Origin of the sequence: Halobacillus halophilus, assembly GCF_020171985.1 — a bacterium.
GTDB lineage: Bacteria > Bacillota > Bacilli > Bacillales > Halobacillaceae > Halobacillus > Halobacillus halophilus_A.
Genome location: NZ_JAIVAL010000007.1, coordinates 57672 through 114285, shown reverse-complemented (window position 1 = coordinate 114285; position 56614 = coordinate 57672). Strand labels below are relative to the sequence as shown.

Below are 56614 nucleotides of genomic sequence, written 5' to 3'. Positions count from 1 at the left end.
CTGATCCGATACTAAATTGCCAAGCTGAAATCCTACATACAAGCCAAACGCTATGGCAATCCCTAAAATAATCTTGTGACTGAGTTTCACATCATCACCTCCTGCAAAGAATATGAAACCCTTTTCCCCTTTGAGTGCGAATGAAACGCTTGAGGTTTCCAATAAATGTTAGACCTGAGGTGGGAATTTATGTATTTATCCTATAAAGTGGATTGACAGGGGGACGGGTTTAGGGGATATTGTGAATAAGAGAGAGTTAGTCTCTTACTATTAATTGCTAAATTGAATACGCCTTATGGTGGCTTCTTATCGAAGCTGAAAAGGGAAGTCTGGTGAAAATCCAGCGCGGTCCCGCCACTGTAAAGAGGAGGCACATGGAATACCCCACTGTTTTAGGAACGGGAAGGGCTGTGTGCTGGTGAATCTGAGTCAGGAGACCTGCCATAGGGAAGAACATGAATTCCTACGGGAGATAGGAGGGTGTTACGTGGATAATCACCAGGAACCTGGCAGGGTTCCATGAGCTGTGTTCTACATTCCTGCGCATCTTCATATCTGGAGATGTTTTTTAGATTCACGAAAAAAAGGAGGACATAATTCATGGAACCATTACCTGTCTCATATTCAAGAATGACCCAGACACGTTTAGTGTTGCCACCTGATACCAACCATCTGGATACCATATTTGGAGGAAAGGTACTTGCTTATATTGATGAAATCGCTGCTTTAACCGCTATGAAACATTCGAATTGCGCTGTTGTCACTGCATCCATTGATTCGGTAGATTTTTTATCTGCTGCTAAAGTTGGAGATGCCCTCACACTGGAAGCCTGTGTAACAAGAACTGGACGGTCTTCCATGGAGGTATATGTAAAAGTTTACGCCGATAATCTTCTTCAGAGAAGAAAAAAAATGACTACCGAATCATTTTTAACTATGGTGGCAGTCGATGACACTGGCAAACCGATACCTGTATCAACTGTCATGCCTGAAACGGAAGAAGAACAACGGCTGTATGATACTGCTCCTTCTAGAAAAGAGCATCGCAAAAACCGGGCCGCTCTGAGGTGAAAGTAGAAATCAAAAAAGAGAATTTAGACATCAATATAGGCTTTTTTCATACAATATGTTGGGGTGAAAAAATGCCAAGAGTAAAATACAGGGATTCAGACGTTGCTTTAATGGCCAGGATGATGAGAGCGGAAGCTGAAGGTGAAGGAAAACAAGGCATGCTTTATGTCGGGAACGTCATCGTGAACCGTGCACAGGCAGACTGTTTAGACTTTACGGATGTACGTTCCATTCCGCAGGTTATTTATCAGGTGCAAGGCGGTAATTATGCATTTGAAGCGGTACAGAAGGGGAATTTATTTTATAACCGAGCGAGATCTGTGGAAAAGAAATTAGCCAAAAGAAATTTGGACTATTGGAGACAGCACCCGGCCAAATACGCTCTTTGGTACTTTAATCCATATGGTCCATGCCCTTCAACGTGGTATGGGGAGCCTTTTACCGGGCAATTTAAAAATCACTGCTATTATGAACCTGCACCGGGTACGTGCGCCAGCATATATGCCTAACAATTTAAAAATAATTCTCACTCAAAGAGGCGATTACTTTATAAAAGTAATCGCCTTTTTACGTAGTATAGGGATTAAATTAAAAATTCAAATCTAATGAGCAGCACAAAGAAAATACTGGCAGTCTCTTTTGATTGACGGTTCATTCTGCACTTGCTATGATTACCTTACGACCGTTCGTAAGGTTAAAATTTATCATTTGAAAATCATAAATAAAGGAGTCCTATATATGAATCGTTCATGGATGTTCGTTGTGATTGGATCATTATTTGAGGTAGGCTGGGTTATGGGATTAAAGCATGCTTATAATAGTATGACGTGGATCGCGACCGGTATAGCTATATTTCTTTCATTTGCCCTGATTATTAAGGCTACGCAGAAGCTTGCGGTAGGTACGGTTTATGCTGTTTTTACAGGTCTTGGTACCACCGGTACTGTGTTAATGGAGATGCTGGTATTCGGGGAGCCCGTTAAGATGCTGAAGCTTTTTCTGATTCTTATCCTGTTAGTTGGCGTCGTAGGTCTTAAATTAGTTACTGGAGAACCTGAAGCAGAAGGGAGGACATCCTGATGGCATGGATCTTTCTTTTATTAGCTGGAGGCTCTGAAGTTATAGGGGTTACCGGGCTGAATTTAATTCTGAGGAACAAGAATGTGGTATCCTTTGCTGTACTGGTGCTTGGAATGATCAGCAGTTTCAGTTTCCTAAGCTTTGCGATGCAGTCTCTTCCGATGGGGACCGCTTATGCAATTTGGACTGGAATCGGAACAGTAGGTTCTGGCCTTGTCGGCATCCTCTTTTTTGAGGAATCCAGGCACTGGCTCAGAATAGTATTTATGGCTATGGTCATAAGCGCTGCGATAGGACTAAAACTAATTCATTAAAATAGCTGGATGAAGTATCATGATGATAGGAAGGTGAAGCCGGTGAGCATTACAGCGGTTCAAATTAAGGAAATCTCGCTTAAGAATTTCGCCCGAAATGGTTACGAAGGAGCATCTATGGCGGAGATAGCTGATGAAGTCGGGATTAAAAAACAGTCCATCTATACTCATTTTAAAGGAAAAGACGACCTTTTCCTTGCTCTGTGCCAGGATGCGTATGAGCACGAAATCAAGTTTGTGGTGGAGTATATTGAACAGAATGAGAGCCTTCATTTAAAAGATTTTCTGTACGGGCTTCTTCTGCAAAGTATCGACCGATACGAAAAGAACGACTCCACCAAATTCTGGATTCGTACAGCGTTCTACCCGCCGGTTCATCTGAACGATCAGGTCATGCACCTGACTTATAAATATCTGGACAGGACAGAGGAATTATTGCTTCCGGTGATAGCTTCCGGCAAAGAGAAAGGGGAGGTGGATGCGGAGGTTGGAAAACAGCAGGCTGCATCCGCCTATCTGGCTTTGCTGGATAGTCTTTACGTGGAAATGCTTTACGGTGGTCCAGGCCGTTTGGAGAGAAGGGTGGAAGCTTCCTGGTATCTGTACTGGCGGGGACTTTCGAATCGATCATAACAAGAATCCATCTTAAAAAAAGGAAGTATAGGAGAAGGAGGATCACTGCCGTGCAGGTAATCGTTCGTCTATCAGATAAGGGACGGAGGAATATAAATGAGCTTTTTAAGCTGGTTTGACTGGATCAACCCAACGAATCCATATGCTTCGTTATTTATGGGAATTCTGTTTTCCATTTTCCTTGGGATTACGGTATGGGTAGAAACCAAAGAGCAAAGGAAAGCAACGGTTACCGCTATTATAGGAATTGTCGTTACCTGTATAGGAGTTGGAATCTTAACAGCAGTTGGTTACTATGGGTAGCCTGGCAGGATTGTCATAATCTTTATATAAATATGACTCAGTTAAAGTTTATAGTGGGTTTTTCATAAGAGGCCTTATTACACAATAGGACCGTTTACTGTAAGACTCGATTTCGAGATATTAGGTTAGAGTGAAGGTCCTGCGGGGGACAATTCCGCTTAGGAAGCTTACCACATATAGGAAGTTCGACTAAGCCCGCCACGTCCTGTGGCAACGTCGAACGACCCTGCGTCGTGCAGGGCCGAACATAGAGCATTTCTTCGTTAAGAAGAATGCTCTATATTTTTGTCGGAAAGAAAAGGTTGCTATCGATAAAAATTTATTGTAAAACAATAAATAATGATTTATGATGAGAATGATCATAAACGAAATGAGGTGCTGCTATGAAGCAAGGATCCACTTTATTTTTAAAGATTTCTGTATTTCTGATAGGACTTCCTGTGCTGGCTTTATGTATATTTGCGCTCCCCTCGATCGCCAAGGATGCCTCCAATACGGAATATGCTTCGTTCATTTATCCTGTTTTAGCGGCTATGTATATAGCTGTGATCCCGTTCTTTACAGCCCTGTATCAGGCTCTGAAGCTTTTGAGCTTCATTGATAGGGACCACGCCTTCTCAAACTCTTCAGTTCAAGCCTTGAAGAAAATTAAATTCAGTGCCGTGACCATAAGTGTCGTGTATATGGCAGCCTTGCCTTTCTTCTATCTAATAGGAGAAATGGATGATGCTCCCGGCGTGATCGTGATTGGGCTCGTGATTGTGTTTGCATCGCTTGTGATTGCGGTATTTACGGCCGTTCTTCAAAAGCTATTAAATAATGCCATAGCTATCAAATCAGAAAATGACTTAACGGTATGAGGTGATTACATGGCGATTATAATCAATATTGATGTCATGCTTGCGAAAAGGAAAATGAGCGTGACAGAACTATCAGAAAAGGTGGGCATTACAATGGCGAATCTATCCATCTTGAAAAATGGCAAAGCAAAAGCCGTTCGTTTTTCCACCTTAGAGGCGATTTGTAAAGCACTGGAGTGCCAGCCTGGTGATATCCTGGAATATAAAGGCGAGGAAGACGATGAAGGATAGGCAGTACGGAAGCGGGAGGCGGCGTTTATGAGAGCCTTGAAGCAACTTGTTTATTTCGGCTGGCAGCAGGCTCTTTCCTGTTTGTTTCCCGTCGTCATTTTCGCCTCTCTGGCGATAACTCAAATCGTATCCCTTCCCATCCTGCCCAGGTATGACTGGCTGCTCGTAATTTGTTTATTTATGCAGTGGGCGATGCTCCGTTCCGGCCTTGAAACACGTGATGAACTTAAAGTCATTACTTTGTTCCACGTGATTGGTCTCGCTCTTGAACTATTCAAGGTACATATGGGGTCCTGGTCCTACCCGGAGGACGGGTATTCTAAGGTCTTTGGCGTGCCTTTGTACAGCGGATTTATGTACGCAAGTGTGGCCAGTTACCTTTGTCAGGCCTGGAGGAGACTGCACGTCCGACTCGTGAAGTGGCCCTCTTCTTGGATCGTAGTCCCTCTCGCAGCTGCGATCTACTTAAATTTTTTCACCCATCATTACTGGATAGACGTGCGCTGGTGGCTATCTGGGCTCGTGGTAATCGTCTTCTGGCAAGCATGGGTGATGTATGAAGTGAATGGAACACGTTACAGAATGCCGCTCGCTCTTTCTTTTGTACTCATCGGGTTCTTTATATGGATCGCGGAGAATATTGCCACATATTTTGGGGCCTGGGAATATCCTTACCAGCGTGACGCCTGGAGCCTGGTACACTTAGGGAAAGTGAGTTCCTGGCTGTTACTAGTGATTGTGAGCTTTCTCATTGTCGCGACCTTGAAGCGGGTGAAAGGAGAAAGTCCAACCAAAAGCCGTTCCCGAATGCCCGCGTTGGCTCGTAAGTCTTCATAATAAGTTCCCCATAATTTAAAAGTAGAAAAAACGAAAGAGGGTGGCTTGAATGGACCATAAAGTTTGTTTGATAACAGGTGGAAATTCCGGCATTGGAAAAGCGGCTGCCATTCAGCTGGCGCAAAGCGGAATGAAAGTGATCATCGCATGCAGGAATGAACAAAGAGGCAGAGCTGCGTTGCAAGATATAAAAAGCTCAAGTGATCACGATCTAGTTGAACTGCTGGTGTTAGATATGAGCTCTCAGGCGTCCATCCGACAGGCCGTGGAAATGTTCAAATCGAAACATAGTCATCTTGATGTTCTGATCCACAACGCAGCTGATTTTGATATTTCCAGGAAAGCCCCTGCATATTCTGAGGACGGAATCGAAACCGTCTGGGCCACCAATCATATTGGTCCTGTATTGTTAACCAGCCTGCTGACCAATGAACTAAAACAGAGTGAACAGGGGAGAGTCATAATGGTCGCCTCCCAGGGTTTGATGCTGCATCCTTATTTAAACGTAAACGTGAACGATCCCGAATTTAAAACGGGAAGGTATCGTGTAGCAAAAGCCTATTATCAGTCCAAGCTGGCCCAGGTCATGTACACGTACTGGCTGGTAGAGCATTTAAAAGACACCCGCGTAACGGTGAATGCTGTGAGGGTCACGAACGTGAAGGTTGATATAAGCAGATACCCCGATTTAACAAAAGTCATGAAGGTATTATATTCTATGAAAAGCCGCTTTTCTATTTCTCCGGAAGAGATGGCTGAAACGTACACGTATTTGGCGCTTTCTCCTGAAGTGAAAGAAGTAACCGGAGAATACTTCAATGAAAAGAAGAAGATCGTTTCTTCCTCACGCTATAGTAAAAAGAAGCGAAATATCGAGGAAGTAATGGAATTGACGATGACCTATATGTAATTCTTAAAGGTTATGACAGAAGCACCACTTATTGCGATGAAATAGGTGGTGTTTTTTTGATGAAAACAGTCGTACAATGGAAAATCCATCTCTAAAATTTAGAAAAATATGTTACGATTTAGATAAATATCAGCTTACAAATAGAAAGCCTAACAGGCATTTCAAAATGGATTTCTTTCAATCTCGAAACAGCAGATAGATGTATCGTAATGAATTTTGAAAGGGGATACAAAACGTTGAATACAAAATACCTGGACTTACTCGCCCAAAAATATGATAGTGAAGAAAAAGTGGTCACTGAAATTATTAATCTCAAAGCTATCCTTAATCTGCCCAAAGGCACAGAGCACTTTGTCAGCGACTTGCACGGGGAGTATCAAGCCTTTCAACATGTATTAAGAAACGGTTCAGGAAAAGTAAAAGAGAAAATCACCGATCTATTTGCCGATGAGTTATCCGAAAAAGAAATGGATGAATTCGCGACGCTCGTCTATTACCCTGAGGAAAAAATCAAGCTGATCAAAAACAGCTTTAACAATGAAAAAGAATTAAACCATTGGTATGGCCAAATCATCGAACGTATGCTGAAGCTCGTCTCATATGCTTCCTCCAAATATACAAGATCCAAACTTCGGAAAGCCTTGCCCAGCCAGTTTGCGTACGTTATTGAAGAGCTGCTTTACAAAACAGATGAATTCACCAATAAGGAACAGTACTATTCTAAGATTCTTCAGCAGATTATCTCCCTCGGCCAGTCGGACAAGCTCATCATCGGTCTCGCCTACACCACCCAGCAGCTGGTGGTCGACCATCTTCATGTGGTGGGGGATGTGTATGATCGGGGTCCCGAACCTGACAAAATCATGGAAACCCTGATTAATTACCACTCGATTGACATTCAGTGGGGAAATCACGATGTTCTCTGGATTGCAGCTTATGCAGGCTCAAAGGTCTGTCTCGCTAATATTATTCGGATCTGCGCACGCTATAACAATTTAGAGATTATCGAAGATGTGTATGGCATTAATCTCAGACCGCTTCTTAATCTTGCAGAGAAGTATTATGATGACAATCCTGCCTTCCGGCCCAAAACCCAGCCTGATGAAGAACCATCTGATCACGAAAGGCTGCAAATTACGAAGATCCACCAGGCGATTGCCATGATTCAGTTCAAACTGGAAAGCCCTATTATTAAAAGACGCTCCTATTTCAATATGGAAGATCGACTTCTGCTGGAGAAGGTGGATTACGACAGAAACGAAATCACCATCCACGGGGAAACCTATCGACTTGAAGATACCTGCTTTGCAACAGTCGATCCCGAGCATCCTGAACAGCTTTTAGAGGAAGAAGAGCAAGTAATGGAGAAATTATTATTCTCTGTGCAGCATTCAGAAAAGCTCGCCAGACACATGAACTTTTTCATGAAAAAAGGAAGTCTTTATCTAAAATATAACGGCAACTTATTAATTCATGGGTGTATTCCGCTGGACGAACAAGGAAACATGGAAAAAATGACGATCGAAAATAGAACCTATGGCGGAAGAGAGTTGCTGGATGTTTTTGAGCATTATTTACGGTACGCATTTGCCCATCCTGAACAAACTGATGACCTTGCAACCGACATGTCCTGGTATTTATGGACAGGAGAATATTCCTCTCTTTTCGGGAAGCGGGAAATGACCACGTTCGAAAGGTACTTTATTAAAGATAAGAAAGTCCATAAAGAAAGAAAAAATCCTTATTATCATTTGCGGGAAGATGAGGAAACCTGCCGTGCCATATTAACGGACTTCGGATTGAATCCTGATCAGGGGCATATCATTAATGGCCATACACCTGTTAAAGAGATTGAAGGGGAAAATCCGATCAAAGCGAATGGAAAAATGATTGTCATCGATGGAGGATTTTCCAAAGCTTATCAATCCAAAACAGGCATAGCCGGATACACGTTATTATTCAATTCCTATGGCATGCAGCTCGTTGCCCACAAACACTTCAACTCAAAAGAAGAAGTGCTCCGGGATGGAACGGATGTCTTATCAGTAAAAAGACTGGTGGATAAAGAACTGGAGAGGAAAAAAGTTCTTGAAACCAATGTGGGAGAGGAATTACTGCAGGAAATTTATATTCTGAACAGCTTGATGGAGTATCGCTATATAAATTGAGTGTGTTCCTCAAGAAAAGCCAGCTAAATTAGCTGGCTTTTTCAATCTCCGAAAAGGAGAGATTTACTTTTCTCCTCGGAATATTACTTTATAACAAAGAAAGATCAGCAGGATTAAACCTAGACTGACGAACAATCCAATTCTTTCATTCCCATGAAACCAGGCGCCGGAAATGGTTAAGAGAATGAATCCAATCCCAATATAAGACGTGTATGGATAGCCGAACGCTTTGAAGCGATCATTACCATTGTCATAAGTAGGATGCAGCTTGATGTGCGATGCCAGGATGATGGCCCAGTTCAATATGAGCATCACGCCGGCAGCTGTCGTGACATACTCATACATCGTATCCGGTAAAAGATAGGAGAAGACGATCGATACAGCCAGTCCTCCTGCGGTTAAGCCTAAAGACTTCAGCGCTACACCTCGACTGTTCTTTTCCTGAAGGCTTTTGGGAGCGTCTCCATCCTCTGATAATGAGACCATCACGTGGCTGATCGAAAATAATGCTCCGACCATGGTTGAAAACGCCGCACTGATAATGACGAGATTGAAGATCGAATCAAGATAAGGGATGTGAAAAGCGGTCAAAGCCGTTACAAAAGGACTTTCCGATTCATCAATAATCGCCCAGTCGGCCATGTACAATACAAAAAATAAGGACAACAAATAAATGGAAACAAGAAGCAGAATTAAGGCCGTTCCTGCTTTTGTAATATTCCTCTTATGTTCAAGCTCCGAAGAAGCCACTCCGACTACTGCAATCCCTCCAAAAGAGAAGAAGATGAAAATAAGAGCCGCCCATAATCCACTCCATCCATTAGGAAACCATTCAAGGATTCCCGCTTGATGGACGGAGGCCGCCGTATTCGGGTCGATCACCCCGAATAAAATAAGGGCACCGAACCCAATAAAAATCACCAGTGTCGATAATTTTACAATCGCAAAGAGTGATTCGATCTGTCCGAAGTTTTTGACCCCCATAAGGTTGATACCAAATCCAAGCAAAGCGTAAAGGATGGAAAATCCCCATAATGGAATAGTGGAAAACCAGAATTGGGTAAAGGTAGATAGCGCGACAATTTCACTGGACATAATCAATAGCCCGGATAACCAGTACATCCAGCCGGATACGAAGCCCATCGAATGACCAAACGCTTTCTGGGCATAGATTCGAAAAGAGCCACTCTCCCGGTCATTAACCGTCATTTCGGCTAAAGCGCTGAATACAAAATAAGTAGTAATCCCTGCGATCAGGTAGCCTATTAAGATGGCCGGTCCGGCGGTCTTAATGGACAGACCGGTTCCTAAGAAAAATCCGGCCCCGATGATAGACCCAATCCCAATGAGGGATAGCTGCCACCAGCTGATCGTATCTTTGCCTTTTTTTAATTCTTTTTGTTTCTTATGCTGGACCGCTTGTTTAACGAGGTGATGGTTTTTCATGAAAGGTCTCCTTTATGTACCGATCTCCAAAATCTTCTTCTGTACATCAGTATTTCCTAATCAAATAATTTTATTGTGACTAGTGACTCCAGCATGTCCAGGCGCATTCCAATTTATGGTACAGGCTAAGAAGATTAAGCGGATATTATGGTGGGAAAAGACAGAGAGAATGATGCGTTGGGCTGTTAATATGTATCAAATAATACAGAGCCACTTCCAATGAGGAGAGTGGCACATTTAATGAAGGGTTTCGATTGAGTAATCGCAGAACTTTAAGCGTATTTCATCGACTCAAGGGTATCCCCGGCTTAGAAGAGTACCTCTCTGATCAGCCGCAATGGATTCTAGATACTGTCTGGGAGTCCCATAGAATACAATTTGTTTATAGGCAGGGTAAGTGGAATCGAAGGATATATAGATGGGGGCATCAAGCAGAAAAGGATAATAGGAGTATAATTGTCGATCTCCATAAATCATGCCTTTTAAAGCGGTACTCATTTCTTTATTGAATATTTTGAAGCGAATGTCTGCAGCTTCCTTGCTAAATTCACCACCATCCACGTAGGCCATGCCCATTAGATAAAATTGGTTCTGCCCGTTCATTTTCCATTCGGCTAATACTTCGTCACGCATTACTGGATTAATGGCTTCGAAGTTCCATACATATCCAATATCTAAAAATAATTCAGCCGTACGATCAGAGTGAGTGAGCGTATATTTTCTCCCTTCCAGCGGTTGAGCGATAGCAGCGGGTGGTATATATCTTACGGATAATTTTCGTGGATCAAACGAAGACATTCTGACGCCTCCTAACCCGGTTATGAATTTCTCCATATCAGGATATGCAGAAAAATCCCTGGGGTTATAAGTGAGCGGGTAGAGGTTGCAAAATGCTTATACAAGAAAGAATGCTGAATCCCCCCTGGTACAAGGATGAAAGATTTCTGGTCAACCATCATAATCCTTTCATAAGGGGTCCTAGTTTCATCTATTAGCTGTATAGCCATCAAGCATGCCGTAAAAAACGAAGTTTACATTGTAACAAATCTTTAACAATTCGAGACCTTTATGTAGTTTACTTTGTCTAAATCCTCTGTTAAATTATATTAATATTTCACCTGCCAATAAGTAGATCAGGAGGTTAATCATGTTTAACCAAAAAGAAAATTTATTAACGAAGGGCTGGTTTTTCTTTGTCATTGCTGCTTTTTTTCTTTGGGCAAAGACGTACTACGCTCTGCAAACTTCATTTACCTTAGATATTGAAAACGGCATCCAACAATTTATTCTCATTATTACGCCAGTAAGTTCATTACTATTTTTCCTGGGACTTTCTCTTTTCTTTTCACCGAAAAGACGAAACAAAGCCTTTATGACCATTTATTTCCTATTATCTTTCACTCTTTATGCAAACGTCGTGTATTACCGGTTCTTCAACGATTTCATTACCCTGCCGGTCTTAATGCAGTATAAGAACTTCGGTGATCTTGGGGGAAGTGCTAAAGCCCTGATACAGCCGATTGACTTTCTTTACTGGATTGATATTGTCGTATTAATTACCTGGCTCGTTGTGAAGAAAACTAAGCCGACGATTACATTCCGCAAGCGAACCGTAGCGATGATTTTCGCTGCTTCCCTTGGATTTGCGGCGGTTAACGTAAGCCTTGCGGAAATGGAGCGGCCGCAGCTTCTCGTTAGAACGTTTGACCGTGCGAAGCTTGTCAAGCTGCTTGGCATCTACAACTATCATGTTTACGATACGGTTATGACTGCAAAAACCTCTTCCCGCCGTGTCTTAGCGGATAGTAACGAATTGAGCGAGGTACTTAACTACGTTAACTCCCAGCAAGGTAAAATGGGAGCTCACGGAGAGTACTTCGGGAAAGCAAAAGGGAAGAACGTAGTACTTGTTTCCCTGGAATCCACTCAGAATTTTGTAATTGACCGAAAGTTACACGACCAGGAGATTACGCCATTCCTGAACGACCTTAAAGAGGATAGTTTCTATTTTGATAATTTCTATCACAATACAGGTCAAGGAAAGACCTCTGATTCAGAATTCATCATTGATAACTCTTTATACGGACTCCCGCGCGGAGCTGTATTTACAACCAATGCAAGTAATGAGTTCAACGCTACACCCGAAATTCTGAAAGGAAACGGCTACACTCCCGTAAGCTTCCATGGTAACCATGCAAGCTTCTGGAACCGTGATGTTATGTACCAGAGCCTTGGATATGACCATTACTTCTCAAAACGAGAATATAATGTAACGGATGAAAACTCTGTGAACTACGGATTAAAGGACATTCCATTCTTTGAGCAGTCCATGCCAAAACTAAAAGGATTAGACCAGCCGTATTACGCGAAATTCTTAACCATGACGAACCACTATCCATATATTACAAACAATGAAAATATGGAAATGATCGAGCCCGCCGAAACGGGTGATGGATCTGTTGACCGTTATTTCCAAACGGTTCGCTACGAAGATGAATCCATTAAGAAGTTCTTCCAGATGATGAAAGAGCAGGGGGAATATGAAGATACAATCTTCGTGTTATACGGGGACCACTACGGAATTTCTGAAAACCACAACGAAGCCATGAGTGAAATTCTAGGCAAAGAAATACGCCCATTTGAACACATTCAATTGCAGAAAGTACCTTTGATCATTCATATTCCAGGAATGGAAGGGAAACAAATGGACACCGTAGGCGGTCAAATTGACTTAAAACCTACTATTCTTCATTTACTAGGAATAGAGCAGGAAAATGACGTTCAATTTGGAACAGATCTATTTAAGAAAGATCGAGAAAATGCAACCATTTTCCGAGACGGCAGTGTCGTAACCGATGAATATGTCTATTCGGATGAAGGAGATCTCTGTTATGACAAATCGACAGGAGAAGAGATCGACTCGAAGACCTGTGCTCCACTGAAAGAGAAAGCCGAGACAGAACTTAATTATTCCGATAAAGTCGTTTACGGGGACTTATTAAAGTTTCTAGATAGCGAAAAAGAAGAAAACAAACAATAAGTTCTATTAAACCCACACACTGTACGTTAGTGTGTGGGTTTTTTAGTCACTGCCCCTTTAGAAGCAAACGGTGAAACGCAGGGCGAGGACAGGAGATGGATACTGTGACTCCCGTTTCTGGTAAAATGAATGAAAACCATATGTTTGGCAGACCAAGAGGCCAACTATAATTTTTTTGAATTTCTATCTTGAAGGAAACGTAAAAATGTGTATAATAGGCAATAGACGAAATGACTAAATCGTTCAAATGGTCAGGAGGCGGAAAATGTCCTCAGATAGAAAAACTCAGATTCTGCAAGCTGCAAACCAATCGTTTGCTACGTTTGGGTATAAAGCGACTACTATTGATCACGTTGCTAAAGCCGCAAATGTTGGGAAAGGCACTATCTACAATTTTTTTAAGAATAAGGAACAACTTTTTCAAGAAATTATTTCAAACTTATTGCTTGAAATGAAAAACCAGGCTGAATCCGTTATTGAGGATAACAAATCGCTAAAAGAAAACGTGCATCTAGCCCTCTACGAATTATTGCAGTATCGTCGCCGCCATCAACTGATGGTTCAGATGGTACAAGAAGCCAAAGAAATGGGGACACCTGCTGTACAGGAAGCTCTCCTCAATGTGGAAGGTCTTATTACAGGATATCTTCGTGAAAAAATTGAAAATGCTGTAGCAGCCGGAGATATACGGCCATGTGATCCCGAGATGACGGCCTATATGATGCTGAAGCTGTACACAGCATTTATCATTGATTGGGAAGAGCGGCATGAACCGTTAGAAGAACGAACCATTTTACACTTATTTGATGAATACGTATTTAAAGGGTTATCGCCATCTTGATGATCCTTTTCTTTTTCATTAATATGACCAAATGAACAATTTAGTCATTTGTTATTTGAAAGGAGAGCTTTTACATGAATGCCTTTAAATTATGGCTGGCTGAATTGAAGCACATCGGAAAAAATCGAAAAGTATTTATATCATTTATTGCGGTTTTACTTATTCCGCTGATCTATAGTGGGATGTTCTTATGGGCTTTTTGGAATCCTTACGGAAGTATGGATCAACTGCCTGTCGCCATCGTTAACTCTGACGAAGGCGCACAATTTAATGATAGAAAACTGGATGTAGGCAAGGAATTTGTTGATAATCTGGAGGACAGTGGAGATTTCAAATATGAATTGGTTTCTAAAGAAGAAGGATATGAAGGGCTAAGCAATCATGAGTTTTATATGCTTGTAGAGATTCCGGAAAACTTCTCGTCATCGGCGACAACGATCTTAGATGACAATCCGAAGAAACTCCAGTTGAAATATGTACCCAACGAAGGGTTCAACTTCCTTTCCGCTCAAATAGGGGAATCTGCTACAGAACAAATGAAGGCTGAGCTGGCTGATGAAATGACGAAAACCTATGCCAGGGCTATGTTCACGAAATTTGATGAATTAAAAGCAGGACTGGCAGACGCTAGTTCAAAAGCAGAAGATCTTAATGCAGGGGCGGAGGAGCTGGACAGTGGAGCGGCGACACTTGAAGATAAGCTCCATACCTTTACCGACAAACAAAGTGAATTAAAGAACGGAGCGCAAGACCTGCAAGAAGGAGCTTCTCAAGTCACTTCTGGGGCAAATGATCTTTCAGATGGCCTGGGCTCTTTAGATGAGGGGTACAGCCAGCTTCTGGATGGAGCCTCTCAATCGAAAGATGGAGCTGATCAATTACAACAGGGACTTTCCCAATCCAAAGAAGGGGCGTCTCAATTAGAGCAAGGATTAGGAGAACTCGCACAACAATCCAGCGGATTAACTGAATCCTCCCAACAACTAGTATCATCTCTAAAAAGTATGGAAGATGGTACGAACCAAGTTAGTGATTCGGCGTCTTCTCTTTCAGATGGTATGAGTCGTTTGAAAGAGAATTTAGCCCCCGTAATTGCACAGCTTCCTAAGGAACAACAGCAGAAAATCCAGGCCCAACTTGCTCAATTAAATGAAGGCGCGAGCAAATTAGCAGGGGCATCCTCTGACCTGGCCCAAGGTTCCGCTCAAATGGTGGAAGAAACCCAATCTATGCCTGATAAAGTGGCTTCCTTATCCGATGCCCATAGCAGGCTGCATCAAGGAGCGGAAGAACTCAACACTGCACAAACGAATCTTTATAATGGAGCCTCATCGCTTGCTGAAGGAGAAGAACAGTTACTTTCAGGCATGCAGACTTTTGATCAAAACCTGGGTAGCGCCGCAGAAGGAGCAACGAACCTAGCAGAAGGTGCCGCAGAAATGGAGACCGGGACGGATCAGCTTTCTTCCGGTTCCAAACAACTAACAGATGGTTCTCAAGAATTGGCTAAGGGAGCGGGAGATCTCTCTGAAGGAACAAATGAGCTGACTTCTGGAACGTCGGAATTCGAAAGCAATTTATCTGAGGCAAGTTCAAACGCAAATAATGTTCAGACTTCAGAGAAAACAGAGGAGATGTTCGCGAAACCCGTGGATTTGGATACAAACAGTGTGAACGAGGTACCAAACTACGGAACTGGTTTTACACCTTACTTCCTGTCTCTTGGACTATTTGTGGGTGCCCTCCTCATTACTATTGTTTTTCCAGTCCGCAATCCAGTAGCAGCACCTAAAAATGCGAGGAGCTGGTTCTTCGCTAAATTCGGTGTACTCGTAGGAGCGGGGATAGTTCAAGCGATTGTAGCGTGTAGTGTTATTTTGTATGGTCTAGGGTTAGAAGTGGAAAGCGTACTTTATTTCTATTTATTTAGTGTCATCACAAGCTTAACGTTTATGGGCATTATTCAATTGCTGGTGACTACTCTTGGAGATCCAGGACGCTTCATTGGCATCTTAATCTTAATTATGCAGCTTACCACCAGTGCGGGAACGTTCCCGTTAGAACTTATCCCAGCACCACTACAAATTCTGAACCCTATTCTACCAATGACTTACTCCGTAGAAGGTTTGAAAGCTGTGGTATCAGAAGGAAACTACGAACTTATGTGGCAGGATAGCGGAATATTAGCGATCTTCTTACTTGGTTCTGTTGTCCTTACAATGGCATACTTTATTGTATCATTTAAGAAACGTCATCCTTTATTCAGGGAAAATGCAGCATAAGCAGTTAGATTAAACAAAATAAAGTGACACTTTAACACCTCGGAATTATATTCTGAGGTGTTTTTTTAGGTATTTAGTTAATGAATTTTAATCTGCAAATTATGAATTATCTCGAAACTAAGTCTTTCGCTATAGGGCAGGTTAGTTGAAGACTCAGTTTCGAGATAATTGGCAGTTTTGAAACTAAAATCGTTTTATCTCGTACATAAGTTATATCGGATTTATACATACATTTGAAGGGGGCGGTATCATTAGATTTTTTGTACTCTTTATTCTAGCTTCATTATTATTTTCTGGCTGTTCTGGTGAGAAAAGAGACGAGACGCAAATAATACGAGGTGAATCCTCATCTTGGGATGCGAATGTTGAAGTAGTTTTTTCAAATTCAGAAGAACAAGATACATACCATATTGGAGGAAACCTAAAATTCAAGAAAGACTATACTCCAAAAGAGATTGAATATAATATATCCTATCCATCTGGAGAAAGTCAGGGTACTTTGGAAGCTTTGGAAGGAAAAAGTATTACGATACCTAATAGTGGTGGAACTCGTCTTAGTTCAATAGGTGATATTGAGGAATTTGCTAGTGACATTACATTAAATGTAAGGTGGAAAAATAATGACGGAGCGATGTTGAAGGAAAACATACAATTAGATTAAATCATCAGTTAGGTGATGATTTGATTTATTAGAATATCTTGAATTCAATTCTTCCACAATCGGGGGCAATAGCTGCATTTTGGCTATCCCTCCTTGATTAATACGTGTCCAGGATCGGCATAAAGTCTGAAAATGTAAGGAGTGAATATTCATAATGGTTAAGTCTATAAGAGTGCAGTTTGTCTTAATCTTATTTGCTGCCATTTGCTTTGTAATGAATTCATTCTCATTCATTGAGTTTACGGGTGAGGAAAGGTTCATACCTATTCGAGTACTTTTCTATTTCATTATGATTGTATCGGTTTTTAATGCAGGAATGATCACACAAAAGTACATACACTCAAGAAAAAATCCACGGTGATATCTTGATATCGAGTGTTCACGAATTGGGGGCTTTAGTTGTAAAGTGGCTATTATTTTAGTGTGAAAGCTGGGAATATGAAATTATGAAAGGATGGTGTATATGGAAGTTACTTATCCAGCTGGTTTTAGGAACAGGTTTTTAGCAAGTGTTTTAGATTTTATTATTATATTTTTGGTAACAGGAATTATCTCTTACTTTCTATATGGAGTATTTTATGATGGTGAAAACTCCTATCCTACTGATATTTTAGGATTAGTTTATACTGTGTTATTACCTGTTTTATGGTCTGGTTACACGTTAGGGAGAAGAATGGCAGGCAATCGTATCGTAAGAATTGACGGGAGAAAAGTTGGGGTTGGTACAATGGTATTAAGGGTTATAGTAGCAGGAGTTGCCTATGCTCTTACATTAGGAATTGGATTGATTATAAGTGCTTTTATGATAGGAGTAAGAGAGGATAAACGTGCGATTCACGACTTTATTGCGCAAACATATGTGACAACATCCCCGCCAATCCGGGACTAAATTATGAGTGATGGAACTGAATCTATAGGGTGCTAAAGTAAAAGAGCAGTATAAGATATCTCGAATTCGAGTCTTACATAAAAGGAGGCAATTCTTTAATACAGTTTACATCTATTTTTCACGACAATGGGTAAAGGAGAGTAGTAAATGACAACGAAATACGTTCATTGGGGAGGAGCGAAAATTAAGTTAACTTGGCAGCGTGATAAAAAGCTTCCTCCGATAAGTCTTATTACAAGTGTGCATGGATTTTGTTTTAAAGATAATCAATTACTATTAGTAAATTTAAATCATAGAGGGTGGGATTTCCCAGGAGGACATATTGAATTTCAAGAATCTCCCGAAGAATGTATGAAGCGCGAGGCGTATGAAGAAGGATACATTTCCGGGAGGTGCTTTCCTTTAGGGTTTATTGTAGTTGACCACAATGAAAACCCAAACTGGAATGAAGATAGCCTCTATCCTAAAGTAGGTTATCAAGTTTTTTATCGTATGGATATTGAACGAATACATACCTTTCAAGCCAAGTACGAATCGAACGAAAGAAAATTTATAAATCCAAATGAGTTCAAGAGATATTATCATGATTGGAATGAATTACACCAAGAGATATTAGATTTTGCTATAAACCCAACTTAGTCTATTGTAAAGAGCAATAAATGGATATCACTTTAGATATCTCGAAATCGAATCTTAAACAAAAGGGGTCTTATCTTTAAACTAATGTTCTCGTATTTTATCAATTCTTTAAAGAATTTTGTTTTTAGGCTGCTAACACGATCCACCAAATCTTCTTTTGATGCTTTTCTTGATCTAACGTATTTCATAATGGATAGAATACCAAAAACGATGACAAAAGCAATAACCAAATATATGAAAATTATTATTAAAGGCATTAATTCCTGTAGAGGCCATTCAATGCACTCCTTATTACCATTGTTTACCAGTTTATTTCTGATATTTCTATAGTTAAATGAAATTACCTTTAATAATTATCAAATAAAACAATCATTTCATAATGGTCTTTTCCCCTTGCGCGTGTTTTATTATGAAGGGAATAAATCCTTTCTGTCGAATTAGTTCGATAGGAGGGAGGTGATGGAATGCAGCACCCATCATCAAAGCTTGATTATCTTATTGTTTACTTAGAAACCCTTTCAAAAATTAAGAGCGGGGATGAAGAAACGTATCCTGCTTGGGTTAATGAAAAGATGCAGCAAACTTGTGAACAGATTGAAGCCTTAAGCAAACAACTTTACTAAATTACGGCATCCCATAATGGGGTGCTTTTTCTGCTAACATAACTATTAAAGAAATTTGTACAAGAAGAAGGTGTTATGATCAATTGACCCATTGCTTACTAGATAGTCCCCGTAATTTTCCAGTGATTGTGGGGAAAAACCCCCCTTTTTTTTGCAGAAAAAGTTTCAGCTTTGAACCAAAGAGAAAATATTATGGTAAAGGAATTTGAAGGAGCTAACCATTCTTTAAATATTCAACCATTTAACACGATAGGATTCTATTTCTGTTTTAAGTGATGCTATACACGCCATAAACGAGTACTTAAAGTGAATTTGTCTTGAATTCGAGTTTTAAAGAAAAGGGGGGGCTTTAGTTGAATAAGCCAAATATGAAATGAGATGAGGAACTTCCATAAAATTGGACGTTCCTTTTTTGTAGTAATTTCAACACTAAACTTTAACAGAGCCTTTTCTTTAAAAAAATATTTACAATTTAAACAGATCAATGGATAATGTAGTGAAATATCAAACTGCGAAGAAGAGAAGAGTAGGTAAATGAATATTCTTTCCAGAGAGCCCTGTTAGGTGAAAAGGGGTAAGAATAATTTGCTGAACCAAACCTCAGAGCATCACATTGGAACATTTCAAGGGATAGTGTGACGGGAGCTCCCGTTATAGAGCCAGGGTATAAACAACGATAGGAGTTGTGTAACCTGAGAAGATTGATATGGTGACATATTAATAAACTGGGGTGGCACCGCGATAAAATATAATCTCGCCCCCAAGACAAAATGTCTTGGGGGTGGGATTTTTTTATTTACCAAAATCAAAATACGATCATTCAAAAATGAAGGAGGATTTTGTGTGGATATAAAGAAAAAATTTTATTCGTGGCGAGACCCTTTCCTCCTATTATTCGGAATAGGATTATCAAATATAGGAGATTGGATATATTTAATTGCATTGAATTTGATTGTATTAGAGATGACAGGGTCACCTCTGGCTGTTGCAGCCCTATATATTCTAAAACCATTCGCGACCTTGTTCACAAATATCTGGTCTGGAACAATTATAGACCGTTTGAATCAGCGAAACCTTATGGTGGGGTTGGATATAGCCAGAGCTGTTCTTATTTTTATTCTTCCTTCCCTTTCATCCGTTTGGATTATATATGCAGTTGTGCTCCTGATCAATATGGGAAGTTCCATTTTTGAACCAGCTTCCATGACATACATAACTAAATTGATACCTGCACAAAAGAGAAAACGGTTTAATTCATTCAGGAGTCTAATTGATTCTGGTGGCTTTCTGATCGGTCCTGCTCTGGCTGGTTTGCTTTTTATGGCAGGCAATACGTACATGGCGATCTATGTTAATGCTTTAACTTTTTTAGGTTCAGGATTAATGACTTTATTATTACCTCAACTACATGATTCAACGTTGAAACAAAAGAATCTTCCAGACCTATCATTGGGACTTCTAAAGGAAGACTGGAATGTAGTTAGGCTATTTACTCGTAACTATCCCTATGTGATGTTCATTTATTTCCTGTTTAGCCTCATGATGGTTATGGCTGCAGCCTTAGATTCATTAGAGGCAGCTTTTTCTAAGGAAGTCTTACAGTTATCTGATACGGAGTACGGTTTTTTAGTAAGTATCGCGGGGGTAGGTATTGCGGTAGGAGCAGTTGTAAACACCGTCTTTGCTAAGAAAATGACTACTTCCATATTAATTGGGCTGGGAGCATTATTTGTTTCCGTAGGATATATCATTTACGCCTTCTCAACAAGTTTCAATGTAGCTGCGGCTGGGTTCATAGTGTTATCATTTTCACTTGCCTTTGCGAATACAGGTTTTCATACTTTCTATCAAGAAAACATTCCTATTAAGGTAATGGGGAGGGTAGGAAGTATATATGGTCTTATTGAAGCTTTCTTCATCATAGTAGCAACCATTTCAATTGGTGTAACTGCTCAATTATCGTCAATTAAATCTGCTGTAATAGTGGGGTCATTTTTGATGTTTTTGGTTACGGGTGCCTTATGTTTTATTAGTATTTTCTTTGAGAAAAAGCCAGGGGCACAAGATCTTGAGGTTGAATATATGAAAGTGTATGGGAAGTGATTCTTAATTTTTAATTCAAATATAAGTGGGCTGTTCTAGCTTCCTTATTTGTTTGAATATAGAGAGCGTCACACTGTAAAAGTGGCAGGAGACAGAGCAATCGCTTTTTGGTGAACGACTCCGTTTGAAACGAAATCACGTTAGGATCGTATGTGTAATAAGTGAAAGGATGTCGGGAGGGGTTAGATGGAATATGAAAAAGAAACTCCAAAAGAAAATAGAGAAAAATTAAAACAAGAAGAATTAAAAAGAGACCCTGCTGCAAATTTGAAAGATTCTACACATAGAGCGTCTAATGGCAGTCTGCTTGATTTAGTTGGGAGTATGGGATGGAAAGGTACGGAAATATTAATTATTCTAATAATAGCAGGATTTATCCTATATTCCTTATTCTTTAGTTAAGAGCGGATTCAAGTCTTGCGATTGTAGGGGCGATGGTTCAATATAGTCATTCGCGCTCAAATTGCTATATAACCATTTCAGAGAAATAGTGAAAGTGAGGAATGTTTATGATTAAACCGAGAGCTTTACAAAAGGGGGATCGGGTAGCCGTTATTGCACCGGCTGGATCACCAGATAGAGATCACTATACTCAGGGAAAACGTGTATTAGAAGGAATGGGACTTAAAGTCGTTCACGGACGTCATGTGTTCGATGAAGAGAAAGACTCTGCAGCTATCGTTGAAAAGCGAGTGGCTGATTTACATGAAGCGTTTCGTGATCCTGCTATTCGCGGTGTTTTTTGCGCAAATGGAGGATTCGGAACAGCAAAAATGGCCCCTATGATCGATTACGAAAGGATACGAAGGCATCCTAAAATATTCTGGGGATACAGTGACATTACATATCTGCTGAATGCTATTCAAAAATCGGCTGACCTGATTACTTTCCATGGTCCGATGGTGGCCTCGGATCTAAATGACGAACAAAGAACCTGGGAGACAGAATCCTCGTTTTCACCTTTATTCACTAAAGAAAGCATGATCTATGATTCTCACCAATCGGTTCTCCACACACTATCTCATGGTACAGGAGAAGGTCATTTAGTAGGTGGGAATTTAACATTACTAACGAATGGTTTAGGCACACCTTATCAAGTAGATGCGAGTGGGGCAATTCTATTAATAGAGGAAGTTGGAGAACCAGCTTTTCTTGTTGATTTGAAGCTTACTCATCTGAAACAGGCAGGGGTGTTCAATGAAGTTCAAGGTGTCGTGTTAGGTAACTTTTATTCCGATTCGGACGAAGATTATAAACTAAGAGAGGTCCTTCAAAACTTTTTCGCACGTGCACCTTTCCCTGTAGTTGAGAATTTTTACTTTGGTCATTGTCAGCCCCATTATGGTGTGCCAATTGGGGGTAAAGCCAAACTCACAACTTCTCCTCCTCAATTAGTTCTGGATGCCGGGGTAATGTGAACCATTTGTTTAAAAAACTGAAATACCATTCCACTAAGCGATAGACTATAAATTACATATCTTGAATTCGAGTCTAATTTAAACGGGACAGGAGTCCTTATTAATAATTTGCCATATTTTCTTAAGCAAAAGTACTACTACACGTGTAGCTCTTTGCCCGAGGGACAAGGATTATTAAGCAAATAAAGAGGTGATTACCGAATGCCGAAAAGCAAAATGTTCTTCATTATGGCAACTATAGCTATTACTTTACTAGGTTGTTCCCAGGTTGAAGAAGGAATTTATATTCAAGGGAACATAATAGAAGTTAATAAACAAAATGGAAATATGGAAATCGACATCGAATCATGGACAACAGTCGAAGATTCAGAATCCTCTACAGAGTTAAATGAATTAAAAAACCATTCAAATTCACAAACGATCCGAGTTTCCAATCCACATAAGTATGAGGAAGGGCAGAAAGTAGAAGTGAAAGTGATTAAAGAATATGACGAAGATGTCTGGGATTTAGATAGATTAAATTTTGAAACGAAAAAGTTGGATTAGAATATGAACCTATTGTTTGAATGACCCCATATATATGCGGGCTTTATGAATAAGGGAAATGAAGAAGGCCTTACTTCTGCCACCACCTTATAGGTGGTGCGGGAGAGTTAAGGGTAAAAGGATGTTAAATGAACCAGGCAAGGTAGTGAAGGAAGAGAAAAGTGACGAATTAGAAAGCCACTCGTAGGAACATAGAAAGCCATGATAGTAGAATAAACTTTTCAATCACCTATTAACCAGGGTGATTTTTTTATTTTCAAAATGTACGGACAGTTTAAAGAACCACTGCATAAAATTAGTGTAATTCTAAAAAAGTTTCTTACAGGAAACATTTTAACGTTAGGTGAAAAAATGGTGCGGAGGTTGAAATGATGAATGTTGAACAGGATAAACAGACAAGAGGATTCCGGAATCAATCGTTACAGACGAATGCTCAATCTTCCTTAAAAGGAGAAGCGAAAGGAGTGAGAAGGTATTTACCCTTTTTAGGTCCTGCATTTATTGCAGCGGTTGCCTATATTGATCCTGGAAATTATGCGACAAATATTGCGGCTGGTTCGAAGTATGGCTATACCTTATTGTGGGTCATTTTGGCTTCAAACCTTATGGCAGTATTGATTCAGATGATGTCTGCGAAGTTAGGAATCGCAACAGGGCAAAATCTTCCGGAAGTCTGTCGGGACCGTTTTTCTAAAAAGACTTCTTTCTTTTTATGGATCCAGGCCGAACTTGTCGTCATGGCCACTGACTTGGCAGAGTTCATAGGAGCGGCGCTGGGGTTATACTTAATTTTTAATATCCCGATGGTGACGGCTGCACTAATTGCAGCCGTCGGTTCATTCGCAATTTTAGAGTTGCAAAGAAGAGGAGTTCGTCCCTTAGAAGCCATCATTACCGGTATGATATTTGTGGTGGTCATTGCTTTTGGAATTCAGGTGTTTTATGCTCAGCCGGAAGCGGGACCGATGTTAGCCGGTATGTTCACGCCAAGGTTCGAAGGAGTCGACAGTATCCTTCTATCAGCAGGAATGCTTGGAGCCACTGTTATGCCCCATGCTATCTACTTACACTCTGCACTAACTCAAAAGAGAATTGTCGGAAAAAATGAAGCCGAGCGGAAACGGATTTTCAGATTTGAAATTATTGATGTGGTCATTGCCATGCTTATTGCAGGGGCCATTAACGCAAGTATGCTTGTCGTTGCTGCTGCATTATTCCACAAAAATGGATTGAATGTTGAAGATTTAGATGTGGCCTTCCTTCAATTTGATCAACTGTTAGGTCCTACAGCGGCCATTTTGTTCGGGGTTGGTCTATTGTCGGCAGGATTGTCGAGCTCATCGGTTGGTACGATGTCTGGTGATATTATCATGCAAGGGTACATTCGGAGAAGAATTCCTATTTACTTAAGGAGATTCATTACGATGGCTCCTCCTTTGACGATAATTCTAATGGGTATTAATCCGACAAAAGCATTAGTAATGAGCCAGGTCGTCTTGTCCTTCGGAATCTCGTTTGCCTTAGTTCCATTAATTCTTTTTACAAGTAACAAAAACTTGATGAGGTCACTTGTAAATAAGAAACTTACCACCTGGATTGCCTGGATTATTGCGGCGCTGATCATTATTCTGAATATCTTCCTTCTCTATCAAACGTTGTTTGGGTAAAGGAACTTTACGAACAGATGTGTCATATTCAAGATTGAGATAAGGGGATTCAAGAATCGATACGTTTGGAGAAGATCGTGATAGGCATTTTAATGGAAGGGGCTGATGCGGTCGTTTGAGAGTGAAAGGTGAAAATAATCGCGGAGACCACAGAATATGTGGTCTTTATTTATAGTCGATGAATTGCAATGTCCCCGTCGATAGAAGGATTCGAATCGAACGTGGCAGTCTGGACTTTGGAAGCCTGGAATGATTTATTGGCACCATTCTCGTCAGTTCTCAATTTGATTGTCAGATTGTCAAAGACTATATCTTATTTATTGAGGATTCTCATGATGGGTTATCTTACTAGCTCGACTAACACTAACAGCCGTTACAACTTGTGCCATAATTATAAAGAGCACAGCATAATGACTGTCGTATAGTGCTAACAAGACAGCGGCTAATCCGAATATAAGAGATAATGAAAATCCTAAAGCAATTTTCAAGTCTTTCATTACAGCCCAATTCATTGAATCTCCTCCCATCAATATTGGTAAATATTTCTATATTCGAGTTTATCATAAATTTTATTAGTAAAAACAGAAGTTAAAACTTCCATATCATATTGGAAACGATTTAAGTTTCAATTAGAAAAAATGCGCAAGGAGGACAGTTTATATGACCTTAATAGGATATTAGATTTCACAACGATAAAAGTGAATTCCTAACTCATTTCGTTCTGTCTACCTCTTCATATGGAGCTTTTCTATGAGATTTTTCATGAGCGTGAGGGCTGTAATCTCTATATGACCCTGGTACTTAGTTGGTTCGATTGTTCCCCATTCTCATTTGTAGACGTTATTCATAAATGGATTTAAATATGAAGTCCACAGAGGTGAAAAAAAGCTGTAAGTTTCTAGTGTTTAAGTTTAAAGGAGGAGAGTCCGTGGATTTAATCTTTGCGGGTGGTTTATTTTTAGGTTTGTTGGTGTTCAGCTTCTTTTTTATCATTTCGAAAATGAATGGAATCTATTTTTTAGCCCCGATGGCCACGTTCCTTACAGCTTTAGGTATTGTTTTCTATAGTTTTACCTTTGTAAGAGGATTCGAGGCGATCGGATATATATTTTTAGCTGGAGGTTTTATTCTAGTCAGTGTTGTCGGAACATTGTTGCTGCCATTGATGACTAAATGGGTAATTGTATCGCTTTGGGATAAAATGGCTCTCTTTATCCTCCCGATAGTTTTCTTCACCACCATATTTGCTGTGGTTTTAAATGAGGAAGAGTATTGGATTATTAATGAAGGTCATGCCGTAGTTGATGAAAAAGGGGATACCTATTATCGTGTTTCTACGATTTCGGAAGGGAAAAAGCAAATTTATGTTAAATTCGGGGAAGAATATAGAGGGAAAAAAGTTGGGATTAAAGAAATTAATCAAAACGAAAACACAGAAATCGTGTTCAAAGTGGCGGGGGATAAAAACCATCCTGAGCAGTCTCCGTTTATTAGTATTGGAATGGATGAGATCAAGGAACCTTTGACCGTACGCACAACCGGTGGAAAGGAACTCCGCTCCGTGCTGGAGGTAACGAGTGACCAGTAGAAGATTTTTAGGTATTCCCCATCACTAGTAAAGAAGTATATTGCTGCTCCTGTATAAGAATAATAGTTATGGTGAAGGAGATGCTTACATGAATTCAAATAAAGAAATGAGAAGATGTGATAAAGGGCACAAATATTATAAAAGCAGCGATTGCCCTACATGTCCAATCTGTGAAAAAGCACGTAAACCAGGAAGCGGTTTTCTTTCATCAATCCCCGCCCCAGCGAGAAGGGCTCTGGAGAACAACGGGATAACTTCTTTAGAAATTCTATCAACCTATAGTGAAAAGGATGTTTTAAAGTTTCATGGCTTGGGTCCAGCTTCATTACCGAGACTGAAATCAGCTTTGAAAGAAGAGGGATTATCGTTTAAGAATTAACTTACATGATTTTTTAGATGTATTTATATTTTTTTAAATCAAAATTTCATAAAAATCGGCAGTTGTTCAGAGTGAGTAATCGCAAGGTCAACAATAGAGATTACATACTAGTGCCTGGTTCGTTCCCCGATCCGATTTTTGTTGATAAGAAACGGAACTGTATATAAAATTTATTAAATCGATTGTGCAATTAGTTGTAGAGAGAAGGTATATTGTGTTTACATTTATTCCTTTAAATATGGAGTTTGTAAAAGAAATTGATTCATGGAATTACGAAGGTTTTATCGAACAAGTTGTAATGACTCCTTATTTCGAGTCGTACAAGAAAACTCAAACGTTAAAAGGACCCGGGGGCTGTGATGGTTTTGTGGGATTATTAAACCATGAGGCGGCTGGTTTATTCGAGTTCAACCTAGACGGAAACATTATGGAAATTGGTTTAGCTCTAAAGCCTAATTTAATAGGAAAAGGGTTAGGAGCCAATTATGTCCAAGAAGGAATAGATTTTGGCATCCAATACTATGACACTAAAGTTGATATCATAAAATTAGTGGTAGATTCGAGAAACAAGTCAGCTATTCGTGTCTATGAAAAAGTAGGTTTTAGTACAACTGAACATCATGCAGATGAAATTGAAATGAGTATGAAACGGGAGGAGTTTTTATGATCGAACACTTCGTAACAGGGGGGATTATACTTGGATATATCAATTAGGGAAGCCGAACAAAATGATTATGGTTCATTGCTTCCTTTATTTAAGGAAGTTCACGAATTCCATGTTTATAAAAGACCCGATTTGTATAAAGAGAATTCAACTCCGGTCGGGCAAGAATACTTTGAAAACCAGTTGATGGACAGCATGCAGCATATTTTTGTGGCGGTTCTGGATAATGAAATAGTCGGAGTGATCGTGACGAAGGAAGAAGAGGTAACAGAAAATTCTTTTGTGAAAGCAAGAAAACTTTTAGTAATAAATAGTTTATGTGTTGCGGAGAAACATCGAAAGATAGGGATCGGGAAAAAACTAACCAGGTATGTTTTTGATCTCGGGAAGACTCTCGGAGTGGACAGTCTTGAATTGGGTGTATACGAGAAAAATACGTCTGCCATTGAATTTTACAGGTCATTGGGGATGACGACAAAGAGTAGAAAAATGGAGATTAAGTTCAACTGAAGGGTAGCCAGAATTTTATGATGTGCTTCTTGATCACGGTCCCGACAAAGAATAATGGTTTTATATTCGAGCGATGAGTTGACTTAGTGTGAACATAATGAGTCATATACCGATTCCTAGTACGCTGAAGCCAAGAAGCTTAAGCTCTGATAGAGGCTCGCCTTTGATTGCTTTCCAATCAGGATAGAAAAAACTTATGACTCGGACGGCTATAATGCCGATAGCAACTAACGTGACAGCTAGAACTTCCATGCGAATGGCCCCTTTGAATGTGGAAATCAATTCCTTCCATATCAAGCAGATAGATTAGTCATTTAACCTGTATTCTTTCTATTGCGGAACCAATCAACAGCTATAGAAAATATCCCTGCAATCACAAAGAGAATTCCTAAATAATTCAGCCTGGGGTAATCACTTATACTTAAATACATTCCAAAGACGATCATGATAACGGATAAAACCACACTGATTTTAATAAGCATTTCAATAGCCATCTCCTAATAGGTACAATTATTATGAATCTGTAAAATGATTAGCCATACTAATCAGCTGCTCTTTAGAAATAGCTGAATCTTTATAGGCAAAAAGCTGGTAATAGACATCTGCGTTTTGTTTATCATTCCATTTTAAAATTTTAATGCCTTCATTATTGACTCCGAACCTCGCTTCCGTTCCATCATTGAGTTCGACAGCATAATCTGTACGATCATACCGATCTTTATGAATAGACGTTCTAAAGGTAAGTTCTGGTGTAGAGAGTCTTCCCGTATTTTTATGAAAATGAATATCGGTAGATTGATATTTTTCTTTCCGGTTTGGATCCCGGTGAGCTGCTGACGCGTTATTTTTTCAGGTTTAAAAGGAAGTAAAGCGGGCATCTGGGAAGGGAAGGTCAAGTATTCTAAAGACTCACTAACCTCTTCTGTATCATATGCAAGTAAACCATCTTCCGTAGCGTTTTGACTACAAGCTGTTAATAATAAAAGCATGAATAGAAAAGAGAAAACACACCATTTTTTCAAAATTGACCTCCTGACAACCGTTTTTTCCAATTATTTCAAATAGTTCTTGATTTTTCAATTATTCCATACAAAGGATCTGGCATCTTCCTTCTATAATACAGGAGTAGAAGAAATTATCATGGCAGGAAAACGGATTACCTGTACCTCCGGCTGTTTTTTTGGAATGATAAGCATAATACAGTCGGAGAAAAAGGGGACAGGTCAAGGAGTCTCACAACTTCATTGCAAAGGAGAATATAATCAGGTGGTTAATACAAAAGTAATATCCATTGCTTCCGTATCAGGTGGCGGCAAAACGACCCTGACGAATGCGCTCAGCAATAGACTAAGAAACGCTGAAGCCTTATTTTTTGATAACTATGATTTTAAAGGGGAGCCAGAGGATTTAGTCGGATGGGTGGAGGAGGGTCCTGATTACAATCAGTGGAAATTAGATCCTCTTCTTTCAGATATGAAGTCATTACAGCAACAAGAAGACCCACCGGAATACATACTATTGGATTATCCTTTTTCCTATTTGAATGACCAATTAAGAAGTGTAATAGATGTATCACTCTACATTGATACACCATTAGACATAGCTATGGCCAGGCGATTGATAAGGGATTATTCTCATGCAGAATCTATGGAAATTCATAACGATTTAAATCATTATTTAAAATATGGAAGAAGAGCTTATGTAGAAATGGAAACTACCATTAAACAAAATGCAGATCGCATGGTTGATGGATCTTTACCGGTCAGTCAGATGGTGGAAACCGTTTTACGTGAGTTGAAGAAAAATGAAATCTAGCGGTGAAAGCCTGGTATGATTTGTAGCAGTGATTTCTCCGCACAAAAATATCCTAATAGATTAAATAAGGGAGAGGCCAGTGAAAAAATTATTCATTATACTAACTTGTTTGTTAGTAATTTTAACGGCGTGTAATGTGTTCGGAGATAAACTTGATGGATATATTGTTGGTAAAAGTAAAAGGGATAAGCGTTATACTATAACCGTTGTTTCTCACTCCGATATGAAAGAAAGTGAAATTAAAAGCTCAACAGAGGAAAATATGAAGGAACTTGCCAATCTAATGGATGAAGATAACATGAAAGAAGCGATAACTTTCTCCGTTGAGGAGCATTCTTACAACAAAGCAACTCTGGGTGATCAGGTTATTGTAAAGTACAATTCAGGATCGATGGCAGAGTCCTATCCGCCGCAAACCCATGCTAATCAAGTTCTGTTTAAGAATAAATAGAGATGTTGGAGGAAAGTTTTTTAGCCTTATACGTTCAGTCTGGTAGACGGGCCCTTTTCAATAGTGATTAAGAATGGGGTTGGTTTTTTCAGGAATCGTCTGCTTAATTCTATCATTCGCGTTTGCGAAAGTTAGGAAGGATTATAAGTAAAACCTATGTTAAATTATAAAAAATAACTATAAAATTGAGAATAATATAAAAGATAACACTCCCCCTTCATAATGGGTTTGATCCCCTCGAAAATTTATTTATTTCGACGGCTGAGTTCGACAATTTATTCCCTATTCCCCGACGTATAATATTGCCATAATACTAAGGGATGAATGGAGGGGCAGAGCATGAAGCTGAGAAAAATGGTTTTCGTACTGGGGATTCTTTTAATGGGATTATGTGTGATGGTGAAGCCGGCAGAGGCCGCGGAAAAGGAAGCCATTATTATTAACAAAAGCACTAATCAACTCGCATTCTATGAAAATGGCAAACTTCAAAAAACGTTTCCTGTCGCAACGGGAAGGACAAAGAGTTTGACGCCGGAGGGGAAATTCCCGCTCGTCAATAAGGTGAAAAACAGGCCGTGGTACAAAGAAAACATCCCAGGTGGGGATCCAAGGAATCCTCTGGGGGCAAGGTGGCTTGGAATAAAAGTTCCAGGTGACTGGGGCCGTACCTCTGGTAACGTCTATGGTGTCCACGGTACCAATAATCCTTCTTCCATTGGTACGTACGCATCCAGTGGCTGTATTCGAATGCACAACAAAGACGTCATCTGGTTGTATGAACGGGCTGATAAAAATATTCCGGTATATATCACAAGTTCCTCCTCGTCCTTTACGGCATTAGCGCAAAAGTATGGCGTCGGATCCAGCAAGGTTGTCGCAGGTTATGAAACCTTTAACGAAACATTAAGATATGGCAGTAAAGGTGAATCCGTAAAAATTCTACAGCGAAAACTCAACATAACCGCTGATGGATCTTTTGGTCCGCAGACCTTAAGAGCTGTTAAGAAATTTCAAACCACAAAAGGACTAGTGGCTGATGGTATTGTAGGGCCGAAAACTAGAAAAGCCTTATTCAGCAGTAAATAATGCAGGCAAGTCCAAAAAAAGTATAGCAGGGTAAGTCCCTTCTGAAAAATCCCGAATAGAGACTTTGTCATTATGTCTCTATTTGGGATTTTTGGTTTCAATAAGCGTAAATGATCGTTTAGAGTTCATTGCACTGCTGTAATCATCCTCTTTTAATTTCACATAATATTGAAACTTTGGAAGCTTTATCTCGTATAACATATTAGTGACCGTTAAGCTTCCGTTTTTGTGAATTCGTTTTTTACATTCGAACAAAAGCAGGAAGAAGTAAAAGAATTTTTTATTACAATATATGGAAAATTTGTGATACTCTGAAATTAGTTGGATTCAATGATTATGGTGATTGAATAGGAGGGATTTCATGAAACACATCTTAGGGTATTTCATCTTTATGACTGTAATCTTACACGGGGTTTTGGATATTTTTGATGGAGTATCCTGGCTTTTCCGTTTTATCAATATGGGTTTTTTACTATTGATTGCAGTGATTATTTATAGTCTATCGAATACAACTATTAATAATCGCCGTGTTAAACAGAATTAAAAGAAACTCCTTACCTAATGATTTATGCGTCGGTCCATAAACCTAACCACTCAAAATAGAACTTCTTAATAACTGGAAGTTCTATTTTTTCGCGTATGGCAGGTATTGAATGCTCGGTATAGAAAGAGGCCTCGTTGTGATCAATAAACAAAAGTAAGGAGGGAAGTAAAATGAATGGGTTAAAGGAAGGGAGCCTCATGAGTTTTTCGAGCGGGCTTGCGGCTTTAGTCGTTAGTATCTTTTTTTATACGCGAGGCAGCGGGGACTATACGTCACTTGTATTTATCGTAGCTTTTATCATTTTTATGGGAAGCGGACTACTGGTTAAGCTATGTTACATATGGATCCAATGGAAAAATCGATATTTGATCAATGTGGTCGTGTATATGTTAGGTGGAGCTATCATCCTATTTTTACTGACTTATATTCCTTCAGTTTACGCCATAATTTTTGAGAGTTACACGTTTCAGGAGCTTATTACATCATCTTCCGTAGAGGGAGTCTTACAAATTATGGGCTATGGTGCTATTTGTGGTCTGCTTTATTACCATTGTTATATGGGTGTACATCTTCTGAGTTTAAAACTTGGAAATAATTGAATGGATTCAAAAATAGTTTGTTTTGTTTCCGTTTCACTGAATAAAGAATCTCTCTGTAGTGATAGGTTTATATTTGCTTAATAGTCTTCAGAACAATGTCTGATAAAGGTGGGACATAACTTGGGAGCCCTTTTGGAAGTAGTCCGTATAATGGTTATCTTTACTCTAGTCGGTGGATTGGGATGGGGGTTAATACATAATAGTTATACCATTAACGAAACAACTGAATCTTTTTCGTGGCTGGGTGGATGTGCATTATTACTCCTTCTATTTGTATGGTACAGAAATAAGCTGCAATTCAACGGGTGGTATAAAAAAGAGGGAAGGACAAAACTTTCGAAACGGATCTCCTCGATTCTAGTTGTAAGTTCGATCGTACTTTTCATTTTACCGTTTGTGTTAGGGAATCTATGAGCTGAATCGGGATGATAAAAATGAGTTTTTATAACTAGTGCATGAATTTCAGATTATTAAGTAGTGAGAAGGGGACCGTTTTTTCTAATCCAAAGCGGTAGCCTTTACTTATTCTCTTATTCGGTTTGTTTCCATTCGGGTTTGTACAGGCGAACTCTAATACATAATGAAGAAATGAACTTGAATATAAAATGAAGCACATTTCACATATGATCGTTCATGGCTGGAAGAAGGTAGATAGAGAAACCAGAAGTCATTTGATGACTTCTGGTTTATTTTTTGCTTATATCTTTCACTGCTGGAAAGAGGAGGAAGGTAGTTTCAGTTCTATTCCTGGACTTATATAGAATAAAGGAATTCCCACTTTCATCTTTCTTTTTCAACAGATGATGATGGATAAAATAGCATGAGTTCCGTCAAAAGTCGTAGTGAAATTCGTGCTGCCCCCTGATGTGAGGGGGGCGTTTTCTTAGTAATCTGTTCTTACCGAAGAAAAAGATAGAGAATACAGTTGAATTCATTGGTTGAAAGCCGAAACAAGGATAAGGAGGGAAAGTATGGGGCTAATTCAGAATATTTGGCTGGATGAGTGCAGAGAATCAGGGATTGTTAAATGTCAGAATAAAGTATTCGAAAGTTTGTATTATCCAATTACGCTTGATTCTGAACAGCAGAGTTATGGCAGAATTCATCAGCTCTGGTACACGACTTATAATGGGGCACGTCAGTTCTTTCGATTGGATACAAATGATTACCGCGTATCCGGCAGAATGAGGCAGGAAAGTCTGAAGAATATCCAGGTTAATTTAGATGATATATAAATAAATCCTTATAATTATAAATGAGATCCTTTCTGCCTGAGAAATCGTTTAAAGTAGTTCTGAACTTTTGAGATCTCGTTATCCTGAATAATGGAAATAAAATAAAATGATATAATAGAAATCACTTAATCAAGAATCAAGGAAGGAGCCATAGAATGCCAAAACATAAAATCTATACGATGAGTTTCTCAAGCGTGTATCCCCACTATATTACGAAAGCCGAGAATAAAGGACGTACGAAGCACGAAGTCGATGAAATTATACGCTGGCTGACAGGTTATAGTCAGGAGGAGCTGGAGGCGCATCTGGAAAAAGGAACAGATTTTGAGACCTTTTTTGCAGAAGCTCCTCAACTGAATCCTTCCAGGACTATGATCAAAGGCGTGATATGTGGAGTCCGGGTGGAGAATATTGAAGAGCCAACCATGCGGGAAATCCGCTACATGGATAAGCTGATCGATGAATTGGCTAAAGGTAAAGCGATGGAGAAGATTCTGAGAAGCTAAATGTACTGTTTTACTCTAATGAGCCAGGTAAGGATAACTCCATAAATGGCGATTATCTATCCAATTGTGATGATCGTCTCTTTTTATATTCTAATTTATTAACTTGGTAATGGGGTTGGACCAAATCTGTTCTTAATGATAGTTGATTAGGACAAATATTCCCCAGGTTATGTTAAAATTTTCTTGTCAGCAGCATTAGAAATGAGGTTGGAACTTGGATTTTCTAACGGAAAAAGTCATATACATTTCTTTATTTATTTTAGTGATTCACACGATTGAAACCCTGGCTTATGCTGTCCGATTATCCGGAGCACGCGTCGGATTAATTGCATCAGCGCTGTCTTTATTTAATTTAATGGTCATTGTGTCGCGGATGGCCAATATGATGCAGCAGCCCTTTACCGGCAGCTTGGTGGATACAGCTCCAAGCACTAATACCTTAGCGTTTGTGGAAGATCAGTATCGAGTCATTATTGGGGCTTCCACGATCGGCACAATCGTAGGGATTATTCTGCTGCCAACGTTTGTGGCATTATTTTCAAGGTCTATTATCCATCTCTCCAAACAAAAAGGTTCCATTCCGTCTCTATTTAAGACCATTTTCTCTCTGGAGTACATAAAACGTGGCTTAAATCAGATGCATTTTCCAAATCGAACCTATTTAAAGGGTTTTTCATTAGCGCATATTCCTAAAAGATTATTTATAGTCAATATGGTGGTAACTTCGATTTATACGATTGGGGTATTATCAGCTTTGTATGCCGCACTCCTGGCTCCGGAAAGAGCCTCAACTGCTATTATGGCTTCAGGATTAATCAATGGTATTGCCACTATTTTGTTAGTGGTTTTTGTAGATCCAAGAATTTCTGTGATGGCAGATGACGTCATTAATAAGCGAGGGGACTATTTAACATTAAGGAATGTGTCGCTAATGATGGTTACCTCAAGACTGTTCGGAACATTATTGGCACAGGTTCTATTTATTCCAGGAGCTCAATACATAGCCTGGTTTACTAAATTTATCGTGTAATTAAGAAAAAAAGCAGGTGAAGGACTTATGAGCGGAGATAAGACAAACAAGCCCATCTTATGCAGAATAGGGATTCATAAATTGAGGCGTGTGGATTGGGAAGAAGGAACGCCACGGGCCATTTATAAATGTGACAGATGCGGGAAGCAGAAGCGAGTGATGATGGGCATGTAACATCGTTTTTTCGATATCATACCTGTCGTATTGTTTTAAAAGGGAGGGATTCATCATTACTAATCTAGCAGGCAAGATTGCGATTGTTACGGGAGCGAGTAGATTAAAAGGGATAGGGGCAGCCATCTGCACCGAATTAGCTGAGGCCGGGTGCGACATCTTTTTTGCTTATTGGAAAGCGTATGACAAAGAGATGCCCTGGAACATAGATAATAGCGAACCTGCTATTCTTGAAGAGCAGTTAAAGAATAAAGGTGTTCAGGCAGCGAGTTTGGAACTGGATCTGACTCAGCAGGATGCGGCAGAAATACTTATTCAGAATGTAATGGAAAAGCTGGGAACACCTGATATTTTAGTAAATAACGCTGCCTATTCTACGAATAATGATTATTCTAATTTAACTGCTGATCAGCTGGATAAACACTATATGGTTAATGTCCGCGCTACTACGCTGGTAAGCATAGAATTTGCCCGTATATTCGATAAATCGTCTGGAGGCAGGATCGTGAATATAACGTCCGGCCAATTCCAGGGTCCTATGCCGGGTGAACTGGCTTACGCCACCACAAAGGGAGCCATTGATGCCTTAACGGTTACGTTATCGGCAGAAGTGGCTCCCCGGGGGATTACCGTTAATGCTATTAATCCAGGACCAACGGATACAGGCTGGATGACAGACCAGCTAAAAACGGATCTGACACCGATGTTTCCTTTTGGCAGAGTGGGTGAACCTAATGACGTCGCAAGAACGATCAAATTCCTGGCCAGTGATGAAGCGGCCTGGATAACGGGACAGATCATTCACTCAGAGGGTGGGTTTAAGAGATAGCTCTTAGCCCTTCATATATTCCTGGCAAAAGTACAACTTGGACTCGATTTAGGAAATAAACGATTGAAAGGAGACGAGTACGTTGCATGTAGCACAAATAGAAGCGGAACAGACTTACACGCTTCGTCACAACATCCTTCGACCTCATCAGCCCTTTGAATCCTGCCAATATGATACTGATTATGACGATGATGCTTTTCATGTTGGAGTATTTAATGAAGGAAAGATAGTCAGCGTAGCATCTTTTTATTTGGAGTCGTATGAAGAGTTTACCAGCTCTACCCAGTATCGTTTGAGGGCGATGGCGACTGCGGAAGAATTCAGGAACAAGGGAGCAGGAAGAGAAGCGGTTCAATATGCCGAACGGATATTACAAGAGCGTAAAGCCGGCCTTCTATGGTGTAAAGGCCGCACTTCGGTCCAGGATTATTATCAGAAACTCGGTTTTCGGTCTTATGGAGACGTTTTTGATTACCCTGAATTAGGACCTCATGTGATTATGTATAAAACATTAAAGTAGAGAAAAATAAAACCATTACATAAAGCTGTTCATCATTATTATTCACTGGTCAGGAAGGGAGTAAGCTATTATGTCCGAGGGATTACTTCATCATGTGGAAATCTATGTATCCGATTTAGAGAAGTCGGAATCATTTTGGGGCTGGTTCTTAGAGGAAGTAGGCTATCATTCATATCAAAAATGGGAGCAAGGACATAGCTGGAAGCTAGGGGAAACTTACCTGGTGTTTGTTCAAACAGAAGAGAAGTATTTAGATGTTCCTTACCACAGGTGCAGGACTGGTTTAAATCACTTGGCTTTTCAAGCTTCTTCGCGCGAAAGAGTAGACGATATGACAAAGAGACTGAAGGAGCGCAATATTAAGATCTTATACGAAAACCAGCATCCTTTTGCGGGTGGTGAGGATTATTATGCGGTATTCTTCGAAGATCCAGATCGCATAAAAGTAGAATTTGTGGCCCCTTAAACCTTGCAACAGGGTGGATATTTAATTTGATAAACAGGAAGTTAATAAGTTCGTTATTTGAAATACGGGTCATGACGAGTGAAGTACAGGGGGATTGCTCACAGAGTAATTGCCTCTTTTGTCTGCCTTCATGAAAGAAGAGTATGCTATGACCTTATAAAAATAGGAAATATTAAGAGAAAAGAGGGATAAAATTGAAGAAGTTTATTCTTCTATTCGTATTCATTGTTCCGCTGGCAAGCTTATGGGGGTGTGCGGACGGTGATTCTAAAGAGAACAGCCGTACAGAAAAGATTGAAGCTTTTGTGGCGAGTACCCAAAGTGGTGAAAAAGGGGCATATAAAGAAATTAACTCACAAATCATCATGCGCGGCTCTGGGGAGACGCTCCAGGTGGAAGCACGTAAAATAGAAGATTATTACACTAAAGAAGGAGAGTATATTAAAACGATCCTGCTACATTCTACTCCGAAAGAAGGAGATGTAATGAAGGAAGTGAGTAAATCTTTAACGAAAATGATTCCTGAAGACTTTGCTTTTGAACAGGATAAAGTACTGCCGGTAGATCATGAGCTTAGTGAGAATGAAAAGAAAAAGCTGAAAGAACATATTGTGAGTCAGTTTGAAGAGAAATTTTAATACGCTTAAATAGTAGCGGTTTTATCTGGCGAATCTATGAATATCCAGCATCTTACGGAGGGGACTATGTCTGATTTTAAGATAACGATTGAAATACGAAAGCCTTCTTATGCCCAGAATAAAACGGTAAGGGATTCCATACCTCGTTCATTGTGGGCTTCCGTTCGCACCCATGTTCATGAGAAAAATGATTTTACGTGCCAGATATGCGGTCGTCAAGATAAAGAAAAACTTCAGGCTCATGAGGTTTGGGAGTATGACGAGGATGAATTTCTGTTGATCCTAAAAGATATACAAACTCTGTGCAAGTCATGTCATGATATTAAGCACTTTCATCATGCTGCACTCAGAATAAATGATCGTAAAAAAAGAAATTCGATCATACAAAAGCTAATGAAACACTTTATAAAAGTTAACAATTGTACGGAAGAAGATTTTAAAAACCATTATCGAAATCAATTAGCCAAAACCAATCCTAGCCCTATTACCCGCTCTATAGAAGACCTTATTGAAATTAAGGAACAGAGAGAAAGAGAAGAGTTTCTAAAGGAACAAAATTGGAAGTTTGTCGTTTCTGAAAACGTCCCCCATGCAAATGAGATAAAATCCAGCCTCTACCACAAGGATTTGTTGTATCAGGATAAAACTTAATAATTTTTATGCTGCCATAGTACCAGTTAAAAGAAATCCAAACTTTCCTGAATATCAGGGTGTTTGGATCTCTTTTTATTTTAAGGTTATTTCACTCATATATTCAAAGCTAGGATATAAAGTGAAATGTATCAATGTAAATAAATGTAAGCTGGTGTTAATATGGATGGTAGGATACTGGAAATAAAAAGTCTATTTCTTATGGAATAGACTCTATCTTTTTAAAAGGAGTTTACTATGTGTGGAATAACTAAATTGGCGGAAGGAATGGCCTGGTTACTCGTTGTTGGATTTCTTGGTATTTATTTCTTTATATCGGATACATCTATGATAAGTCTTATAGGCTTCATGCTGCTTCCAGCCTATTCTATCTTTGGTATGGTCCTAACAGGATTAGGTATTTCAAGAGAAAATCAATTTAAATACAAACTATTGAATATAACCGCATTTCTAATCTTTGCTACTTGTTTCATTTTCCCGTTGTCCATTTACATGCAGATAAATATATGAAGTAAATGGATTGATTTAGACATAACCAGAGAGATGCGTGTGACAACGGCAGGTTTTTAACATTTGAATCCTTAATTTGAGCTCTACCTGTACTGTGTAGTTCTCCAGTTAGTACTAATCTTTATAAGCTCGGTAAAGGTTTTAGCATTAATATCTCTTGAAAGTTATGTTTAGATTTGAGTTTAATCAAATTATCTCGAAACTGAGTCTTCAAGTATAGGGCAGGTTAGTTGAAGACTCGAATTCAAGATAAATACATATAATGACGTTCTCTCTTCTTTTCTCGATTTGCGATTTTGTCAGTTATTTAACTGACGGAGCGAGGTAGTCGTTTCTTTTCAAACAAGCAAAATAATAAAAAATATATATTCCAAACTGTACCGTGAGAGATGGTACAGTTTTTTGTGCAAAAAGAAGGAGTTATTAGAGAGTTGCAAAAATAAAAAGTAAAGTTAACTAGACAAAAAGTAAAATCAACTATACAATTAGAACAAGAAAAAGTTAGGGAGTGATTTCACTTGCTGGTCAATCGTGTAAAAGAATTAAGAGCTAAATACAATCTGACACAAGGAGAATTGGCTAAAAAAATTGGCGTAACTAGACAAACGATTGTTTCCTTGGAAAAAGGGAGTTATACTCCTTCACTCCTTCTCGCAATGAATATTGCAGAAGTTTTCAATGAACCCATAGAAAAAATTTTTATTAAAAGGGAGGAAGAAGAATGAGGTTATATATTACAGTTATTTTGAGAACTTTGCTTTACATTTCATTAGCTATAATGGTTTATGATTTTGTAAGAATAGAGCAACAATTTGAGTTATTAGGAAGAGGCTATATTGATAGTTTTTCCGTAAATGTCGGTAATCAGGTAGGACAAGTATTTATTGTCATCACAATAATATTAGTCATTATGAATGTGTTCCAGTTATTTGTTATGAAGAGAAATAAAAGAGCAAAAGTAGAGGACTATATCTTGCCAGAATATGATGCCTCAGATGAACGGTCTGTGGAGATAACTGGCAAAGCAGTACGTTTTGCATTCGTTTTTATATTATTGTATTCGTTTTTAATCCTTGGTTCATATATGTTTGTTCCCAATTACTTTCTTGATTTTGTTTGGTATCCTATGTTTACGACAGCTTCAATTCCAATAATTGGTCTTATTGTCTATTTAATCTCTTTCAAGATTATATATTCTCGTTAACGGTTCTTACTAATTAAAGTAACGGCGACTAATCTTTGATAATTGTAATGGCGTGTTTTAGTGTCGAGAGAAGACATATAAATATTTGTATCTGAAGGGGGGTGACTTTATGAATAAGGAGAAACTTTTTAGAATTCTAGCTATATCAAGCTTGATAGTATGTATAGCTGTTTGGATTCCTAATATAGTATTTCAAACCTCTAGTCCTTTATGGATGCTAACTTTTATTATAGCTCCAGCTGGCGTTGTGTTTGCAAGCTTGATTAAAAATGCTTGGCTCATAGTATCTAATGTTGCAATGCTTTTTAGTTTTTTCATCTTAATGTTTGCTGGGTATTTTATCAATTACATAACTGGTGGAACACCATAAAGACTATATAAGTGTTGAATTACCTTGAATTCGAGTCTTACGCAAACGGGGGCAATTCTGGAACAAAGGAATTATCTACTTTAAAATGAAAAGCAAGATTATTAAGATAATGAAAAACTACTTGAAACAAATAATACTTATACAAACACCACTAAACTAACGGGAATATTAAAGGAAGAGATTAAGTGAAAAATTCTACAAAGTTAAATTACAAGGAACAAAAAGATATAGTTCCATATGCTGAGGGATTTTATTTGCAAAAGGATGAAAGTTTTAAAAACAAAGGTAATTTAGCATATTCGATAGTATCAAAAGAAGAAGAAATTGGAAAAGTAGAAGAAACTGATAAAGAATCAATCAGTTTAAGTAATAATTTATTGAAATTTTTAAGTTTGTTTTTTATAAGTTTAAAAGGAGTTACTGTAGAAGCACTAAAATTGGATTTACTAGACCAAGACGGACAACTTATTGCCAATATTCGTAAGAAGGCAGGATTTTTTAGTGACATTATAGTGTACACAAAAACAAATGAACACTTGGCGACCTTGAATTTTTCAAATAAGAAGAAGAATCCAGCCATTTCAGTAATTAGTCCAGAAGGTAATGACCAATATGCAGTGTGGGTAAAATCAAACTTAATGGATTTCTCTATCGAAAACAAACAGACTGGAAAGGAATTTTCTACTATTAAGAAGCGTTCATTAGTGCATTCTACTATAAGAAAAAATCTCACTGATAATGATGCTTTCTTTATAGACAACACTCAACTGGATACAGATGTATTTATAAAACTTATTAGTGTCGTTATAGCTTTGGACATATATTATTACATAGGGCAATAAGCTTTTATTTTGGATTTTTTGAATTAATACATATCATTCTTGATTTTGAATTTGTGAATTTATCTTGAATTCGAGTCTTCATGTAAAGGGGGCTTTAGTGAAGATAAGAGGTATATGTTTCGTACAAAGGAGCCTTAGTAGAACTAAGATTCTTTCAGAATCATTCCCAAATATCAGATCTCTCAACACCAACTTACCTAAAATAATCTAAGAGTTGACCAGTATGTATAGATTCGTGATAAGCATTTCTCAATATCATATTCTCAATATCATATCTCCTAGCTCTCTGATATATCCGACATTTGGTCGATCTATCTGTAGGTTTTATAAATCATTTTTTCTGAATATGTGGATGGTATCAATAAATTCATCCCGCAGAGACTGCGCAAAGTCGATTTCATCCTCTGGGGATATTAACGGGCGATTTGTAAAAGGTAACTTTAAGTTAGGAACGCTATTCTGATTCTTATGTCTATAAGTTTATTATAAGGTGTACTAATAAAACAGGATCTTCGAAGTGTTTTTTCTGAGTGAGGGATTTATTTATTAATTAGTATTCGCTATACTACGTCAGCAATGGGAATCTAATGTTTTGTGAGTTTTGGAGTCACTTAAAGTATAATTGTAAAGTTTTAATGGGGGGGGGATAATGTGGATACTTTCATAATTATAGGCTTTGTGTTTGGAATGTCAGCATTCACTTTCGGTATTACTGCTTTTACGACAGCAATGAGTAATAGTAAAACTGTAAAAGATCTTGAAAAGAGGATTGAGGATTTAGAGAAAAAACTGTGAACAATCTTCTCAAGTCAATGGGCATATCAGTTGAAGAACTATCTCAATAGACCTTGAAATGAAGTCTTATATTAAAGGACGCCGTAGCGTAATAACCGCTTTGCAATTCTTTCGACTTTTATACAATAATCTTTAACAGATTGGTTAAATGAACAAGCATGAAAATTGAATATGAGAAAGTAAGCTAGGAAAAGCCACTTAATTGATTGGAAAAACACTTCCGTATAGAAGTTTAGAAGGCAAGTGATATTTCGAATTCAAGTCTTTCGCTAATGGGGGTGTTTATTGAATAACTAAGGGAACCCATTTTTAATGAGGTTCCCTTTTTAAATCCAATATTATGTGTTGTGAGTAACAGTGTTTAAGTTTCTCAACGGTTAGAGAAAGAAGAAAGCTTTGTCAGGTTTCTTTCATAATATGGCGAAAAATGAATGGAGCGAATAAAGAGAAAAGAAGTACACTTACTATTACCCACCAACCCATCGATTTAAATATGTCTTCCGGAATGATAAATGTGTATCCCAAATAGGATAAGAACAAAACACCTTGAAGTACCTTCAATGTTTTCGCATCGGCTTGATTCTTCTCGGCTACAAGTCTCTCATCCGTCTCCGATACAGTCATTTTAGGATTCTTTTTTATTTTCATTAGTTTAAGGAAGGAAGCTAGTGCTGCACTGAAAGGAATAAGTGATAAGGCTAAGAAGGCTTTGCTGTTAGTAAAAGAAAGGTCCGTTGCTTCGAAAATAAACCAGGTGACAAAAAGGGCTAAGCTAACAAATAACGATATACCAATGGTTACTTTAGTTTCCTTAACTAACTTTTCAGCACTCATTGATCATTCCTCCCAGAATAAATCATCTAACGTTTTATTTAATGCCTTACATATGGCCGTACACAGTTTCAGACTCGGGTTATAGTTTCCAGATTCGATTAAATTAATGGTCTGCCTTGTAACCCCTACAATATCTGCTAATTTTTCTTGAGAAACATCGACTTCAACACGGGCGATCTTCATTTTTTTGTTTTTCAAAAAAAATCATCTCCTCCTCCTACTTTTATATTATTCAGAACATTACAAAATGTCAATTATAATTTACATTTTGTAATGTGTTTTGAAGATGGGTTTCACCATTGGTTGGAAAAGCATCTGTAAATTGCAAATTTGTAACTGTAGGGGAAACTAGTTGATTGAGAGGTCCAGTCTGGAAATTTTGGATTTATTATAAGACGTATGGCTGTTTTTAGCTCCAGCTATGATCATGCAATAGTTCATAAAGATGCCTGTCATAGGAAAAAAGCAGGGTATACTCGATTATTTTAATAGCTGCTATTTTTCTCATATTTAGGATGGCGGTTTTAGATTTAATCATCGTCTGAGGGCGGTGGTGTTAGTTGAAGATATTAAATCCAAATTATCTCGGATTAGAGTCTTCACGAAAAAGGTGGTGATTAGTAGACCAAAAGAGGATTTTGAGGAGAAAAATAAAGTGATAACCTTAACGGTAAAGTAACCGAAGTAACGTGCCGTTTAGACAAAAGTCGAGTAACTAATAACAGAGATGTACTACTCTCTCGTGCTCCCCGATGATCTATTCCACACCAGTAGAATAATATTGAACATAGAGCGTGAATACTTCATTTTTTTCCATATAAATAATAACAAAGGGACCTTTAAATAGAAAAGATCCCTTTTAGATACATAATCGCTTTATTTTTTTAACTCAAGATAATCATCGATGATCTCTAGCGCTTCCGCCGGGCCACCACAAGCTTCAAAACTAGCTTTGATTTTTTGAATGCCATGATGATAACTATTGTTTTTTACAACCTGATCCACAGCATTTCTCAGTGCTTCTTTCGTCACGTTACCTGGGAAAATCGGATAACCCGCCAGAAGTTCTGAGAGGCGTGCGGCTACCATTGGCTGATCTTTATCGCGTGGGAGAACGACCATTGGAACTTCATTATAAATGGCCTCATTTACACTGTTCATCCCTCCGTGGGTTAGGAATACATTGGTATGCTGTAAAATATCTAATTGAGGGACATATTTTCGAATAATGAAGTGATCTGGAGCATTCTTTATCTTATTGAAATCTGCACGGGCTCCTCCTGCAATAACGACTTTTCCTGGAAAATCAGAAAAGGCATCAATGCACATATTAAAGAAATCTTCGACATGATCTAGAACCGTTCCCATGGAAATATAAAGGACCTGCTCGTTTTCAAGTTGACCAATAGGGAAATCATGCGTGCCCTTCCGTTGAGGAAAGCTAGGTCCTATAAAATGATACCCCTCACCAAACTCTTCTCTACTAGGTTGAAAATACTCACTCGTATATGCCATTGTTTTCTCACCTTGATTCTGCATGAACTGAAGCATGCTTTTTGGGGCTACGCCAAACTCTTGTTTGATTCTATCTAAATGAGCTTTTCCTTCTTCATTGATTTTAAAAGAACCCGCAGCTTCAGGATGAAGAGGGAGATTCTTTTTGAAATGATCCGGAATTAGAAAAGAAGCCGATGAAGAAAAACCAGGTATATGTAAAAAGTCTCTTACTAATTCTCCAGGACCAAAGGAATCATAGTAAACGAAGTCAAATGTAATTTCTTTAATTAACTCTCTGGTTATAGATAAGATATCAAAAGAGGTTTTCATAAGAATATTAAAAAAAGAATGGAACCCCTCTGAACTGGATGGGTCGATCTGTGCTTCTTTCAAATAATTTTCATGAAGGATAACGTTTGCCCCCACTCCCTCTAAGCGCTCCTTGTATTCTTCCGTAGAAATATAATAGACATTGTCTCCACGATCCGCAAAAGCTTTTGTTATGCCTATACTTGGATTGACATGTCCTTCAGCTGGTACGTTTATCATCAGTATGTTTGCGATAAGTTGTCACCTCTTCATTGAATTATGAGTGATTACTCATCATTTATAATAGTAATTACTCAAATAGAAATAAACCAAAATGTACTATTGAGGATTTTAGACTTCCTATCATTTTCTCCTTAACGTACTAGAAGAAGAAGCGCAAGGCCTATATTTCGTAAAGGAGGCCATTCATTAGAAGAAGCCATCGTATTTATTTTCATTAGTTTTTAAACTTACGATCAAGGTAATAGAGGGATAAACAGTAAATGGAGGTCTCACATGGATGATATCGTACTAACCGTGATCATTGTGCTGTTAGTTGCAGGAGGCTGGGGAGCTATTATTCTTAAAGATTTTGCTAATGTAAAAGGGAAATTGAAGGGGAACTGGGTTCATACAGGAGCAGCTATCATATTCGCTTTATTACTCATTTGGATAGCCACAAGCTTTTGATTAGAAGAGATTATTCATAAAAAGCACGTTATACATAATGAGAGAATTTGGAGCCATTATTTTAAGACAGTTTAGATAAGCAGGGATTCATCTACTGTATAGAGAATAGTAGAGTAAACCTTCATAGGGAGTGGTGAATCGTGTTTTCTAAAGTAGGTCAAATAATGTTATATGTTGATAACCAGGACGAAGCAGCGAATTTTTGGACAGAGAAATTAGGGTTCATGGTGACTTCGGAAGAGAATAACGATCAAGGAATGAGATGGATTGAATTGGCTCCAAAAAAGGGAACTGAAACGACGATTGTTCTTCACAACAAAGAGGTCGTGGCTAACATGTCCCCAGAGTTAAATCTTGGTACACCTTCTTTGATGTTCTACTCTGACCAATTCGAACATCTGCATAGTGATTTGCAAAACAAAGGGATAACTGTCGGAGAAATTGTAAATATGCCATCGGGCAGAGTGTTTAATTTTGCGGATAATGAAGATAATTATTTTGCCGTGATGGAAAAATAGTCATGTAGGGGGGAGCGGAATGGGTTGGCATGATCAGAATAACGCCATTTATGCAAATGTAATCAAAAGCAGAGAAGGTGTAATAGCTTAACAGAACCGCATCGTTAATTTTAAAGATAGTCTTTATTATAAATGACCGGCGTTTTGTATTGCCATTGGTTCCATTTAGCGTCATCTGTAACTAGTTCAGCCATAAAATGACTTACGTTAATCCTGCTGGTTTTCCCGGCATTAAATAGAGGACTCCTTACTTTGGATTCATAAATTTCATAGGTAGTCTCTTCCGTCTCGTTGATTAAAGAATCGGGACGAACGGCAATCCAATCGATATTCTTGTGCTCATGGCCCGTAGTCATAACCAGATGATTGGCAGCTTTAACATTGTCCCGATGAGGGGGAAGTATAAGCATTAGAAATGAAAAGATCATCCTTTCTGCTATCGAATTTTTCTCTCCGGCTAAAGGATTCGTGTAAGCGGTTGTACTCATAAGGATAAGTTTTCTTTTTTTAGCGGGCTCTTTATTAACGAGCTCCGTAATCCTCTTTATGGCATCAAACACCAAGTAGCGTGGTCTGCCATACATTCCCTTGAAGGTAATATTGTGACCAAGACAAGAGATAATGGCCGTACAATCCTGTAAAAGAGCGCTCATGTCAGTGTCAGTTAATTCGCTGATACTGCCCTTCACGATTTCTACTAATGAATGGTTGTGTATATCTTCAGAAAGAACGGCTGTCTCCCGGATGTGGATGCGCGTATGAATCTGTCTTTTAATCAACTGCCTGACGACTTGTCTACCAGTAGCACCGCTTGCTCCAAGCACTAATGCTTTCATCGAACCCCTCCCGCTATTTTTAAGCACTCACATTTCCTACTCCATTTATTCGCCCGACAAAACGTAATTCCTCTTTAAAAAGAAAAAAGATCTCTGGAGCGGCGTGCTTTACGTTTTTTATAGATGATGGATGGATGTAAGATGTTCAGCTTACACTATGGTTAGGTTGAACTTATCAAATTTTCAGGAGGCATAACCATGACAAACAGTAATGAAAAGACGTTATCCAAGGAACAAAGTGATGAATTATTCAATGTATTGAAAGACCGTTTTGAACAGAACATGCCCCGTCATGAAGGGATTGAATGGAATGGTGTCCAGGTGAAACTTGAGGCGGACCCTGAAAAACTGTGGTCGCTGAATGAAATGGAGCGTACGGGTGGGGAACCGGATGTCGTCGGGTATAATGAAGAATTGGATACATACATTTTTATGGATTGTGCAGCGGAAAGTCCGAAAGGCCGCCGAAGTGTTTGCTACGACCGTGAGGCGCTTGAGGCCAGGAAAAAATTCAAGCCAGACAACAGTGCGATCGATATGGCCGATTCTATCGGGATTGATATCTTAAATGAAGAACAATATCGAGGGTTACAGAAAATGGGCGAGTTTGATAAGAAAACATCGAGCTGGATACAAACGCCGTCTGCCATTAGAGATCGCGGGGGAGCACTTTTTTGCGATCGTCGTTACGATCATGTCTTTGTCTATCATAACGGGGCAGAATCATACTACGCTGCCAGGGGCTTTCGAGGAGCTTTGGAGGTCTAGAGTCAAATGTAATACCCGCCTCGGAGAGCGGACCTTATAAGGGGCAAAGTCTAAAAAGGATTTTGTCTCTTCCTTTTCTAATTTAATATAGATCAATTTGAAACGTATAAGCATGCTCTTTTATGTACTGCTCCATACCGAGCCCTTAGGCTATCATAACAAGCCAGCTGTGCTTGAATGTCCGGCACCGGCTTATTATGATATGCAATTTGAGCTCAGCTGAATTAATCCGTAGCCGAGCTATACTCAAGGGAGATAGGGTTATTCTGTTCCATAGTAGCTTTATATAATGTGATTTCACCAGTAGGTGGTTCAGGGGAATTCGAGTTACTTTTGAAATTTTCATTTAAGGCGATCGTCCATTTTGCTTCGTTATTTTCTGTTAATACAAGCGCCAGTGTCCCGAATTGAACCATATTTTCCTGAGTATAATGTTCGGTTTCTCCTTTGTACTGGATAGTTATACCCTCTGAACTGTTCGTCACCTCAGCCGTTTTCCCTTTCCACTGGCCGCGGGACATACTGGCCACATAGGAGTAAGAGGTTCCTCCATCACGCGCTCCATAAGTGCCAATATATTGATGGAGAGTCTGCTCGTCAGCCTCATAGGTTACGGCAGCGATGTCGTTCTCCAGCCATTTCACCTTATAATCTCCCCCTATCTGGTAAGGCAGGTCTTCCTTAGGCAGGGCAAGAAGCCCATAGCGTGTTCGGTAGTAAGCTGCTTGACCCGTGTCGCTGTCTTCTTTTATGACTAATAGATGGTCCAGTTCAGGTGAGAAGCTGATCACTTGTTTCGTCTCATAACTGTGGTTAACCATTAAGCCTGCCTGCAGTAGAATAAGAGCGGCTGCAATGTTTGAGATTAGGATTTTTCCCTTTTTCTCAAGTGTCAACAGAAGAAACAGGGAAAGCATCATAAAAACGATAATGAACAGATTGATTACGTAAAAAAGCCGGTTATCGAAGTACTCTACGGTATATTTGTTCTCCAGGACAAAGTAGATTCCCTGGCCAGAGAACAATCCAATGGCGGCCAGGAAAAACAGCCAGCCGAAGATTTTCTTGCCACTTCTATTCGATCGTTTCATTCGGATCTACCTCCTTAGAAAACTCCCACGTGCGGCCCTGGTCGTGAGATATGAACTTTCCCTTCACATGACCGCCCTGATAATCGCCACTTGGGCCTTGTTTAATAAGAATGGCGAGGTGGTCGTCCTCTTTAAACGGAACTTCAGCCATTACAAAATGTTTCTTATACTCCTCGGGAACGAGTACTTCGGACTTCTTCCACGAATCCCCGCCATCCTGCGTCACATATAGGTCAGGTTCTGTCGGACTGATCGTTCCATAGGATAGGAACCCTACATTCTCATTAACAAATCCTCCGTCAAAAATTAAACGGGTCGTATCCGGCCGGTTCGTTTGACTCCAGTTATCCCCGCCATCGCTTGTCGTGTACACAGTCGTCCATTCTTGTGACATCGTACGATCGCTAGAAATAATAACATAGCCAAAGGAATCACTGGTGAAGTCCAGTTTTCTGAAGCGGAGCGGGGCATACTCTTCCTGAACCACTGCCTCTTTCCATGTATCCCCTTGATCCAGCGAATAGAGCAATTCAACTCTTTTGCTGTTTTTATCGTTATCTTCCGTGTATAGAAATGCTGCACGATCCTCATTTAGAGTATAGCTGTTGGGAATAAGCTCCTGCTCGCTTCCGCGGTACTCCCCTTGGAATAACTTTTCTTTCTCAAGAGGCACTTCCGTCCAACTGCTACCGCGATCATATGTAATCTGCAGCTGATCATTTTGGAGAGAATAGCCTAAAGGATCCTCTTCGTAAATCGGCTGCAGTTCTTCGGGCTGGGGAGACGATTGCAGATTCTGCTCATTCACGGAAGGCTGGACTGCGGGTGGAGGGAGTTTAGCGGACTGTTCAAAATAGATGGTGCCAGCAAGTAAGCCAATGCTCATTATGCAGGCAATGCCTATGATTATTTTTTTCAAAAGATACGCCTCCTTTTCCACTATTAGAAAAAAATTCCTGCAAAAGAATCATAACAGAAAAGGTTGATCTTTTGCTTGCCTGATTACTTGTTAAGACCATGAAAAATATCCTGATAGTAACAGGACTGCCTAAACAAGGTAGAGAAGTAGTAGGACCATCTAAGACTTGGTGCCTCTCAAAGTAAGGAACGGAACCATTTACAAATGAGGTGAGTGGGTGTACAGAATAACGATGCTTTTCATGTTTGTAGTAGTAACAGGCTTGACGGGGTGCTATGGAAGTTCGGAAACAGTTGAGTGGTATGAGAGCTTCCGATTTGAGGTGGAAGTTTTACATATAAATATGGAAGAAAATGGTTGGTAATCGAAGAATTCGAGATGACCGAGGATAAGAACCGGGGCAATCGATATGAAATTCCCATAAATGACCCTGGCAAATATGAAGTGGGGGAGCACTAGCAGGTCATTGTGGAAACGAATACCACGACGGATGTTTGGGATCTAGATCATTTACGGTTTGAAATCAAGGAAATAGAAAGCTGACATCAAGTTATTTTAAAGAAGACAGGCTTGAGCGAACGTGCTCAAGCCTGTCTTTATAAGTTTCATGTGGCTATTCTGCCTCTACAACAACTTTTCCAATCATTTTACCACTTTCCACTTTTTTATGAGCCTCACGGAGCTGGTCGGCACTCAAGCCTGTCAGCGTATCTGTCAAAGTGGTTCGAATAGAGTCATTATCTATTTTTTCAGCGATTTTGGATAAAATCCGCTGCTGTTCCTGCATATCCTCCGTTTCGAAAAGAGGGCGGGTGAACATAAATTCCCAGACGAAGGCTGCGCTTTTTTGCTGCAATGCGGTAAGATCCAGCGACTCCTCCGTTTCCACAATGCTGCAGATTTTCCCTTGAGGTGCTATGGCTTCTGTCATGTTGTCCCAGTGTTCGGCTGTAGAACTTAAACAGAAAATATAATCGACTTCATTGATTTCTAACTCTCGAAGCTGCTGAGGAAGCGGCTTGTGATGGTTAATGGTGTAATGAGCCCCGTGGTCTTTGGCCCAATTAACGGTCTCTTCTCTTGAAGCAGTACCGATAACGGTGAGGCCAGCGTCATTGGCAAGCTGTGTGGCAATAGAACCAACGCCGCCGGCTGCTCCAATAATAAGGATGGACTTTCCTTTGTTTTGCTCTTGATCCGTGGATACTCCCAGTCTTTCGTATAGAGCTTCCCATGCCGTTAAGCCTGTTAAAGGCAGAGCGGCCGCTTCCCTGAAGGATAGAGACTTAGGTTTCTTGGCAGCGATACGTTCATCTACAAGATGATAATCGCTGTTCGTACCTGGGCGACTGATCACACCAGCGTAATATACTTCATTACCAGGCTCAAAAGAAGTGACGTCTTTCCCAACGCTCTCCACGACGCCTGCTGCATCGTAACCGAGAATTTTCACTTCGTCTTCATCTTCTCCATTGGCACGGACTTTTGTATCTACCGGGTTTACAGAAACGGCTTTGATTTTCACGAGAATATCATGGCCTGATGCTTCGGGCTTATCTACCGTGACATCCACCAGGCTGTTATCTTCAGAAATGGGTAAATGTTTATATAATCCTATGGCATTCATTTGTTCTGTCATGCTATCATCCTTTCTTTAGTATCCTTACTTCATCTTCCACTTTAATGGAGAAGTGAAACGCAGGCCGTACGCTTGATAGTGATTTGTGCTATGTAAGTCTAGATACAAACAAGAACCTTTAGAAAGTCCATTCATTCATAAACCCCTTAAACATATGCTATGATAATAGAAAATTAGATTTCAGGGGGATACGTTTTTGGATATACAATTTATTAAGTGCCACGGTTCTGGCAACGACTTTATCCTGATAGATGAACTTACGCATGGGTACACGTTTACCGAAAAAGAAAGAGAGGACCTTTCCATTTTATTATGTGACCGGAAAGATGGGATTGGTTCTGATGGCATCCTATTCGTAATGGATAGTGATAAAGCGGAAGCAAGAATGCGTATGTTTAATTCAGATGGAACGGAAGCAGAAATGTGCGGCAATGGCCTCCGCTGCGTGGCCAGACACGTGTTGGAAAAAGAAGGAAAGACCCATATCGCGGTAGAGACGGAAAAAGCGGTGCTTGCTGTCAGTCAGGTGGAAGAGATTTTTCCAGGGATTGATACATTTTCAGTTGCCATAGAACCCGTATCGTTTGATCCAGCTTCACTGCCAGTTCACGTAGATGCCGATCCGGCTTCCAAAATAACGATCCCGGGACTTCCAGAGCATTTGACCTTCACGCCGTTAAGCGTGCCGAATCCTCATATCGTTTCCATTGTAGAGGACATTAACCAGGAAGAGCTTGCCCAGGTGGGGAAAAAAGCGAACCAGTTACCGGAAGTGTTCCCTAATGGAGTGAACGTCAGTTTTATGAAGCTTTTAGAAAAAAATAAAGTTTTCGTTCAGACATACGAGCGCGGTGTTGGTCTGACCAATGCCTGCGGAACGGCTATGTCTGCTTCTTCTCTTGTTTCTACCATTCATGGATCGAATGAAACGGGCGAACCGATTGTAGTGATCAACAAAGGCGGACTTGTAAACTGCGTGGTTGAAAAAGAAAAGGAAAGTTTCTCCATTCAGCTAAGAGGGAATGCAACAAATGTATATGAAGCCGTGGTGCAGCTCGACTGGAATACACGAACTTTTCACGTGGAAAACCGGAAAGATTTTACCGAAGAACAGAGGAAATATGATAAATTAGAAGCTTATGCAGCTTCACAAATAGGTGGTGACTCTTAATGATCAAAACATTCGATGTAAAAACGGATAACCATGACCAGATGATTGATGTAACGTCTAAAGTTGAACAGTGGATCAAAGAGGAAGGGATAAACGATGGCGTGGTCATCGTCTCATCGAAGCATACGACAGCAGGCTTAACGGTAAATGAAAATGCCGATCCTGATGTGAAAACGGATATGCTGCGCCGCTTCAGGGAAGTCTATCCGTGGGATATGGCAGAGGATCGTCATGCTGAAGGGAATACAGCCGCGCACATGAAGACAAGTACAGTCGGCCACTCCCAGACGCTGATTATTGAGGACGGAAGCCTCGTTCTCGGCACATGGCAAGGACTGTATTTCTGTGAATTTGACGGTCCGCGAAGCCGTAAGTTTACGGCAAAAATATTAAAGTGATGGATGTGTCGCCCGAGTAAATACATGCTCGGGTGCTTTTTTCATTCATAATGTTTTAAAGAGAAGAAACGACATGAGATCTGCCCGCTCCTATTGTAAACTTCCATAACTTCTACCGTAGGAAAGGAAAGAGATGACGATGAACCATTTTAAAAATAAACGATACTGGATCCTGATGCCTCCCTTTTTATTAATGACGTTATTACTGGTAATCTTTCTGCCTAGTGAATATAGATGGTACTCCTTTTTATCGATTATCGCGTTTTGGATGGTTTACTACATTTGGAATTATTATGCGGAAAAGGATCATAACAGGCAAAATAACGAGCGTTCCCTCTAATATTTACTTTTCAATTAATCTTCTTAAGCTGGATGAAGCTCTTTCAGAACTTATTTATATATAAATCTTAAAAAAATTGAAATTATTTTTGAGATTTAAGAGTATTCGAATTACAAATTGGTAATAGAAAGGTATATAATAAGTCTAAAAGTGAGGGGGATCAGCATGACATCGTCACTAAGCGGAACATTATTCCTATCCAAACTTATCACTCAATATGCTCATTTACATGAACGCACCGTCGGCAGACATGCAGAAGAATATATACGGCAATTAGGTATCCGCACAGGAGAATGGATCGAGTCATTTTACAGCGAAAAAAGTGAACAGTGGTCTGTGGAACGCTATGCCGAAGTCATTGTAGATATAAAAAACTCTATCGGCGGGCATTTCCGAATCGCGGAAGTACATCCGGACAAGGTGATTGTGAAAGCGACAGGATGTCCTTTTGGAGAAGTTGTCAAAGATGCTCCTCACCTATGCGCCATGACCTCGAGTGTCTTTGGAGGCATCGCCGCCAGACGGATGGGGTACGGAAAAGTTAATTTGAGAAAACGGATTGCCAAAGGGGATGCCGGGTGTGAGGTCGTCATTTACTTTCAACCGACAGATGAGGAAGAGGGAAGCGTTTATGAAAATCTGCCTATCACCCCATCCTATGGAAATCCTTTTATATGGGACGAAGAAGCGCTCGAATCATTAGGAGAAGAACTAAGGAAAAGTGATGAAATGATTGTGAAATTACTGGATGAATTGGAGTCATTAAAAGAAGAAGTCTCATCACTAAAAGCTGAGAAGAAATCCCTTATTTGATGGTAAGAAGACTTTGCGATAGAAGCAAGGTCTTTTTTTATGTTATTCTGATGGCTTGATTGAGAGAGAGTACGGCCCAATTGAGCGAGTGCATTTGCACTAGCATATCTATAATCCCCATTACGTACCGCTTAATTTGTTAATTTCCCCTCTAAAAATTCAAGAATCGGTAAGGTAACCGCATATAAGTACATATTACGGGCTAACGGCTGCCCTTTAATAGGAAGAAAAACAACACCTTTATACTCAATCTGCTCCACCATGATTTCAGGGAGATAAGCAATTCCAAGCCCGAGGGAAACGAGTCCTGCCATCGCATGGTAGTGAGTTTCTATCGTTTCTCCTTTGAACCCATTCTTCTCCATAACAGCTCTCAGTTGATTGGAGAGGGAGCCTTCTGGAGGGATGATTTGTGTTTCTTCCATGCATTGTTCCATCGTTACTTCTTCCAGGGAAGCAAGTTTTGAGGTAAGAGGAACGGCTGCCAGAAAGTTGTCCCTAAACAGAAACCTTGAGTGAAGGTTAGAGTAAGAGGGCTCATCTTGAATGATCGCTGCGTCAATTTCGTCCGCTTCTAATAAGGGCAGTAAATCCCGGCTGTCATCTTTTATCGTCGTAACTTTAAAATTCGTTTGGATGAGTTTGTCGTAATGACGGTGAATAAAATAGCTGCTAATCATAGGAGTGGAACCGAAGCGGATTTCGTCATGGTCTTGATAATGGTGAATGGTACGTTCGATTTGGGCAAAAAGAGGCTTTAAATCTTTATAAAGTGCCTGACCTTTGTCTGTTAAGTCTACACCTCGAACCGACCGGTCAAATAAAGGGAAGCCAAGTTCCTGTTCTAACAGCTTCATTTGTTTGCTGAGAGCCGGCTGCGATATATAAAATATTTCAGCTGCTTTCGTAAAACTTCTCCATTCAGCAATTTCTAAAAAATACTTGATTTTGTGTAATAGCAACTATAAACGCTCCTTTCTTCATTGATAACTTATCGTAATGGTAAATCTAATATAAGGGGTTTATACATATTTATATTTTTTTATATACCACTTAGTATAACTTAAAGTTATGAATTTATGAATTTTTTGTATTACCTCTACAGAGGATTCAGACGTTATTATGTAAATAAGAGCAGATGAACAAGGAGGTCCACTCATGAAAAACGTATATATTCTCTTAGGACTATCCATTATCTTAGAGGTAATTGGAGCTACTTTTATGAAGTATACAAGCGGGTTTGAAAACACAACGGCCAGTTTGGTTGTCATCCTCAGTTATCTATTGGCGTTAACTTTATATATCATGATTACAAAGAATCATGAACTGGGAATGATTAATGCTTTGTGGTCAGGTGGAGGTACGGCGCTTGTCACCATCATCGGTATTATCTTGTTTGGTGAAACTACAAGCTTTCAAAAATTGGCGGGTGTAGCGCTGATACTCGCCGGCATTTATGGACTCAATACAAGAGGTCGTTCAATGAAAGGAGTGCATTCTTAAATGGGATATTTAATCGCAGCGCTGATACTGGCAGCTCTTGGCCAGGTTACGGTGAAACTGTCTCTTGGCTTCAAACGTCTTCTTCCTAGTATTCTATCATTTGCATTGTTTGGTTTATGTATCTACTTTCTAACCCTTTCCGTTCAATACATTGAGGTAGGGATCGCCTACGCGGTATGGTCAGGTGTATCCATTGCAGCGACCACTCTGCTTGGTATTCTGTTTTTTAATGAAAAAATTACGCGAAGAAAACTGATTAGTACGCTACTGATTCTAGTCGGCGTGGTTATATTGTAAATTTCCTCTCTATTAACCCATAAATTCTGTTAAACGCTATTGATGATTTTTTTAGAATAGATTTATTAAGCTATAGGACCGATTACTTGAAGGCTCAGTTGCGAGATAAATTGCTCCGTTGGCTAAAATCGATGAGGACGCTGCGGAAACAACTCGCTTTCCTACGGCCCTGCGTCGTGCAGGGCCGGAAAGCGAAATCATCCCCCGAAGGACTTTCCGCTCCACAAATATCTCGAAATCAAGTCTTCAACAAACGGGAGCTTTTCTGTAAGATCAACACTGCAACTTAACCATAGCTAGAAAAAAAGGCGCAGAGCTTATTTAAAAGCTCTGCGCCTTTTTCTTAAAGAATCAGCACATAGAATCTTTCGGACTAGGATTCTTCAATCCAAACAACGGACGTATAAACAGGGCAAGATAGGTGCCGGCAAGCGCCATAATCATCCAAACCCAGCCGTGAAGACTGAAGGAAGCGATGCCGCCGAAATAAGCACCGATGTTACAGCCAAAGGCCAGTCGTGCGCCGTATCCCATCAGACCGCCGCCAATTATGGAAGCGACTGCAATTCCTGGTTTGATTTTTCCAGGTTTAAAGTTCCCCTGGAAGGAAGCGGCGATGAAAGCACCAAGAATGATTCCGAAGTTCATCACACTGGTGGAATCGGCCAGTACCGTTTTGTTTAATGCATCAGAACCTTGCCAGTACGTCCAGCTTGCGACCTCTACACCAAAGATCTGCAGGAATTTAGATCCCCAGAGAGCAAAGGCTGAGGTAATGCCCCATGGATTGCCGCGTACCGTAAGGGTGATGGCATTCAATATGCCGAGAATAACAGCAGCGACAAGGAGTGGCCAAGCGCCTCTCCAGAGCTTTTTCCATCCACTGGTTGTCGTCAACGGTTTCATTTGCGGCGGATTTTTTCTGCGTGCAAATTTAACGGTCGCTCCGTAGATACCTAGGAAAATTAGAATTTGCAGGACCCAGCCGCCAAAGTAGCCTAATCCTGTACTTTCTGCAAGAGA

The 56614-nt window shown here is 39.6% G+C and carries 70 protein-coding genes, 1 riboswitch and 1 other annotated feature (2 of these 72 only partly in view); of the genes, 54 read left to right on the top strand and 16 right to left on the bottom strand.

Annotated elements, in window-relative coordinates:
* A protein-coding gene (locus LCM11_RS12895; protein ID WP_224894698.1) for a hypothetical protein crosses the window boundary here: on the bottom strand, nt 1–90 show its beginning. The gene continues 93 nt to the left of window position 1, outside the view; only the first 90 of its 183 coding nucleotides appear in the window; the start codon lies at nt 88–90; the stop codon falls past the left edge of the window.
* Between the two features lie 189 nt (nt 91–279).
* A riboswitch (cobalamin riboswitch) is annotated at nt 280–461 on the top strand.
* A gap of 139 nt (nt 462–600) precedes the next feature.
* Between LCM11_RS12895 and LCM11_RS12890 the strand changes: the two genes are divergently transcribed.
* The 11 genes from LCM11_RS12890 to fbp all read left to right on the top strand — a co-directional run bounded on the left by LCM11_RS12890 (nt 601) and on the right by fbp (nt 8407).
* Complete coding sequence (locus LCM11_RS12890; protein WP_224894697.1) at nt 601–1071, top strand: acyl-CoA thioesterase; 471 nt, start codon at nt 601–603, stop codon at nt 1069–1071.
* A 71-nt stretch (nt 1072–1142) separates the two neighbouring features.
* Nucleotides 1143–1580, top strand: a complete 438-nt coding sequence (locus tag LCM11_RS12885; RefSeq protein WP_224894696.1) for a cell wall hydrolase — start codon at nt 1143–1145, stop codon at nt 1578–1580.
* Between the two features lie 229 nt (nt 1581–1809).
* On the top strand, nt 1810–2151 hold the full coding sequence (locus LCM11_RS12880) for a DMT family transporter (RefSeq protein WP_224894695.1): 342 nt from the start codon (nt 1810–1812) through the stop codon (nt 2149–2151).
* Nucleotides 2151–2465: a DMT family transporter gene (locus LCM11_RS12875; RefSeq protein ID WP_224894694.1), complete on the top strand. Its 315-nt coding sequence runs from the start codon at nt 2151–2153 to the stop codon at nt 2463–2465. The genes LCM11_RS12880 and LCM11_RS12875 overlap by 1 nt, the downstream gene beginning before the upstream one ends.
* A gap of 42 nt (nt 2466–2507) precedes the next feature.
* On the top strand, nt 2508–3098 hold the full coding sequence (locus LCM11_RS12870; RefSeq protein WP_224894693.1) for a TetR/AcrR family transcriptional regulator: 591 nt from the start codon (nt 2508–2510) through the stop codon (nt 3096–3098).
* 96 nt (nt 3099–3194) lie between these two features.
* Nucleotides 3195–3401, top strand: coding sequence for a hypothetical protein (locus LCM11_RS12865; protein WP_224894692.1), 207 nt, complete (start codon nt 3195–3197; stop codon nt 3399–3401).
* Nucleotides 3402–3784: 383 nt separating this feature from the next.
* A complete protein-coding gene (locus tag LCM11_RS12860; protein ID WP_224894691.1) occupies nt 3785–4261 on the top strand; it encodes a DUF2975 domain-containing protein in 477 nt (158 codons plus the stop codon).
* 9 nt (nt 4262–4270) lie between these two features.
* Nucleotides 4271–4492, top strand: coding sequence for a helix-turn-helix domain-containing protein (locus LCM11_RS12855; protein WP_224894690.1), 222 nt, complete (start codon nt 4271–4273; stop codon nt 4490–4492).
* A gap of 27 nt (nt 4493–4519) precedes the next feature.
* Nucleotides 4520–5329, top strand: coding sequence for a DUF817 domain-containing protein (locus LCM11_RS12850; RefSeq protein ID WP_224894689.1), 810 nt, complete (start codon nt 4520–4522; stop codon nt 5327–5329).
* 49 nt (nt 5330–5378) lie between these two features.
* Nucleotides 5379–6239, top strand: coding sequence for an SDR family NAD(P)-dependent oxidoreductase (locus tag LCM11_RS12845; protein ID WP_224894688.1), 861 nt, complete (start codon nt 5379–5381; stop codon nt 6237–6239).
* Between the two features lie 236 nt (nt 6240–6475).
* A complete protein-coding gene (gene fbp / locus LCM11_RS12840) occupies nt 6476–8407 on the top strand; it encodes a fructose-1,6-bisphosphatase (RefSeq protein ID WP_224894687.1) in 1932 nt (643 codons plus the stop codon).
* A gap of 63 nt (nt 8408–8470) precedes the next feature.
* On the opposite strand, the gene LCM11_RS12835 is transcribed toward fbp, so the two are convergent.
* Together LCM11_RS12835 and LCM11_RS12830 are read right to left on the bottom strand one after the other, a co-directional pair.
* Nucleotides 8471–9853, bottom strand: coding sequence for an amino acid permease (locus tag LCM11_RS12835; protein ID WP_224894686.1), 1383 nt, complete (start codon nt 9851–9853; stop codon nt 8471–8473).
* A gap of 291 nt (nt 9854–10144) precedes the next feature.
* Nucleotides 10145–10651: a staygreen family protein gene (locus LCM11_RS12830; RefSeq protein WP_224894685.1), complete on the bottom strand. Its 507-nt coding sequence runs from the start codon at nt 10649–10651 to the stop codon at nt 10145–10147.
* A gap of 349 nt (nt 10652–11000) precedes the next feature.
* On the opposite strand from LCM11_RS12830, the gene LCM11_RS12825 reads away from it, so the two are divergent.
* The 11 genes from LCM11_RS12825 (at nt 11001) to LCM11_RS12775 (ending at nt 24562) form a co-directional block, all read left to right on the top strand.
* The gene (locus LCM11_RS12825) at nt 11001–12893 is read left to right on the top strand and encodes an LTA synthase family protein (protein ID WP_224894684.1); all 1893 of its coding nucleotides are present in this window, start codon (nt 11001–11003) and stop codon (nt 12891–12893) included.
* Nucleotides 12894–13158: 265 nt separating this feature from the next.
* Nucleotides 13159–13734, top strand: a complete 576-nt coding sequence (locus LCM11_RS12820; RefSeq protein WP_224894683.1) for a TetR/AcrR family transcriptional regulator — start codon at nt 13159–13161, stop codon at nt 13732–13734.
* A gap of 74 nt (nt 13735–13808) precedes the next feature.
* Nucleotides 13809–16016 (top strand): YhgE/Pip domain-containing protein, encoded by a 2208-nt coding sequence (locus tag LCM11_RS12815; protein ID WP_224894682.1) that lies wholly within the window; start codon nt 13809–13811, stop codon nt 16014–16016.
* 1124 nt (nt 16017–17140) lie between these two features.
* On the top strand, nt 17141–17566 hold the full coding sequence (locus LCM11_RS12810) for an RDD family protein (RefSeq protein ID WP_224894681.1): 426 nt from the start codon (nt 17141–17143) through the stop codon (nt 17564–17566).
* 147 nt (nt 17567–17713) lie between these two features.
* Nucleotides 17714–18205, top strand: a complete 492-nt coding sequence (locus LCM11_RS12805; protein ID WP_224894680.1) for an NUDIX hydrolase — start codon at nt 17714–17716, stop codon at nt 18203–18205.
* A gap of 464 nt (nt 18206–18669) precedes the next feature.
* Nucleotides 18670–18828, top strand: a complete 159-nt coding sequence (locus LCM11_RS12800) for a hypothetical protein (protein ID WP_157130870.1) — start codon at nt 18670–18672, stop codon at nt 18826–18828.
* A gap of 505 nt (nt 18829–19333) precedes the next feature.
* Nucleotides 19334–19593 (top strand) — a binding site (T-box leader).
* An 84-nt stretch (nt 19594–19677) separates the two neighbouring features.
* Nucleotides 19678–20931, top strand: coding sequence for an MFS transporter (locus LCM11_RS12795; RefSeq protein ID WP_412098148.1), 1254 nt, complete (start codon nt 19678–19680; stop codon nt 20929–20931).
* Between the two features lie 186 nt (nt 20932–21117).
* On the top strand, nt 21118–21333 hold the full coding sequence (locus LCM11_RS12790) for a DUF6366 family protein (RefSeq protein ID WP_224894678.1): 216 nt from the start codon (nt 21118–21120) through the stop codon (nt 21331–21333).
* Nucleotides 21334–21440: 107 nt separating this feature from the next.
* A complete protein-coding gene (locus LCM11_RS12785; RefSeq protein ID WP_224894677.1) occupies nt 21441–22349 on the top strand; it encodes a S66 peptidase family protein in 909 nt (302 codons plus the stop codon).
* A gap of 201 nt (nt 22350–22550) precedes the next feature.
* Nucleotides 22551–22895 carry a hypothetical protein gene (locus LCM11_RS12780; RefSeq protein WP_224894676.1) on the top strand — a complete coding sequence of 115 codons (345 nt, stop codon included), beginning with the start codon at nt 22551–22553 and terminating at the stop codon, nt 22893–22895.
* A 371-nt stretch (nt 22896–23266) separates the two neighbouring features.
* Nucleotides 23267–24562 carry an Nramp family divalent metal transporter gene (locus LCM11_RS12775; RefSeq protein WP_224894675.1) on the top strand — a complete coding sequence of 432 codons (1296 nt, stop codon included), beginning with the start codon at nt 23267–23269 and terminating at the stop codon, nt 24560–24562.
* Between the two features lie 317 nt (nt 24563–24879).
* Here LCM11_RS12775 and LCM11_RS12770 read toward each other — a convergent pair whose 3' ends face one another.
* Complete coding sequence (locus LCM11_RS12770) at nt 24880–25074, bottom strand: hypothetical protein (protein WP_224894674.1); 195 nt, start codon at nt 25072–25074, stop codon at nt 24880–24882.
* A 416-nt stretch (nt 25075–25490) separates the two neighbouring features.
* On the opposite strand from LCM11_RS12770, the gene LCM11_RS12765 reads away from it, so the two are divergent.
* The 4 genes from LCM11_RS12765 (at nt 25491) to LCM11_RS12750 (ending at nt 27703) form a co-directional block, all read left to right on the top strand.
* Entirely contained in the window at nt 25491–26150 is a 660-nt protein-coding gene (locus tag LCM11_RS12765; RefSeq protein ID WP_224894673.1) for a hypothetical protein, read from the top strand.
* A gap of 88 nt (nt 26151–26238) precedes the next feature.
* Nucleotides 26239–26529, top strand: a complete 291-nt coding sequence (locus LCM11_RS12760; protein WP_224894672.1) for an RNA polymerase alpha subunit C-terminal domain-containing protein — start codon at nt 26239–26241, stop codon at nt 26527–26529.
* 214 nt (nt 26530–26743) lie between these two features.
* Complete coding sequence (locus LCM11_RS12755) at nt 26744–27196, top strand: GNAT family N-acetyltransferase (protein WP_224894671.1); 453 nt, start codon at nt 26744–26746, stop codon at nt 27194–27196.
* A gap of 30 nt (nt 27197–27226) precedes the next feature.
* Complete coding sequence (locus LCM11_RS12750; RefSeq protein ID WP_224894670.1) at nt 27227–27703, top strand: GNAT family N-acetyltransferase; 477 nt, start codon at nt 27227–27229, stop codon at nt 27701–27703.
* A 102-nt stretch (nt 27704–27805) separates the two neighbouring features.
* Here the strand turns inward: LCM11_RS12750 and LCM11_RS12745 are convergent, their stop codons facing one another.
* The 3 genes from LCM11_RS12745 to LCM11_RS12735 form a co-directional block, all read right to left on the bottom strand.
* The gene (locus LCM11_RS12745; protein ID WP_224894669.1) at nt 27806–27955 is read right to left on the bottom strand and encodes a hypothetical protein; all 150 of its coding nucleotides are present in this window, start codon (nt 27953–27955) and stop codon (nt 27806–27808) included.
* Nucleotides 27956–28017: 62 nt separating this feature from the next.
* The gene (locus tag LCM11_RS12740; protein ID WP_224894668.1) at nt 28018–28185 is read right to left on the bottom strand and encodes a hypothetical protein; all 168 of its coding nucleotides are present in this window, start codon (nt 28183–28185) and stop codon (nt 28018–28020) included.
* Nucleotides 28186–28329: 144 nt separating this feature from the next.
* Nucleotides 28330–28725: a hypothetical protein gene (locus LCM11_RS12735; protein WP_224894667.1), complete on the bottom strand. Its 396-nt coding sequence runs from the start codon at nt 28723–28725 to the stop codon at nt 28330–28332.
* Nucleotides 28726–28969: 244 nt separating this feature from the next.
* On the opposite strand from LCM11_RS12735, the gene LCM11_RS12730 reads away from it, so the two are divergent.
* The 20 genes from LCM11_RS12730 to LCM11_RS12635 all read left to right on the top strand — a co-directional run bounded on the left by LCM11_RS12730 (nt 28970) and on the right by LCM11_RS12635 (nt 41968).
* Nucleotides 28970–29518, top strand: a complete 549-nt coding sequence (locus LCM11_RS12730) for a hypothetical protein (RefSeq protein ID WP_224894666.1) — start codon at nt 28970–28972, stop codon at nt 29516–29518.
* Nucleotides 29519–29597: 79 nt separating this feature from the next.
* Complete coding sequence (locus LCM11_RS12725) at nt 29598–29969, top strand: DUF3221 domain-containing protein (RefSeq protein WP_224894665.1); 372 nt, start codon at nt 29598–29600, stop codon at nt 29967–29969.
* Nucleotides 29970–30308: 339 nt separating this feature from the next.
* Nucleotides 30309–31055: a L,D-transpeptidase family protein gene (locus tag LCM11_RS12720; protein WP_318246154.1), complete on the top strand. Its 747-nt coding sequence runs from the start codon at nt 30309–30311 to the stop codon at nt 31053–31055.
* Nucleotides 31056–31416: 361 nt separating this feature from the next.
* Nucleotides 31417–31599: a hypothetical protein gene (locus tag LCM11_RS12715; RefSeq protein WP_224894664.1), complete on the top strand. Its 183-nt coding sequence runs from the start codon at nt 31417–31419 to the stop codon at nt 31597–31599.
* 170 nt (nt 31600–31769) lie between these two features.
* Nucleotides 31770–32198 (top strand): hypothetical protein, encoded by a 429-nt coding sequence (locus LCM11_RS12710; protein ID WP_224894663.1) that lies wholly within the window; start codon nt 31770–31772, stop codon nt 32196–32198.
* Between the two features lie 971 nt (nt 32199–33169).
* Nucleotides 33170–33433: a hypothetical protein gene (locus LCM11_RS12705; RefSeq protein WP_224894662.1), complete on the top strand. Its 264-nt coding sequence runs from the start codon at nt 33170–33172 to the stop codon at nt 33431–33433.
* 155 nt (nt 33434–33588) lie between these two features.
* Entirely contained in the window at nt 33589–33939 is a 351-nt protein-coding gene (locus tag LCM11_RS12700; protein ID WP_224894661.1) for a DUF2200 domain-containing protein, read from the top strand.
* Between the two features lie 214 nt (nt 33940–34153).
* Entirely contained in the window at nt 34154–34969 is an 816-nt protein-coding gene (locus LCM11_RS12695) for a lipid II flippase Amj family protein (RefSeq protein ID WP_224894660.1), read from the top strand.
* Nucleotides 34970–34996: 27 nt separating this feature from the next.
* Complete coding sequence (locus LCM11_RS12690; protein ID WP_224894659.1) at nt 34997–35143, top strand: hypothetical protein; 147 nt, start codon at nt 34997–34999, stop codon at nt 35141–35143.
* Between the two features lie 55 nt (nt 35144–35198).
* Nucleotides 35199–35972, top strand: a complete 774-nt coding sequence (locus tag LCM11_RS12685) for an SDR family oxidoreductase (protein ID WP_224894791.1) — start codon at nt 35199–35201, stop codon at nt 35970–35972.
* A gap of 82 nt (nt 35973–36054) precedes the next feature.
* Complete coding sequence (locus LCM11_RS12680) at nt 36055–36492, top strand: GNAT family N-acetyltransferase (RefSeq protein ID WP_224894658.1); 438 nt, start codon at nt 36055–36057, stop codon at nt 36490–36492.
* A gap of 70 nt (nt 36493–36562) precedes the next feature.
* Nucleotides 36563–36958: a VOC family protein gene (locus LCM11_RS12675; protein ID WP_224894657.1), complete on the top strand. Its 396-nt coding sequence runs from the start codon at nt 36563–36565 to the stop codon at nt 36956–36958.
* A 194-nt stretch (nt 36959–37152) separates the two neighbouring features.
* A complete protein-coding gene (locus LCM11_RS12670; RefSeq protein WP_224894656.1) occupies nt 37153–37596 on the top strand; it encodes a DUF5052 family protein in 444 nt (147 codons plus the stop codon).
* A gap of 66 nt (nt 37597–37662) precedes the next feature.
* The gene (locus LCM11_RS12665; protein ID WP_224894655.1) at nt 37663–38247 is read left to right on the top strand and encodes an HNH endonuclease; all 585 of its coding nucleotides are present in this window, start codon (nt 37663–37665) and stop codon (nt 38245–38247) included.
* A 237-nt stretch (nt 38248–38484) separates the two neighbouring features.
* A complete protein-coding gene (locus LCM11_RS12660) occupies nt 38485–38757 on the top strand; it encodes a hypothetical protein (RefSeq protein ID WP_224894654.1) in 273 nt (90 codons plus the stop codon).
* Between the two features lie 518 nt (nt 38758–39275).
* Complete coding sequence (locus LCM11_RS12655; RefSeq protein ID WP_224894653.1) at nt 39276–39482, top strand: helix-turn-helix transcriptional regulator; 207 nt, start codon at nt 39276–39278, stop codon at nt 39480–39482.
* The gene (locus LCM11_RS12650; RefSeq protein WP_224894652.1) at nt 39479–39961 is read left to right on the top strand and encodes a hypothetical protein; all 483 of its coding nucleotides are present in this window, start codon (nt 39479–39481) and stop codon (nt 39959–39961) included. The genes LCM11_RS12655 and LCM11_RS12650 overlap by 4 nt, the downstream gene beginning before the upstream one ends.
* Nucleotides 39962–40070: 109 nt before the next feature.
* Nucleotides 40071–40331, top strand: a complete 261-nt coding sequence (locus LCM11_RS12645) for a hypothetical protein (protein ID WP_224894651.1) — start codon at nt 40071–40073, stop codon at nt 40329–40331.
* 185 nt (nt 40332–40516) lie between these two features.
* The gene (locus tag LCM11_RS12640) at nt 40517–41173 is read left to right on the top strand and encodes a hypothetical protein (protein WP_224894650.1); all 657 of its coding nucleotides are present in this window, start codon (nt 40517–40519) and stop codon (nt 41171–41173) included.
* A 651-nt stretch (nt 41174–41824) separates the two neighbouring features.
* Nucleotides 41825–41968, top strand: a complete 144-nt coding sequence (locus tag LCM11_RS12635) for a hypothetical protein (protein WP_224894649.1) — start codon at nt 41825–41827, stop codon at nt 41966–41968.
* A 399-nt stretch (nt 41969–42367) separates the two neighbouring features.
* On the opposite strand, the gene LCM11_RS12630 is transcribed toward LCM11_RS12635, so the two are convergent.
* The 3 genes from LCM11_RS12630 to LCM11_RS12620 all read right to left on the bottom strand — a co-directional run bounded on the left by LCM11_RS12630 (nt 42368) and on the right by LCM11_RS12620 (nt 44863).
* Nucleotides 42368–42802, bottom strand: coding sequence for a hypothetical protein (locus tag LCM11_RS12630; RefSeq protein WP_224894648.1), 435 nt, complete (start codon nt 42800–42802; stop codon nt 42368–42370).
* 3 nt (nt 42803–42805) lie between these two features.
* Nucleotides 42806–43000, bottom strand: coding sequence for a helix-turn-helix transcriptional regulator (locus tag LCM11_RS12625; protein ID WP_224894647.1), 195 nt, complete (start codon nt 42998–43000; stop codon nt 42806–42808).
* Nucleotides 43001–43678: 678 nt separating this feature from the next.
* Nucleotides 43679–44863, bottom strand: a complete 1185-nt coding sequence (locus LCM11_RS12620) for a macrolide family glycosyltransferase (protein ID WP_224894790.1) — start codon at nt 44861–44863, stop codon at nt 43679–43681.
* Nucleotides 44864–45124: 261 nt separating this feature from the next.
* On the opposite strand from LCM11_RS12620, the gene LCM11_RS12615 reads away from it, so the two are divergent.
* Nucleotides 45125–45298, top strand: a complete 174-nt coding sequence (locus tag LCM11_RS12615) for a hypothetical protein (RefSeq protein WP_224894646.1) — start codon at nt 45125–45127, stop codon at nt 45296–45298.
* Between the two features lie 140 nt (nt 45299–45438).
* Nucleotides 45439–45816, top strand: coding sequence for a VOC family protein (locus LCM11_RS12610; RefSeq protein WP_224894645.1), 378 nt, complete (start codon nt 45439–45441; stop codon nt 45814–45816).
* A 110-nt stretch (nt 45817–45926) separates the two neighbouring features.
* Here LCM11_RS12610 and LCM11_RS12605 read toward each other — a convergent pair whose 3' ends face one another.
* On the bottom strand, nt 45927–46652 hold the full coding sequence (locus LCM11_RS12605) for an NAD(P)-binding oxidoreductase (protein ID WP_224894644.1): 726 nt from the start codon (nt 46650–46652) through the stop codon (nt 45927–45929).
* Between the two features lie 198 nt (nt 46653–46850).
* Here LCM11_RS12605 and LCM11_RS12600 point away from each other — a divergent pair, with 198 nt between their 5' ends.
* Entirely contained in the window at nt 46851–47420 is a 570-nt protein-coding gene (locus LCM11_RS12600; RefSeq protein ID WP_224894643.1) for a DUF4256 domain-containing protein, read from the top strand.
* Nucleotides 47421–47644: 224 nt separating this feature from the next.
* Here the strand turns inward: LCM11_RS12600 and LCM11_RS12595 are convergent, their stop codons facing one another.
* The 3 genes from LCM11_RS12595 to LCM11_RS12585 all read right to left on the bottom strand — a co-directional run bounded on the left by LCM11_RS12595 (nt 47645) and on the right by LCM11_RS12585 (nt 51069).
* Nucleotides 47645–48511, bottom strand: coding sequence for a hypothetical protein (locus LCM11_RS12595; RefSeq protein ID WP_224894642.1), 867 nt, complete (start codon nt 48509–48511; stop codon nt 47645–47647).
* Nucleotides 48495–49430, bottom strand: a complete 936-nt coding sequence (locus tag LCM11_RS12590; RefSeq protein ID WP_224894641.1) for a WD40/YVTN/BNR-like repeat-containing protein — start codon at nt 49428–49430, stop codon at nt 48495–48497. The genes LCM11_RS12595 and LCM11_RS12590 overlap by 17 nt, the downstream gene beginning before the upstream one ends.
* Before the next feature lie 613 nt (nt 49431–50043).
* Complete coding sequence (locus tag LCM11_RS12585) at nt 50044–51069, bottom strand: zinc-binding alcohol dehydrogenase family protein (RefSeq protein ID WP_224894640.1); 1026 nt, start codon at nt 51067–51069, stop codon at nt 50044–50046.
* Nucleotides 51070–51265: 196 nt separating this feature from the next.
* Between LCM11_RS12585 and dapF the strand changes: the two genes are divergently transcribed.
* From dapF to LCM11_RS12570, 3 genes are all read left to right on the top strand, one after another.
* The gene (gene dapF / locus LCM11_RS12580) at nt 51266–52240 is read left to right on the top strand and encodes a diaminopimelate epimerase (protein ID WP_224894639.1); all 975 of its coding nucleotides are present in this window, start codon (nt 51266–51268) and stop codon (nt 52238–52240) included.
* Nucleotides 52240–52638 carry a secondary thiamine-phosphate synthase enzyme YjbQ gene (locus tag LCM11_RS12575; RefSeq protein ID WP_224894638.1) on the top strand — a complete coding sequence of 133 codons (399 nt, stop codon included), beginning with the start codon at nt 52240–52242 and terminating at the stop codon, nt 52636–52638. The genes dapF and LCM11_RS12575 overlap by 1 nt, the downstream gene beginning before the upstream one ends.
* 505 nt (nt 52639–53143) lie before the next feature.
* Nucleotides 53144–53791: a methanogen output domain 1-containing protein gene (locus LCM11_RS12570; RefSeq protein ID WP_224894637.1), complete on the top strand. Its 648-nt coding sequence runs from the start codon at nt 53144–53146 to the stop codon at nt 53789–53791.
* A gap of 131 nt (nt 53792–53922) precedes the next feature.
* Here LCM11_RS12570 and LCM11_RS12565 read toward each other — a convergent pair whose 3' ends face one another.
* A complete protein-coding gene (locus LCM11_RS12565) occupies nt 53923–54753 on the bottom strand; it encodes a LysR family transcriptional regulator (protein ID WP_224894636.1) in 831 nt (276 codons plus the stop codon).
* Nucleotides 54754–54949: 196 nt separating this feature from the next.
* Between LCM11_RS12565 and LCM11_RS12560 the strand changes: the two genes are divergently transcribed.
* A complete protein-coding gene (locus tag LCM11_RS12560; RefSeq protein WP_224894635.1) occupies nt 54950–55294 on the top strand; it encodes a DMT family transporter in 345 nt (114 codons plus the stop codon).
* Complete coding sequence (locus tag LCM11_RS12555) at nt 55295–55591, top strand: DMT family transporter (protein WP_224894634.1); 297 nt, start codon at nt 55295–55297, stop codon at nt 55589–55591. It abuts the gene before it with no gap.
* Nucleotides 55592–55942: 351 nt separating this feature from the next.
* Here LCM11_RS12555 and LCM11_RS12550 read toward each other — a convergent pair whose 3' ends face one another.
* Nucleotides 55943–56614, bottom strand: the 3' portion of a protein-coding gene (locus LCM11_RS12550; protein WP_224894633.1) for a YeeE/YedE family protein. 573 nt of this gene lie beyond the right edge of the window; the window shows 672 of its 1245 coding nt (coding positions 574–1245); its start codon lies off the right edge, out of view; it ends in the stop codon at nt 55943–55945.

What these genes read in the sequence shown, in the direction of transcription:
- LCM11_RS12890 (WP_224894697.1), top strand. Translation starts at nt 601, where the DNA reads ATGGAACCATTACCTGTCTCATATTCAAGAATGACCCAGACACGTTTA.
- LCM11_RS12875 (WP_224894694.1), top strand. Translation starts at nt 2,151, where the DNA reads ATGGCATGGATCTTTCTTTTATTAGCTGGAGGCTCTGAAGTTATAGGG.
- LCM11_RS12780 (WP_224894676.1), top strand. Translation starts at nt 22,551, where the DNA reads ATGCCGAAAAGCAAAATGTTCTTCATTATGGCAACTATAGCTATTACT.
- LCM11_RS12700 (WP_224894661.1), top strand. Translation starts at nt 33,589, where the DNA reads ATGCCAAAACATAAAATCTATACGATGAGTTTCTCAAGCGTGTATCCC.
- LCM11_RS12650 (WP_224894652.1), top strand. Translation starts at nt 39,479, where the DNA reads ATGAGGTTATATATTACAGTTATTTTGAGAACTTTGCTTTACATTTCA.
- LCM11_RS12605 (WP_224894644.1), bottom strand. Translation starts at nt 46,652, where the DNA reads ATGAAAGCATTAGTGCTTGGAGCAAGCGGTGCTACTGGTAGACAAGTC.
- LCM11_RS12810 (WP_224894681.1), top strand. Translation starts at nt 17,141, where the DNA reads ATGGAAGTTACTTATCCAGCTGGTTTTAGGAACAGGTTTTTAGCAAGT.
- LCM11_RS12675 (WP_224894657.1), top strand. Translation starts at nt 36,563, where the DNA reads ATGTCCGAGGGATTACTTCATCATGTGGAAATCTATGTATCCGATTTA.
- LCM11_RS12705 (WP_224894662.1), top strand. Translation starts at nt 33,170, where the DNA reads ATGGGGCTAATTCAGAATATTTGGCTGGATGAGTGCAGAGAATCAGGG.
- LCM11_RS12785 (WP_224894677.1), top strand. Translation starts at nt 21,441, where the DNA reads ATGATTAAACCGAGAGCTTTACAAAAGGGGGATCGGGTAGCCGTTATT.
- LCM11_RS12575 (WP_224894638.1), top strand. Translation starts at nt 52,240, where the DNA reads ATGATCAAAACATTCGATGTAAAAACGGATAACCATGACCAGATGATT.
- LCM11_RS12720 (WP_318246154.1), top strand. Translation starts at nt 30,309, where the DNA reads ATGAAGCTGAGAAAAATGGTTTTCGTACTGGGGATTCTTTTAATGGGA.
- LCM11_RS12885 (WP_224894696.1), top strand. Translation starts at nt 1,143, where the DNA reads ATGCCAAGAGTAAAATACAGGGATTCAGACGTTGCTTTAATGGCCAGG.
- LCM11_RS12760 (WP_224894672.1), top strand. Translation starts at nt 26,239, where the DNA reads ATGAATTCAAATAAAGAAATGAGAAGATGTGATAAAGGGCACAAATAT.
- LCM11_RS12665 (WP_224894655.1), top strand. Translation starts at nt 37,663, where the DNA reads ATGTCTGATTTTAAGATAACGATTGAAATACGAAAGCCTTCTTATGCC.
- LCM11_RS12835 (WP_224894686.1), bottom strand. Translation starts at nt 9,853, where the DNA reads ATGAAAAACCATCACCTCGTTAAACAAGCGGTCCAGCATAAGAAACAA.
- LCM11_RS12745 (WP_224894669.1), bottom strand. Translation starts at nt 27,955, where the DNA reads ATGGAAGTTCTAGCTGTCACGTTAGTTGCTATCGGCATTATAGCCGTC.
- LCM11_RS12825 (WP_224894684.1), top strand. Translation starts at nt 11,001, where the DNA reads ATGTTTAACCAAAAAGAAAATTTATTAACGAAGGGCTGGTTTTTCTTT.
- LCM11_RS12600 (WP_224894643.1), top strand. Translation starts at nt 46,851, where the DNA reads ATGACAAACAGTAATGAAAAGACGTTATCCAAGGAACAAAGTGATGAA.
- LCM11_RS12830 (WP_224894685.1), bottom strand. Translation starts at nt 10,651, where the DNA reads ATGTCTTCGTTTGATCCACGAAAATTATCCGTAAGATATATACCACCC.
- LCM11_RS12715 (WP_224894664.1), top strand. Translation starts at nt 31,417, where the DNA reads ATGAAACACATCTTAGGGTATTTCATCTTTATGACTGTAATCTTACAC.
- LCM11_RS12850 (WP_224894689.1), top strand. Translation starts at nt 4,520, where the DNA reads ATGAGAGCCTTGAAGCAACTTGTTTATTTCGGCTGGCAGCAGGCTCTT.
- LCM11_RS12710 (WP_224894663.1), top strand. Translation starts at nt 31,770, where the DNA reads ATGAATGGGTTAAAGGAAGGGAGCCTCATGAGTTTTTCGAGCGGGCTT.
- LCM11_RS12800 (WP_157130870.1), top strand. Translation starts at nt 18,670, where the DNA reads ATGCAGCACCCATCATCAAAGCTTGATTATCTTATTGTTTACTTAGAA.
- LCM11_RS12775 (WP_224894675.1), top strand. Translation starts at nt 23,267, where the DNA reads ATGAATGTTGAACAGGATAAACAGACAAGAGGATTCCGGAATCAATCG.
- LCM11_RS12820 (WP_224894683.1), top strand. Translation starts at nt 13,159, where the DNA reads ATGTCCTCAGATAGAAAAACTCAGATTCTGCAAGCTGCAAACCAATCG.
- LCM11_RS12815 (WP_224894682.1), top strand. Translation starts at nt 13,809, where the DNA reads ATGAATGCCTTTAAATTATGGCTGGCTGAATTGAAGCACATCGGAAAA.
- LCM11_RS12660 (WP_224894654.1), top strand. Translation starts at nt 38,485, where the DNA reads ATGTGTGGAATAACTAAATTGGCGGAAGGAATGGCCTGGTTACTCGTT.
- LCM11_RS12770 (WP_224894674.1), bottom strand. Translation starts at nt 25,074, where the DNA reads ATGAATTGGGCTGTAATGAAAGACTTGAAAATTGCTTTAGGATTTTCA.
- LCM11_RS12560 (WP_224894635.1), top strand. Translation starts at nt 54,950, where the DNA reads ATGAAAAACGTATATATTCTCTTAGGACTATCCATTATCTTAGAGGTA.
- LCM11_RS12595 (WP_224894642.1), bottom strand. Translation starts at nt 48,511, where the DNA reads ATGAAACGATCGAATAGAAGTGGCAAGAAAATCTTCGGCTGGCTGTTT.
- LCM11_RS12845 (WP_224894688.1), top strand. Translation starts at nt 5,379, where the DNA reads ATGGACCATAAAGTTTGTTTGATAACAGGTGGAAATTCCGGCATTGGA.
- LCM11_RS12805 (WP_224894680.1), top strand. Translation starts at nt 17,714, where the DNA reads ATGACAACGAAATACGTTCATTGGGGAGGAGCGAAAATTAAGTTAACT.
- LCM11_RS12645 (WP_224894651.1), top strand. Translation starts at nt 40,071, where the DNA reads ATGAATAAGGAGAAACTTTTTAGAATTCTAGCTATATCAAGCTTGATA.
- LCM11_RS12585 (WP_224894640.1), bottom strand. Translation starts at nt 51,069, where the DNA reads ATGACAGAACAAATGAATGCCATAGGATTATATAAACATTTACCCATT.
- LCM11_RS12690 (WP_224894659.1), top strand. Translation starts at nt 34,997, where the DNA reads ATGAGCGGAGATAAGACAAACAAGCCCATCTTATGCAGAATAGGGATT.
- LCM11_RS12570 (WP_224894637.1), top strand. Translation starts at nt 53,144, where the DNA reads ATGACATCGTCACTAAGCGGAACATTATTCCTATCCAAACTTATCACT.
- LCM11_RS12630 (WP_224894648.1), bottom strand. Translation starts at nt 42,802, where the DNA reads ATGAGTGCTGAAAAGTTAGTTAAGGAAACTAAAGTAACCATTGGTATA.
- LCM11_RS12615 (WP_224894646.1), top strand. Translation starts at nt 45,125, where the DNA reads ATGGATGATATCGTACTAACCGTGATCATTGTGCTGTTAGTTGCAGGA.
- LCM11_RS12860 (WP_224894691.1), top strand. Translation starts at nt 3,785, where the DNA reads ATGAAGCAAGGATCCACTTTATTTTTAAAGATTTCTGTATTTCTGATA.
- LCM11_RS12790 (WP_224894678.1), top strand. Translation starts at nt 21,118, where the DNA reads ATGGAATATGAAAAAGAAACTCCAAAAGAAAATAGAGAAAAATTAAAA.
- LCM11_RS12865 (WP_224894692.1), top strand. Translation starts at nt 3,195, where the DNA reads ATGAGCTTTTTAAGCTGGTTTGACTGGATCAACCCAACGAATCCATAT.
- LCM11_RS12880 (WP_224894695.1), top strand. Translation starts at nt 1,810, where the DNA reads ATGAATCGTTCATGGATGTTCGTTGTGATTGGATCATTATTTGAGGTA.
- LCM11_RS12855 (WP_224894690.1), top strand. Translation starts at nt 4,271, where the DNA reads ATGGCGATTATAATCAATATTGATGTCATGCTTGCGAAAAGGAAAATG.
- LCM11_RS12740 (WP_224894668.1), bottom strand. Translation starts at nt 28,185, where the DNA reads ATGCTTATTAAAATCAGTGTGGTTTTATCCGTTATCATGATCGTCTTT.
- LCM11_RS12555 (WP_224894634.1), top strand. Translation starts at nt 55,295, where the DNA reads ATGGGATATTTAATCGCAGCGCTGATACTGGCAGCTCTTGGCCAGGTT.